The following is a 57,269-nucleotide window of genomic DNA, read 5'->3' as shown; positions in this document are numbered from 1 at the left end:
GGGAAAATTGATTCGCTTGAAGAGGTGAAGGATTGGATTGATATTGTCCATCACCATGTACCGAATAAAGAAAATACGGCTTTATATTTAGAGATGTTTTATATGTATGAACGACTTTACAATCGTTTGAAAGAAGAATTTGATTGTATAGCTGCTTTCCAACGTAAACAATAGGGGGATTGGGAGAAATGGTAGTTGGAATCGTACTAGCGGCTGTTGTTATATTACTTTTACTAATTACGGTAGTAAAATGGCATCCATTTGTCGCGTTAATTTTAACAGCAATCGGTGTAGGGCTAGCAATGGGGATGCCCTTAATTGGAACTTCACCACAACATCCAGGGATTATCGATTCTATTAAATTAGGTCTTGGTAATACGTTAGGGTTTTTGGCGATTGTTTTAGCTTTAGGAACAATGCTTGGAAAAATGATGGCTGAGTCTGGCGGTGCTGAACGAATTGCTAACACATTAATTGGACGTTTTGGGAAAAAGCGTGTTCACTGGGCAATGATGTTCGTTGCATTTATAGTAGGGATTCCGGTATTTTTCCAAGTTGGATTTGTACTATTAATTCCGTTAGTATTTACAATTGCGTTAGAAACAGGGGTATCACTTATTACAATCGGTATTCCGCTAGTAGCAGGTCTTTCGGTTGTACACGGACTTGTTCCACCGCATCCAGCAGCTATGGCAGCGGTAGGTATATTTAAAGCAGATGTAGGGAAGACAATTTTGTATGCATTAATTGTCGGACTTCCAACTGCAATAATTGCAGGTCCGCTTTACGGGAAATGGATTGGTGCTCGTATACATAAAGAAGTACCGTTAGATATAGCGGAGCAATTTATTGAAAGAGATAAGAAGAAGGAACTTCCTAGCTTCGGAAATACATTGTTTACTATTTTACTTCCAGTATTTCTTATGCTAGGTGCATCGATAGCGGAAGTAGCATTAAATAAAACAAGCCAACTTGCACAAGTATTGCATTTTATTGGAGATCCAATAGTCGCATTATTAATTGCCACGATATATTCTTTCTTTAGTCTTGGCTATGCAAAAGGGTTTTCTAAAGACAAAGTCTTACAAGTTACAAATGATTGTTTAGGCCCAATTGCAAACATACTGTTAGTTATCGGTGCAGGTGGTGCCTTTAATAAAGTGTTATTAGATTCTGGAATTGGAACTACAATTGCGGAGATGGCGAAAGAATCACATATTTCACCGATATTATTAGGTTGGGGAATTGCTGCACTTATTCGAATCGCGACTGGCTCTGCTACTGTTTCCATGATGACAGCAGCAGGAATAGTGGCACCGATTGCGGCAAGTACACCAGGAGTTAATGTAGAGTTACTGGCACTTTCAACAGGTGCAGGGTCATTAATTTTATCGCATGTAAATGATTCTGGATTTTGGATGATTAAAGAGTATTTTGGAATGACTGTGAAAGAAACATTATTAACATGGACTGCAATGGAGACAATATTATCTGTTGTAGCACTTGGGCTAATTTCGTTATTAAATATATTTGTATAGAATGGGAGATTGATTAATATGAAACTAGGTTTAATTGGATTAGGAAAAATGGGATTCCCATTAGCTGAACACTTATATGAAGACAAGCATGAAGTAGTTGTATACGATGTAAATAATGAACTTGTTGAAGAGGCAGGAAAACTAGGGATTACTGCACGTCATACGTTAAAAGAAATGATCGCTGAACTAGAAGCACCTCGTACAATTTGGGTAATGGTACCTGCAGGAGAAGTTGTTGAGTCAGTACTAAAAGATGTATATCCATTATTAGAGGAAGGCGATATCGTTATTGAAGGTGGAAATTCATTCTATAAAGATACGTTACGCCGTGCTGAAGAAGCGAAAAGCTTTGGCTTACATTACGTAGATATCGGTACATCAGGCGGTGTGGAAGGAGCTAGATACGGTGCTTGCTTAATGGTTGGTGGAGAAAAAGAAATTTATGATCAACTAGAACCTTTATTTAAAGATTTAGCAGTAGAAAATGGTTATTCATATGCAGGCCGCGTCGGTAGTGGGCATTTCTTAAAAATGGTTCACAACGGTATTGAATACGGAATGATGCAAGCAATCGCTGAAGGATTTGAAGTACTAGATAAAAGTGATTTTGATTTCAATTATGAAGATGTTGCAAAAGTATGGGCAAATGGATCAGTTATCCGTGGTTGGTTAATGGACTTAACTGAAAAGGCATTTGCAGATGATCCGAAACTTGATGGTATTAAAGGTGTAATGAACTCTTCAGGAGAAGGGAGATGGACTGTTGAAACTGCACTTGAATTACAAGCAGCGGCACCAGTTATCGCTATGTCATTATTTATGCGCTACCGTTCACAAGAAGATGTTACATTCCACGGAAAAGTGGTTTCTGCACTTCGTAATCAATTCGGTGGACATGAGGTTGTGAAAAAATAGGGAATATTAGTTTTGTGAAACTCATACGAAAGTATGAGTTCTTTTTTTATTTCTCATACTATTTTATGAAAGCTATTACCCCTTTTTACTGTATTTTGTATAGAAATTTCTGATAATATATAAATATAACTTGAAAACAAAGGGGAGAAATAATTATGAAACTAGTCGTTATTAACGGTACACCAAGAAAATTCGGTAGAACTCGCGTTGTGGCAAAATATATTGCAGAGCAATTTGAAGGGGAGTTATACGATTTAGCAGTAGCGGAATTGCCTTTATATAATGGGGAAGAATCACAACGTGAATTGGAAGCAGTTAAAAAATTAAAAGCTTTAGTGAAAGCAGCAGACGGTGTAGTACTATGTACACCAGAATATCATAATGCGATGAGCGGAGCACTGAAAAATTCGTTAGATTACTTAAGTAGCAGTGAATTCATCCATAAGCCTGTCGCATTACTAGCAGTTGCTGGAGGCGGTAAAGGGGGAATAAACGCATTAAATAGTATGCGCACTGTCGCTAGAGGCGTTTACGCAAACGCAATTCCAAAACAAGTCGTGCTTGATGGATTACATGTGCAAGATAGTGAACTTGGAGAAGATGCAAAACCATTAATTCATGATTTAGTTAAAGAATTAAAAGCATATATGAGCGTATATAAAGAGGTGAAAAAACAATTAGGAGTTGAGTGATATGTCCTCTCTTTATCATGATTCTCGCTTGTATTACATTCTAGGCGCCAATAGTTTATCTGCTATTGGCTCTGGGATTGTTATGATAACGATTCCGTGGTTGTTAATTAAGGAAAGTGGAGGAGAGACAACGTTTGGTTATGTTTCTATCGTTGCGACTCTCATAATGTTTTTATTAACGCCATTTATTGGGCAAAGCATAGATCGTTTTTCAAGAAAATCTTTATTGTTATGTAACGAAGGTATCGGGATAGCCATTATAGGAATGATGGCCATTTGGGGATTTGCTGGGCAATCATACAATTCTATTCATTACATTATTATTTATATAGCAGGTTCTTTCTATTATCTATTATTCTATCCTACAATTTTTGCATTTAACCAAGAAATATTTCAATCTGAACATTATAAAAGTTTAAGTGGCACGATGGAGATACAAGGACAATTAACGCAAGTTATTTCAGGAGCGGCCGCTAGCTTTTTAATTGAGATTATTTCTTTGAAATGGATCTTGTTAGTGGATATGTTAACTTTTGCAGGAGCATTTTTCCTGTTCTTATGTATACCGTATGTAAAGAAAAAAGAAGTAAAAGGGAAAGTAACATTTAAGAAGCAATTGTTCGAAGGAATTCACTTTATGAAAAATCGCCCTAAGTTCTTTTGGTTTTTACTTGCCACTTATATGCCGTTTATCGGTGTTATGATGGCAAATTATTTAATCCCAGTTTATATTTCAGATATACTCAAAGCTAATGCCTCTGTATACGCGATAGAAGGTATGATGTATGGTGTTGGGGCTGTTATTGCGGGAATAAGTATTCCAATCATGATGAAATATGTCAAAATAGAAATTTCAATCGTTATGACGATGGTTATTTATGTAATTTCAATTACCGCAATGATTATTGAGCCTTCCATTATGTTATTATATGGACTTGCGATTTTCCATGCGATTGGAAATGCTGGAACACGAGTGGCGAGAAATGTATTGATGATGGAAGAAATCCCAAACGAAGTAATGGGACGTGTGGATAGCTTATTTCGATTAATTGGCACAGGAATTCGAATTGTATTATTAATGTTGTTTATGGCAGGTGTATCTAAAGCAGGGGTAATGATCCCGTTTTATGTACTGAGCTGTATATTGATCCTATCATTAGGGGTTGCTTTTTATTATGTAATTTCAAAACGTAAAACGGAAGCGAATGTGTCTAATAAATCAATTGTTTAAAAAATACTTCTGCCTCCTTTTCTTTTTCTATATAATAAAAAGAAAGGGAGTGTTAACTTATTTATGAACAAATGGATATTGCTTATAATCTTATTACTACCTCCGATATACATCATTTATATGACGTTTCGAATGAATAAAGTTGCTCGTGAAACATTGAGTAATCACTCTCCATACGTTCTTATATTAGGTGCAAAGTTATTTGGAGATAGACCGTCTTTATCTCTTCAAAATCGTTTGGATATAGCGTTGGAATATTTACATGCTCACCCTGAGGTGAAAGTAATTGTTTCAGGTGGTCAAGGGGAAGATGAAGATATACCGGAAGCTCACAGTATGAGAAACTATTTAATGGTACATGGTATAGATGAGAATCGCATTTTAATTGAAGACCGCTCTACAAATACGTATGAAAATTTAAAGTTTAGTATGGATTTATATGATGTAAAGCATGCGGTAGTTGTAAGTAATACGTATCATTTATATCGAACGAAAATAATTGCAAAGCGTTTAGGGATAAAGATGGAAGCTTTGGCTGCTGAAACACCGAGACGCTCTAAGAAAAAAGCGTATGTGCGTGAATATGCTGCAATTATGAAAACAATATTGTTCGACCGTTAGAGCTCAAATGAGAGCTCTTTTTTTGTATAATAAAGCGTATCATTTGAAATGAATGCTATATTCCATCAAAATAAAGGAAACAACATGAAAGGAGTTGTGTCTGTGATTCAATTTAATCATGTGTCAAAAGCGTATGAAGATGGCACAAAAGCAGTGGATTCATTGCATTTAGAAATTAAAAAAGGAGAATTTTTTGTTCTCATTGGTCCGAGTGGTTGCGGGAAAACAACGACAATGAAGATGATTAACCGTTTAATTGAAACGACGGAAGGATCAATTTTAATCGATGGAAAAGATATTCAACAATATAACATAAACGAACTACGTTGGAATATAGGGTACGTGTTGCAGCAGATTGCGCTGTTTCCACATATGACAATTGCTGAAAATATTGCAGTTGTCCCTGAAATGAGAAAATGGACCAAAAAGGAAATAAAAGCACGTGTCGATGACTTGCTACAGATGGTTGGGCTCGATCCAGATGTATATCGTGATCGTATGCCAGATGAATTGTCGGGAGGGCAGAAACAACGTGTTGGTGTCGTACGGGCATTAGCCGCAAACCCGAAAATTGTACTTATGGACGAACCATTTAGTGCGTTAGATCCGTTAAGTAGGGAGCAGCTCCAGAAGGATATCGTACAACTGCAAAAAAAGATTCAAAAAACAATCGTGTTCGTAACGCACGATATGCAAGAGGCTTTATCACTTGGTGATCGTATTTGTGTAATGAAAGAAGGAAAAGTTGTTCAATTAGATACGCCAGAAGGAATTATACATAACCCGAAAAATGAGTTTGTAGAGGAGTTCATTGGAAATCGTGGACGACCTTGGTATGAGGGGAAGAGTATAGAAGAGGTATTGCCGCTAGACGAGGGTATACGAGTTGAAGGGAATGCTTTATCTTTACATTCGTCATTACAAGAAGCACTAGTCCGCTTACAAACTGAAGAGTCAGTGCCGGTTGAAGAGCATGGTCAATATGTTGGAGCGTTAACAAGTCGTCATATTGTCAATTACATTGTTGAACAAATGAAGGAAAGAGGCTAAACAGTGACTGATTTTATTCAAACGTTCCAAGAACGAAAAGTAGAATTGCTAAGTGCATTAAGTGAGCATTTACAAATATCGCTTATTTCACTATTTTTTGCAGTAATTATTGCAGTGCCGCTCGGCATTATATTAACGAGAAAAGAACGAATGGCTGAATTTATTATAGGGACTTCTGCTGTTATGCAGACAGTGCCCTCACTTGCTTTACTTGGACTATTAATTCCGTTAGTAGGAATTGGAAAACTGCCAGCTATAATCGCATTAGTTGTGTATGCACTATTACCTATTTTACGAAATACATATACAGGAATACGGGAATTAGATGAATCACTTATAGAAGCGGCGAGAGCTATGGGGATGAATAGCTGGAAAAGATTATGGAAGGTAGAGCTTCCGCTCGCATTGCCAATTATTATGGCTGGTATTCGTACAGCGATGGTATTAATTGTTGGAACGGCTACATTAGCTGCTTTAATAGGCGCTGGTGGGCTCGGTAAGCTCATATTATTAGGCATAGATCGAAATGACCATGCGCTTATCATTTTAGGGGCCGTACCAGCTGCGTTACTCGCTTTATTCTTTGATATAGTACTTCGCATACTTGAGAGCCCGAAACGCTCTTCTAAGCGCGTTATATTGACGATATGTATAGTTGTAGTAATGATAGCTGCTCCATTTCTTTGGAATACCGAAAAGAAAGACATAGTTATTGCTGGTAAACTTGGATCTGAACCAGAAATATTAATTCAAATGTACAAGCAACTTATTGAACAGGATACAGATTTACAAGTGGAATTAAAGCCGGGCCTTGGAAAAACAGCATTTGTATTTGAAGCGTTAAAATCAGGTGAAGTAGATATATACCCGGAATTTTCAGGTACAGCTTTATCTACTTTCGTGAAAGAAGAACCGAAAAGTACAAATCGTGATGAAGTATATGAACAAGCTCGTATTGGAATGGAAAAGAAATATAATATGGTTATGTTAAAGCCAATGGAGTATAACAATACATACGCACTAGCCATGCCGAAAAAAATAGCAGATCAAAATAACATAAATACAATTTCTGATTTAGGGAAAATTGCACAGGAAGCTAAAGTAGGATTTACATTAGAATTTGCTGATCGTGAAGATGGTTATAAAGGAATGCAAAAATTATATAACTATAAGTTTTCAAATGTTAAAACGATGGAACCGAAACTGCGCTATAGTGCAATACAATCGGGAGATGTTAATGTAATCGATGCATATTCAACAGATAGTGAATTGGAGCAATATGGTCTTAAAGTGCTAAAAGATGATAAAGGACTATTCCCGCCTTATCAAGGAGCACCATTATTAAGAACAGAGACGTTACAGAAATATCCTGAACTCGAAAAAGTATTAAATAAATTATCTGGAAAGATTACAGATGAAGAAATGAGAAAAATGAATTATGAAGTAAATGTGAATGGGAAAAGTAGCGAAGAAGTCGCAAAACAATTTTTACAAAAAGAGAAGTTACTTCGTTAATTTTACAATAAATATACAATTTTATATGTATGAAATGACCGTTCATTACAAAATGAACGGTTTTTTTGTGCATACTTATACATTTTTTCAAAAAAGTATTCCATTTTTCTTCATTTTCTTTTAGAATAAGTAATGTTTTCCTGAAAAAATATAAGAGAAACGTCTATTAGAGAAAAAGGTGACTTTAATAGTTGAACGAACATAACACCTAGAATGACAGATGGGGTGGTACAAATAGAAAAGAAGTTAGGATTTTTTCCGTTAATCGCATTAGTAGTTGGAACGATGGTTGGTGGCGGTGTTTTTAGTTTACCGCATGATTTAGCAGTAGGAGCAAATAGTGGTGCAACGATAATTGGTTGGTGTATTACAGCAATGGGAATGATTCCACTTGCGCTCGTATATCAAACGTTAGCAAGACAAAAACCGGAGCTTGAGGGCGGAATCTATAGTTATGCACGAGCTGGATTCGGTGAATATATTGGTTTTAACAGTGCTTGGGGATACTGGCTAGCAGGGATTTTAGGAAATGTTGCAACAATTATGTTACTGTTTAGTACATTAGGTTACTTCTTCCCAATTTTTAAAGGCGGAAATAATGTTGCGTCAATCGTAGGTGCATCACTTTTATTATGGACATTGCATTTTCTAATTTTATTTGGAATTCGTGAAGCTTCCATTATGAATGTTATCGCAACGATTGGGAAATTAGTTCCGATCTTATTATTTATTGTCGTGATGGTAACAGCGTTTCGCTGGGATACATTTACACATGACTTTTGGGGCGAAGGAACTATCTCAGTTTCCTCTGTACTAGGTCAAGTGAAAAATACAATGCTTGTAACCCTTTGGGTGTTCATTGGGGTTGAAGGAGCAGTTGTATTATCAGGAAGAGCTAAAAATAGTAGAGACGTTGGAAAAGCGACAGTACTTGGACTTATTTTAGTAATGTCTATTTATATTTTAATTTCTGTTCTGTCAATGGGAGCCATGACAAGAAAAGAACTTTCAGTATTAGAGACTCCTTCAATGGGACATGTATTAGAACATGTTGTTGGGCCATGGGGTGCAATGGCAATTAATATTGGATTAGTTGCGTCACTTGTAGGTACATTAATTGGCTGGTTTTTACTTGTTTCTGAAATTTCTCACGTAGCAGGAAAAGACGGCGTGTTTCCGAAAGTCTTTACGAAAACAAATAAGAAACAAACGCCGCATATGGCATTGTGGATTTCAAATATCGTTGCCCAAACTATATTTATAATCGTTCTGTTTTCACAATCGACATATCAAATTATGTATTTTATTGCGTCAACATCTATATTACTGCCGTACTTATTATCAGCGCTATTTCAATTGAAATTAGTCATCACGAAAGAGCTGAAAGTTGCGAGAGTAAAAAATGGATTGTTAGCATTAATTGCTTCCCTATACTCTGTATGGCTAATTTATGCAGCTGGTTTAAAGAATTTATTGCTTGTTTCAATCGTATATGGTATTGGGATTCTCGTGTATATGTTTGCAAGAAAAGAAAAAGGGAATCGTTGTTTTTCAGGCAAAGAGCGATATGTGATGTGGGCAATTGTTATTGCAGCTATTACATCACTTTATATGTTACTGACAGGAACTATAAAAATGTAAAAGTCCTTTTAATTTAAAGGGCTTTTTTCCTTGTCTAGAGAATATTTAATACATAAGATATTCAGGAGGGATGAAAATGGAAGAAAAAGAACAGTTGTCTAGAATTATGGATTTAGCTAGTGATTTAAGGAAAGTATTAGTACAAGAATCTTTTTTTAATCATCATCCTGAACTTCGAGGCGTGATTGAAAATTTAGCGAGTTCTGTAGAGAATTTGGCGAGTTTGCAGCAAAATAAAGATGAAAATGCCGAAGATCGATTACGGTACGTACTTGCTAAAATGAAAATCGCTCATAATGCCATTTTACAAGAAAAAAAAGCATTTCCTTCTCATTAATATACGTTTTAATTTTGAACCTGACGGATGACGTCAGGTTTTTTATTTCTAGTTTTAGATTGTAGTTCATACAATAAGAATAGTATGAAAAAAAGAAGGTGACTACGTTGAAATTACATAAAGCTCTTCATCCAAGTTTTATAAAGCGAATGTATTATATGAGGTTTATTGGGAAGTTTGCAAAAGCTGAGGGAGAGAAGAATGGAGAAAATTTCTTTGTACAATGTCTTTCTTCAATACCTTTAACTTTACAAGAGTTATTTCCGACTGGAAAATATTTGTTTGAAGGATTATGCAGTAATAAAAAGAATGAAAAAATCTTTACTGATTTAAAGAAGCATAAATTAGAAAAGCAACTGGTTATGTTTCGTCTTTATTATGATCGTGGAAATTTATTTCTGGAATTAATATGCACAGAAGAGCCTCGGGAAATAGCATCTTCATATAAATTGATTCCTTCACCAAAGGTCTCAAATTATAAAAAGAGAGCGTCTTTGGAACGGAAGTTAAGCAACGGTTATTTATCATTTCTTATGCCTAAATTACCAAAAGACTTTGAGCCTCCAGAATTATTGTGGCATGAAGGAAGGCTATATGGAAATTTATCGTTAAAATCATCAATAAGTTCAATTTCATATTTTGAGCAAAGAAAAGAATGCAAATATATTGAAATAAACGATTGGATGAAACATGTAGAAATAGCAGTAGATGATCATTTATATTTTGTAAGTGAAAATGTGTATGACCAACTAAATAAACGAATTGCTGAAGAAGGTAAGTTAGTTGAAGTAGAAGATATTAAAATGCAAAAGGATGACTGGGAATGGGATGAGCGTGAATCCTCTTTTTTGCAGTATGTACAAAGTATGGTTCGTAATAAAGGGTTATATTTGGATGATACAGATATATATAATTTTCACATTAGTATTAAAACCAATATGTTAACAATTGTTGGTGGTATACCAGGTGTTGGGAAATCACGCTTTGTGCAAGCTTACGCAGAATCACTTGGGTTACGTTATGGGGAAGAATTAATTTGGATTCCGATTTCACCATCGTATCAAGAACCACATGATATTCTCGGTTACCTTCATCCGAATGGTAATTTTATTGAAAGTGAAACGAAGTTAGTTCGGACATTGTTAAAGGCTAAAGAAAATCCAAATCAATTGTATATAATTGTGTTCGATGAAATGAACATGTCACATATTGAGCATTGGTTTACTCCGTTTCTATCCGTTCTTCAACTTGAAAAGAAAAATCGTATTTTGAGTTTGTATGAGAAAGTACAAGAAATAGAAAATCAAATTCCACCTTCAGTGGAAATTGGTGAGAATATTATTTTCGTAGGCACTGTAAATTTTGATGAAACGACGAAAGAGCTTTCCGATCGATTATTAGATCGAACAAATTTGATTACATTACAAAAAATTCCGTTTTGCGAGATGAGTATAGAACATGAGAAAGTTGTTCAGCAACCCCCGTTGAAAGTAACAACGGGAGAATTTCGACTCAATTGGTTTAGGAATAAAGAGATGATCGAAGTGTATACTGAAGAGGAATTAGAGTTATTGGATAAGTTACATGATGTATTATCATCACACGATATATCAAAAGGAATTTCTTTCCGATGTGCAAGCGCAATCGCTACGTATTTGCAAAATATACCGTTCCAAAATAATCAGTCCTATATGATTAGCAGGGAAGAAGGTTTTGATTTGCAAATAAAGCAGCGTGTATTAACGAAATTAAGGGGGACAGAAATGACAGTGGGCCCTCTACTTTTTGAGGAAGCAAAAAGGGGAGCGACATTGATACCACTTTTACAGTCTCCGCTTGCAAATCGTGTATCTACATTTGAACATTCTTTAGCTTATATAAGACAAAAGCGTAGAGAACTGGAGCTGTATGGCTATGCAAAATGAGGAGCCTTATGAAACAGCAATCGTCGATACGAAAGAAACGCTCCCGTTTGTATTGAAGCTAATTATTGGTACTGAGGGGAAAGGCGATTTTATCCTTTTAAACCGGCTTTGTACGTCTACTACAGCATTAGTTCAATGTATTTATAAAGTACAGGAATTAAAACCACTGAAATTACATTTCCATTATCAAAATCCAATGGATATTACATTCATATGGAATAAAGTATATGAGGGACAAAAGAATATAAAAGAGTCACAATATGAATTAAATGAAAAAAAACAAAGAGTATTAGTGTATGAACATGGAAAAACTGAATTTTTTTATCCGTGGCGCTGTGGCTTATACCATTTTGAAGTGCGTATAGAAGATAAAACTTATTATGGTGCGTTTCAAGTGGTTCCTAAAAACTTTTTTGATGACCAATTTGAAATGATTCAAGGTTATGTGAAGTCAATTTTAAACGAGTTAATTTTAGATAGAGGTTATTACAAGAAAACTTTCTCAGCACTTAGCGATATTGAAGATTCTTCTTATTTGGTATTGTTAAGAAAGCTGCCACAAAAAATGAAAAGAATAAAACAAATTTTAAAAAAAGTAGAATCGAATGCGGAATTTGTACACGAATATGAATGGGAAACGAAAGCGCGGAAGACAACGAGAAAAACTGCCATTATGACAGAAAGAAAGCTTTATGCGAAATATTACAACCGTAAATTTAAGGAGCAAAAAAATAGTATTGAAAATGCATTTCTTAAATTTAAAATGATGCAATTCTATTATTATTTAATTGAAGCAGAAAGTTTTGTACGTAAAACTATTGAAATACTAGAAGGAGAAAAGAAGAAAAAGTCAGATGAATTTCAAGCTGTTAAAACAATTATTAAAACGATTGAACGAAATGGATCCGTGACGGATAGGGAAAAACAAAAATATAGAAATCTACATTTACTGAAAGAAGCAGATTTACGGAAAAGTTCTGTGAAAATGCAAGAATATAAAATATTAGCTCATATCGTATATGAAAGCGTACAATACTTTCGACATTTATTGTATTCTCCATTTTGGAGGGAAGTTTCTGAAACAGCTACCATTAATTCGAACACTTTATCTATACCGCATCAACAATTAATCCACCATTTAGAATTGTTACCGCAACATACCGAGCAACCTCCATCTTTATTATTCGTATATAAACCAACGTTTTTAGTGTATGAGTATTACGCTTTTTTTATCGTTATTTCTATATTAGAACAAATCGGATTTGAAGATAAGAATCCTATCCGTGAACAAATACAAGAACATTTTTATTTAGACGGATTACAAGATGGAACGACAGTGATTTTACATCGAGATGATATAAAAGTGCATGTCGCGTTTAATGATTTAATTGAAACACACCCTCTTATTGCACTAAGCAAAGGAAGTAATTTTTATAACGGAGAGGACACAAAGAAGCCGGATATTCGTTTAGATTGTTATGTAAAGGAAGAAGAGAAGTATGTATATAAATCTTCTATTATTATCGAAGTGAAATATAGCCCTATGTACAATATTTTTCAGCCTGTAGGTAATACGAAAGCAACGGAGCAAATGTATAAATACTGGTCTATTAAGTATGTAGAAGAACAGAATGGTAAACGAATTTTTAAGCGAAGAGCGATTTATGAAGTGATTTGTGTATATCCAGGTAGCCATATGCATAGTAAAAAAATTGAATCTGGATGTGGAGTGTTTTTACAACTATATCCATATAAAACGAAACAAGGAGAAGAGAAGTTGGCTGGGAAGCATGGGATGATTCAAATTTTTGAGAAATGGTTAAAAAGTAATAAAATGTAAAAGAAATCCTTTTTAATGAAGGATTTCTTTAGGTTAAGAAGAATTATATGCAGTACGGAAAGACACATTATACGGTTCGAACTTGATAGTGATTATCATTTTTTTATTAGAGTAATTGGATCTTTTTATATTTGTAACAGTATGGGGAATTAAGGGTTTTTACATGTGTATGAATGACTAATAAGTAGGAATTTAATTCATTTTGCAGAATATAATAAGACATAAATATTTTTAGTTGCATACGAAGATTTGTTCTTATATGATAGTAAGTGAAAGCGTTATCAAAAACAGAGCGGCGATGGGAAAGGCGGTTAAATATGTTCCAGCGTGTTCAAACAAAGGAAGAGCATTTTTGGTTCGAGCAACTGTGGGGAGATTTTTGTGAAGAAAGAAACTTAATGTTTGTAGAACGTAATTTAAATCCATCACGATTTTTATTAATAGAAGATGAACATCATATTGGTACAGTAGAATGTATTAAGTTTACAGTACCTGAACAATCAAATTCTGAGTTTTTCTATCCGTTTTCTAAAAATGATTTAGTGAAAGATTTGAAAAATGTGTATGAAATAGGAAAGTTAAGTATTGCGAAAACGTCTCGGGGGAGAGGACATTTCAAAAGGCTGGCAGCTATTTTATTTATGCATGCGTTAGAGACGAAAGCGGAATGGTATATTGCAGCAGTTACAAAAAGAATGTATATGTATTTGCTTACACTCGGTTTTCCAATCGAACCGATAGATAGTCCATTCCAGTTTCATGATACTTTACAAGGTGTACCAGTGCGAATTCATGCTCGAAAAGGGGCTACACATCTGTATTCTTTGAAAGAATTCCGTGATATTATTCAAGGGAATGCTCATGCGCAGGCACTTATTGCAGAATACAGTAAAAATATTATGTTAACAAAATGAAAATATATGAATATGTATAGTATGAAGAAGAGTTACTTATTACAGGCATCTGTTTTCATACAAAAAGTAGACCCTTATTCTCAGAATAAGGGTCTAAAATATTATAGTCCAAATATACTAAAAATCATTTTACGACGCTTCGGTTTCTTTTCTCTTTCATATGTTGGTTTTGCATCAGGAGTAATGTATATTGGTTCTTCTTTTTTTAGGGCAGCTTCTAGTTTTTGAATTCGTTCTAACATTTCCTCTATTTCGCGGCGATGTTGTAAAAGTTGGTATGTAACGACATCATTTGCTTTATCTTGCATTTGTTCTTCCATTCGATCTAGTCTTCTCGTAATTGTGGTAAATTGAGCTGTTAATTGCTCAAAATCATTCGATGATGTGTTTTGAACAATTGTGTTTACTTGAGTTTTTAATTTTTCTACATCATTTGAAGATGGTTTTTGAGTAGTTTGAGAGTTTTGAGGCTGGTCCATTTGAGAGCGATGGTATTCTAACATTAGATCTAAATCACCTTGTGTGAAAATAAAATGACCATATTTATTTTTTTTAATCGTAAGATTTAATTGTTGTGCAATCCGGACAACAGCCTTTGGGCTAACACCTAATTTCTTTGCGATAAATGGTGTTTTATATTCCAAAATAATCCCTCCTATATATATCCTGTTGAATGATTTCTAGTTATGTAGCAAGTTCCCTTCAGGTGTGACAAAAGAAGTGTGGAATCGGCAAAGAAAGTGTTTTTTCACGAAGTTCAGCTGTTTAGCACATACTATTTATATAAATCATTTTTAGTTATCGGAAAATTGGGCTTATTATAGTTTGACGATAATAAGCTAATTAGATTATCATAATTATAAATATCTTTTTTATGTATGCATATAATATATAAAAAGGTGGTTACTAATGTAGAATTTTATTAGAGTATAAGAATGCTTACTTCACTTGAATAAATTTAAGTAGGAGGTGGCTTCCTTGCTTACACTGTAAGTAAGGAAAAGTATTTGGACATATATAGTATAAGTATAGTGATTGTTTTAATTGCCTTAACGGCATTTTTCGTTGCAGCAGAATTTGCAATTGTTAAAGTGAGGAGTTCACGAATTGACTATTTAATTGCAGAAGGAAATAATCGTGCAATATCTGTCAAAACAATCATTACAAACTTAGACGAATATTTATCAGCTTGTCAATTAGGAATAACTGTTACAGCTCTTGGGATTGGGTGGTCTGGTAAACCTGCGCTAAAGCACATGTTTGATGTGTTGTTTGCAAATTGGAACGTCCCTACTCAACTCGCAGACATTTTAGCTATAATTTTAGTATTTTTGTTTATCACATTTTTCCATGTGGTAGTAGGAGAGTTAGCTCCAAAAACATTTGCGATTCAAAAAGCAGAACAAGTGAGTTTCTTTGTTGCTAAGCCACTCATTTTGTTTTATCGTATTGCATTCCCATTCATTTGGATTTTAAATGGATCAGCTCGGTTAATTACAAAGTTTCTTGGGTTGAAACCACCAAAAGGGCATGATGAAGTGCATTCAGAAGAAGAATTGCGGTTGTTAGTTTCAGAAAGTTATAAAAATGGTGAGATTAATCAATCTGAATATAAGTATGTGAATAAAATATTTGAATTTGATGATCGTATTGCGAAAGAAATAATGGTACCACGAACAGAGATGAATATTTTAAATAAAGAAATGCCTGCTGAAGAGGCTTTACAAAAAATGTCTCATGAAAAATATACGAGGTATCCGGTTGTTGATGGTGATAAGGACCATGTAATAGGCTTTGTGAATTTTAAAGATATATTTACAGATTTTGTGAAGCACCGAGTTGTTAGTGAAAAGACAGTGGAGCAATATATTAGGCCAATTATTTTAGTTATTGAATCTATCCCGATTCATGATCTATTTTTAAAAATGCAAAGAGAAAGAACACATATCGCTATATTAATTGATGAATATGGTGGTACATCAGGTCTTGTAACCGTTGAAGATATTTTAGAAGAAATTGTAGGGGATATTCAAGATGAGTTCGATACTGATGAACAACCGGAAATCCAACAAGTTAGTGAGACGAAAACGATTTTAGAGGGAAAAGTACTTGTTAGTGAAGTGAACGCATTATTAGGCTTGACTATTGACGACGATGATGTCGATACGATTGGCGGTTGGATCCTAACAAAAAATATTGAGATTTCCGAGGGTGATACCATCGAGATTGAAAATTATAAATTTTGCGTGAAAAAATTAGATGGACACTATATTAAGAGATTAGAAGTAACGAAACCTTCAGAATCGATTGTTATTGTAGGAGATGAAAAAAAGATTTCGCTCCAAGAACAAATTAGTTCGTAAACTCTGCTTTGTAGCAGAGTTTTTTTGAGCAAAATGTTTTTTGATGTATTAGGGCTATGATACAATTACACAAGTCAGACCTTTCACTAGGTGAAATAAATGAAGTGTATTATTGTATACATATATTCGGAAGGAGAACCACTATGAAAAAACATTTATATATAAATGGGGTATGGAAATCAGTAGAGACGTATAAACCATTGTATGCACCATATTCTGAAGAAACATTAGCGGAGATTGCGCAAGGTACAGAAGATGACGTTAAGGAAGCAATAGTTTCGGCCAAAAATGCAATGAAAGAAATGAAAAAATTATCCGCATACGACCGTGCAACTATTTTAGAAAAGGTTGCACAAAAAATGGATGAGAGAAGAGAAGAGTTTGCAGAGATTATCGCAAAAGAAGCTGCAAAACCAATTCGTGCTGCACGGGGAGAAGTAGATCGCACTGTTCAAACATATAAGTTTGCAGCTGAAGAAGCGAAGCGAATATATGGTGAGACGTTACCATTAGATGCTGCACCAGGAGCAGGTGGCCGTATAGCGTATACAATTCGACAACCAATCGGGGTTATTGGTGCTATTACACCGTTTAATTTTCCACTTAATTTAGTAGCACATAAGGTAGGCCCAGCAATTGCGGCTGGAAATACTATTGTGCTAAAGCCTGCCGACCAAACGCCACTTTCTTCGTATGCATTGGTAGAATTATTTGAAGAAGCTGGTTTACCAAAGGGAGCTTTCAATATAATTTCTGGACCTGGATCTGTTGTAGGTGAGGCATTAGTAAAAGATGAGAACGTTGCTAGTATTACTTTTACAGGAAGTCCGAAAGTAGGTATTGGAATTAAGGAAAAAGCCGGGTTGAAACGAGTGACGTTAGAATTAGGATCGAACGCTGCAGTAATTATTGATGAAGATGTTGAATTGACAGACGAAATAATTGAACGTGTAAAATGGGGCGCGTTTGTGAATAATGGACAAGTTTGTATTTCAGTACAACGTGTTTTTGTGCATGAACGCAAAATGGAAGAGTTTATTACAAAATTAACGAAAGCAATGGAAAACGTTGTAGTAGGAGACCCGCTTCATGAAGAAACAGATGTATCAGCACTTATTTCAAAAAAAGATGTAGAACGTATAAATTCATGGGTGGAAGAGGCAGTTAAGGAAGGAGCTAATGTTGTATACGGTGGTAACAAACGTGATGCAAGGATTTTTGAACCAACTGTATTAACAAATGTTCCAGATTATGTATCTGTTCAGTGCCAAGAAGTATTTGGTCCACTTATGACTGTAAATACATTTAAAGAATTTGATGAGGCTTTAGAACAAGTAAATAATTCACGTTATGGATTACAAGCAGGTGTATTTACAAACAATCTATGTAAGGCAATGCGTGCAATTGATGGATTAGAAGTCGGTGGTGTCATGATTAATGATATTCCAACGTTCAGAGTAGATCATATGCCTTATGGCGGTGTGAAAGAGAGTGGCACAGGCCGTGAAGGGATTAAATATGCAATAGAAGAAATGACAGAAATGAAATTAGTGTGTATTAAAAAATAAAGTAGATCGAGCTTAAACACCGCAATAAAAAACGAGCAGGAAATGTTTACGATTCCATACTCGTTTTTTATTGTTTGTTTTACGTTTCTCGGAACGATTTCATTTAATCAAGTGTACCTTTTACTTCATTTCTTGTTTGAAAATATCATCTTCGACATAAATATGTTCTTTATCTACAGCAGTGCTATGAGAGAGTACTAAACCGATTGGTGTTTCAGTACCTTTATTTTGAACAATTGTAAAAGGAATATTTTTTTCAGTTGCTAATTTAATGTATTTTGATAAATGTGGGTAAGCAATGCTTCCATTTAGGAATAGTTGTAATGATTGAGAAGAACGTATGTTACCCGTTACTTCTGTATACACATTACTTTGCATTACTTGACCGATTGTTAAAGCGATTTCTACACGCTCACGTAATGTAGTTAAGTACATATTACGTTCTTCTGGTTTGTTTTGCTTTTGGCCATATATGCCTTCTTGGAGATAGTCTTCCACATTTTTATTTACCATATTTTTCACACCTTTCACTTCTTATTGTACGCAAGAATTAAAAAGGATGCAAAAAAAAAGTAGTTTTGAACAGGAAAATAATTTAAAAAATGAGAAGGGAAAGGGATATAGGAATACAACTTATTTAAATAAGAAAGGAAAAATAAATTTTATCAACAGAAATTAACAAAATGTGACAAAAATCTATTAACGAAATGTATTTTTTGTGTTAATATTCAAAATATAAAGGGTATTCGTCGTATGGAAATGGAGGAATGGAGGTTTTTCCAATCGATAAGGATATTAAAGAAGTATTTTGTTCGCACTTGAAAAACAACAGGCACCAATTCGTAGAGAACTGGAAAAACAAAATGATAATTTCCGAAAAAGATCCATTTAAACAAGAGGTAGTTCAAAATGGAGCGAATTTATTAGAGTTAATTATCGAACTTATTATGGAAGATAAAGACATTAATTATCTTCAGCCATTATGTGAGAAAATTGCCATTGAGCGTGCAGGGGCAGATGCGAATATTGGAGATTTTGTTTACAATGCAAATGTGGGAAGAAATGAACTTTTTGAAGCAATGTGCGAATTGGATGTAAGTGCTCGTGAACTGAAACCGATTATGGCCAAAATACATACTTGTTTTGACAAATTAATTTATTATACCGTTTTAAAATACTCAGAAATTATATCGAGAAATTTAGAAGAAAAACAGCAATATATAAATGAAACACATAAAGAAAGGCTTACGATTCTAGGGCAAATGTCGGCTAGTTTTGTGCATGAATTTCGTAATCCGCTAACTTCGATTATGGGATTTGTAAAGTTATTGAAGACAGATCACCCTAATCTATCGTATTTAGATATTATTTCACATGAATTAGATCAATTAAATTTTAGGATTTCGCAATTTTTACTTGTATCGAAAAAAGAAATGTGGAATGAATCTGAACGTTTTTTGGTAAATGACTTATTTCAAGATATTATACAATTCTTATATCCAAGTTTAGTTAATGCAAATGTTTTGATTGAAAAGAATTTGCCGTATCCTATTCCACTCGTTGGTTACCGGAGTGAAGTGAAGCAAGTAGTTTTAAATATTTTAATGAATTCGATTGATGCTCTTGAATCGGTGAAAGAAGAGCGGAAAATTATCATTGATGTATTTGAAGAGGATCAGACTGTTCGCATTGTTATAAAAAATAATGGACCTATGATTCCAGCAGACAATGTAGAGACCATTTTTGAGCCATTTGTAACTACTAAAAAGCTAGGAACTGGTATTGGACTATTTGTATGTAAACAAATTGTAGAAAAACATAACGGATCCATATTGTGTCGTTCGGATAACGATTGGACAGAATTTCAAATTACGTTTCAAAAGTAAACAGTCTACACCATGCGAATGGTGTAGACTGTTTTAATTTGTAAGTATAACGGTCCCTAATTTTGGATCCTCAGTTGAATAACCAACTATTGAAATTGTGTAAATTGTATTTGGTTCAACGTTGAATTTTGGAATGGTTAATAATACTTTTTTTGTATCAGCAAGTGAAACTTCAATATCTGCTGTACCAGGGCTAACTTGTAAAAAATCTGTTATTTGCTTAAAGAGTACATTTTCAAATAAATGATCCCCATCTTTTAAATTTACATTTACAACTGGAGTGTCTGGTGAAAAATGTGCAAACCGTATTTTTGCTTGACCAGATGGTAAATGAGTATTATCAAGAATGGGTTGTAATTGGAGATGATTATCGCTATTGACCGCTGCAAGGGTATAAGTGTGATTCCCCATTATCGGTACTAATGCTGAAAATATTGGAGTTTCGTTTCCGACAGGGACAATATCAATACGGTATTTACCTTGCACTAATGATAAATACGGACTGAATTGTTTAAAAGAAATATTTTTAATAACCTTTTGTCCGTTTATTATAATATCAACTGCTGGTGTATGGGGAGCTGTGTGGAAGATTCTCATATGTGACGGTAAAGTCGCTTCTTGTGAATCTCTCTTTTCATATGCTTGTACAAGTTTTGTAATTGCATCATAGTATTTCATATAGAGTTCTACATATCTTTTAGGATTGCTATATTGATAGTAACGAGCGAGCTGTTCGTAACGTGCAGCTTCTTGGCCGTATTTTTCAATTTCGGATTGAGTCATGAACATTCCTCCTTTATCATCATTACAAATATATGCGAAGCTAGAAAGAGGTTATGCAAAAAACTTGCCTTTCTAGAAAGAAAAGTTAAAATGGGGATTTTTTTATTTATAGGCAAACACACATACAAATCGATAATTGTCCTACATAAATTATAAAGGAAAGGTAGTTTGACTTTGATGGAAGGAGTGGAACCATTGGGATGGGGATATCCCCATAGTTATTTGGAATGAAGTTATGGAGGATTTGGTGCTATAGGCTGTGGGACGAATTATGGATTTGTATTATGAGTATTGCTATTAATTTTAGTGATGCGTTGGATAAGGTAATACCGATAAAAGAGCGTCGTGCCGAACTGATTAATGTGGTTAATCGGTTCTTTTTTTATTGTTCTAAACAGATGGTACTATTTGTTAAGAAATAGTTACGATAAATGAGGTGGAGTAAAATGTCGAATTTTGTTTGAAAATATGCAATATAAAGTAGGATAATAGGAAGGAGAATAACGGGAGTTCCGTCGAAGTTTACACAATGTCAGCAATTGAGGGAAGTTGATATTATATTAAAAAAATATTCAATTTGCTGTTATCTTAAATCAGGAAGGGGTATTTAAGCGTACAGGTAAGGTTGGTCTTCATTTTGAGTTCTGAATTTTCTGTTTTTAAAATAATATTTAGCAGTCATTTGTATATTTTATAATAGTTTTTTGATAAATTCACTGCTTTTGCAGAGGATTCTTTTTTATGAAAGAAACGTCAATTTTCTTCATATACATATACAAATTGAAGAAATGGGGGAGCGCTATGCGCGATTACTTAATTAAACCACTTGTTGGTCAGCCGTATCCGATGATTTCACATGGAAAAGGTGTGTATTTGTATGATCAAAACGGAAATAAATATTTTGATGGTTCGTCTGGAGCGATTACGGCAGGTATTGGACATGGCGTAGCAGAGATAGCAGAAGTTATTAAAAAACAGGCAGAGGAGATCGCTTTCGTTTATAGATCACAGTTTACGAGTGAACCAGCTGAAAAATTAGCGAAGAAGTTAAGTGATTTATGTGTAGGAGATTTGAACTGGAGCTTTTTTGTGAATAGTGGTACGGAAGCAAATGAAACAGCTATGAAAATCGCAATTCAGCATTTTCAGGAGCGTGGCATTCAAGGGAAACATAAAATTTTGTCACGGTGGATGAGCTATCACGGGATTACAATGGGAGCTTTATCTATGTCTGGGCATCCACTGCGCAGACAACGTTTCGTTTCTATTTTGGAAGATTATCCGACTATTCCAGCTCCATACTGTTTTAGATGTCCTGTACAAAAGGTATATCCAACATGTCAACTTTCTTGTGCGACTGAACTAGAAAGAGCGATTGATCGAATTGGTGCAGAACATATTGCAGCTTTTATTGCTGAACCGATTATCGGAGCTGCTGGAGGCGCGGTTGTCCCGCCGAAAGAATACTATAAAGTAATTAAAGATATTTGTAGTCATTACGATATATTATTTATTGCGGATGAAGTAATGACTGGACTTGGTCGTACTGGTGCATGGTTTGCTATGGAGCACTGGGGTGTAGAACCGGATATTATGACGCTTGGTAAGGGGCTAGGAGCGGGTTATACACCAATGGCAGCGACAATAGTAAGTGACCGTGTTATGGAGCCGATTTTACATGGATCACGTTCTGTAATGAGCGGGCATACGCTTAGTGCAAATCCATTGTCTGCAGCAACGGCTTTAGCTGTTATTGAATATATGGAGAAACATAATTTACCTGAAAAAACAGCAGAAAAGGGAGAGTATTTATTAAAAGGTTTGCAGAAAGTTCAGCAACAATCGACAATCATTGCCGATGTGCGTGGAAAAGGATTGCTAATTGGAATAGAATTGCAACCGTTTACAAAAGCATCGGAGCTTATTTCAGTTGCTGCTAAAAATGGACTGCTCTTATACCAAGCTGTTTCAGGGCAAGCAGGAAAAGAGGATAGTGCACTGCTTGTTGCACCACCAATGACAACTACATATTCCGAGTTAGATGAATTACTTTCAATTTTTGTAAAGAGCGTGGAAGAGATGATGCAAAAAGGAGGGCATAGTATCGCATGACAACTATTACAAATACATTCGGTAAATTAAAAGAAATAGAGGAAGTAATTTCTTTGTTCCATGATGATATGACATTAATGTTTGGGGGATTTGGAGGAATCGGATCCCCTCCATCTTTAATTCAAGCTGTTTTAGATAAAGGCATTACAAATTTAAATTTAATAGGAAATGATACTGGATTTCCTGATGTAGGAATCGGTCGTCTTGTTACGAATGAAAGGGTTAAATCTTTAGTTACTTCTCATATTGGGTCAAATCCAAATGCGGGAAGACAATTAAATGAAGGAAGATTGCAAATTGAATTCTCTCCGCAAGGAACACTCGCAGAGCGTATTCGCGCTGGTGGTGTAGGGCTTGGTGGTATTTTAGTTGACGTTGGTGTTGATACGATTGTAGAAGAAGGAAAGCGTACAGTTGAAATGAATGGAAAGACATATTTAGTTGAAACAGCTTTAACGGCTGAAGTCGCAATTGTATATGCGAAAAAGGCGGATCCATTTGGAAATCTTGTATTTGATAAAAGCGCTCGTAATATGAATCCTCACGTAGCTATGGCTGGTGACATAACGATTGTAGAAGCAGAAGAAATTGTTCCACTTGGAAGTTTAGATCCAGAAGAAATTGTCGTCCCAGGTGTATTTGTAAATTATATCGTGCCATCGGAAGGAGTGAATTGGAAATGGGTATGGGCGTAGAAGTAAGAGATAAGATTGCAAGACGTGCAGCGAAAGAAATTCAGAATGGTATGCTTGTAAATTTAGGTATTGGAATTCCATCGCTTGTACCGAATCATTTGCCAGAAGATATGAATGTTATGTTTCATGCAGAAAACGGTATTGTTGGTATGGGACCAACGCCAAGTAAAGGGAATGAAGATGAGAATTTATGTAACGCAGCTGGTTTACCAACATCTCTTATTACAGGAGCAAGTTATTTTGATAGCTGCATGGCGTTTGGCATGATTCGAAAAGGATTACTTGATGTTACGATACTTGGTTCGTTACAAGTAAGTGAAAATGGTGATTTAGCGAACTGGATTGTACCAGGAAAACGCGTTCCAGGTATTGGAGGAGCGATGGATTTAGCGCAAAAAGCGAAGCGGGTCGTTGTTGTGATGAATCATGTTGATAAATACGGAAATGCAAAGATTGTTTCGGAATGTACATTGCCATTAACTTCGAAAAAATGTGTAGATTTAATTATTACAGACATGGCTGTCATGGAAGTGACCCAAAGAGGACTTGTCTTACAAGAATTAATGAGTCCATATACTGTAGAAGATGTAAAACGACATACGACAGCTGATTTTCATATAAGCTCAAATTTACTAGTAATTGAATGAGGGGAGTTGTAATATATGGAGCAATTAAAAAAACAAGTTTGTGATTATATTGAGGGTCATGAAGAAGAGAGTGTAAAATTTTTAACACGATTAATTCAAGAAAAGAGCGTATCTGGTGATGAAAGTGGTGCGCAGGCAATTGTTATTGAAAAGTTGCGTGAGTTAGGTCTAGATCTTGATATTTGGGAGCCTGCTTTTAATGAAATGAAAGATCACCCTTATTTCGTATCACCTCGTATAAGTTTTACAGATAGCCCGAACATTGTAGCGACTTTAAAAGGAAGTGGCGAAGGGAAATCTATGATTTTAAACGGGCATATTGATGTCGTGCCAGAAGGGGATGTAAATCAGTGGGACCATCATCCATATAGTGGAGAGAAAATAGGAAACCGCATATATGGACGTGGAACAACAGATATGAAAGGCGGCAATGTCTCACTTATGCTTGCGATGGAAGCGATTATTGAATCTGGTATTGAACTAAAAGGTGATATACATTTTCAAAGTGTAATAGAAGAAGAGAGCGGTGGGGCAGGAACATTAGCCACTATTTTACGAGGATATAAGGCAGATGGCGTTATTATTCCTGAGCCGACGAATATGAAGTTTTTTCCGAAACAACAAGGATCAATGTGGTTTCGTCTACATATAAAAGGAAAAGCAGCACACGGTGGTACACGTTATGAAGGAGTAAGTGCAATTGAAAAAAGTATGTTTGTTGTAGAGCATTTGAGAAAATTAGAAGAGAAGAGAAATGGTCGAATTACAGATCCGTTATTTAAGGGGATTCCGATTCCAATTCCAATTAACGTTGGGAAAATTGAAGGGGGAAGCTGGCCAAGTTCTGTTCCCGATTCATTAATTTTAGAAGGAAGATGTGGTATTGCGCCGAATGAGACTATAGAGGCAGCAAAAGAAGAGTTTGAGGGCTGGATTGGTGAATTAAAAGATGTGGATAGTTGGTTTGTAAAAAATCCTGTAGAAGTAGAATGGTTTGGGGCTAGATGGGTTCCTGGTGAACTAGAAGAAAATCATCCACTTATTACAACGCTTCAACATAACTTTGTTGAAATCGAAGGGAACGAGCCGATTATAGAAGCTTCGCCATGGGGAACAGATGGAGGTTTGTTCACACAAATCGCTAACGTACCCACGATAGTATTTGGTCCAGGAGAGACGAAAGTAGCACACTATCCAAACGAATATATAGAAGTTGATAAAATGATTGCTGCCGCAAAAATAATTGCATGTACATTACTAGATTGGTGTGAGGTGAAAAAATGAAATACTATGAATCTTTTAGTGAACAGACAAAGCATTATACAGTAGAAGGGGTTTTAGATTATTTTAATAAACGTATTAGAGTTGATCACTATACAGGAAATGTTGAAAGCATCATACAAACAATCGATGAATTAGCAAAGAAACATTCTTTCACTAAATGTATTATTAAAGGAAAGGGAGAGCATGTTTCAACATGGCTCTCTTTCGGTTTCTTACTGGAAGCAACGATACCTCATTATTTTCAAGGGCACGATGCGCACTTCTTCGTGAAATATCATAATGATGAAAGACGAAATAGTATTCATTGGACTGAGGAAGATACTATTTTAAGTGGTGTAAAAGAAAAAGAAGTGAAAGAAAAAATAGTCCCAGAGGAATTTGTGTTAAGAAAAGCGACAGAAGAGGATGCGGAAGAATTAGCAATTGTCTTTGGAAAAGTATTTGAAGTTTATCCGACACCTTTAAATGATGGGAATTATGTAAAGCAGACGATGAAGGAAGACGATACAATTTACTATGTTTATGAATTCGAGGGGAAAATTATTAGTACAGCATCTGCTGAAATGAACGTGAAAGAAGGTAATGCAGAATTAACGAATTGTGCTACATTACCTGAATATCGAAAACATGGTTTCATGAAAAGTCTGTTAATTAAATTGGAGGAAGAGCTCCAAGAAAAATCTATTTTTTGTTCTTATACAATTGCTCGCTCGCTATCTTTCGGTATGAATGCAGCCTTTCATCAATTAGGCTATACATATACGGGAAGGCTTGCGAATAATTGCTACATTTTTGATAAGTTGGAAGATATGAATATATGGGTGAAAGATTTATCCAGCTATTCGAAAGCAGTAAGACTCCCGCCTCAAAATTCGGCTGTAAAGCAAAGAAGTTAGGTGGGAGTCGGGTTAATAATCAGTGGGGTGAATAAAGCCCCACTGATTAAAGTGTCACTTAACCATAAATAAGCAATAAAAATATATACACATTTCATCAAAATAGTAGAACGGAATCGTCATGCTTATAATCGCACAGAGGGTGCCGAAAATTCGGCGATGAATTTGCTGGATTTTCGGCAAAAGGGGGGATGACATTGCTAGCAGTTTCGACACAGGAAGTCATTGAAGCGATTTTGGGCAGTATAGATGAGGCCATACATGCAGTAGATGAAAATGGGATTACAATCTTTTATAATACAGTTGCTGCAAAACATGATGGATCTAAAATTGAAAATGTGCTAGGAAAGCATTTATTAGAAGCATTCCCGTCATTATCCAGAGAAACAAGTACGTTGATGAAAGTATTAGATACAAAAAAATCAATTGTACACCAAGTTCAACATTACCAAAATTTAAATGGGGAAGACGTTTGTACGGTCAATACAACGTTACCTATTTTAATAGATGGAAATATTGCTGGTGCTGTAGAAATTGCGAAAGATTATTCTACTATTCAAAAGCTTACTGATACGATTGTAGATCTACAATCGAAAATAAAACGATCGACTAGCAAAAAAACGGTGAAAAAGCATGTTGCATTCGAGACAATTGTAACTGATGATTCCCGCTTTAAACAGACGAAAGAGTTAGCACAAAAAGTAGCGCCAACCGATGCGAATGTTTTAATATATGGTGAAACTGGAACGGGGAAAGAGCTATTTGTGCAAGCGATTCATGAAGCTTCTAAACGAAAAAATAAGCCGTTTATTGCACAAAACTGTGCAGCTTTGCCAGAGTCGCTATTAGAAAGTTTGCTGTTTGGCACGACAAAAGGTAGTTATACAGGGGCAATCGAACGAGCAGGATTATTTGAACTTGTAGATGGAGGGACATTATTTTTAGATGAACTGAATTCAATGCCGCTTGATTTACAAGCAAAAATGCTACGTGTATTAGAAGATGGAGTTATTCGTCGCATTGGTGATAATAAGACGAGAAAAGTAGATGTTCGCGTTATTACTGCAATGAATCAGCCTCCAGAAGTATGTTTAAGAGAAAATAAAATTCGCACTGATTTATACTATCGATTAAATGTGTTTTCATTATATATCCCGCCGCTTCGCGAAAGAACTGAGGATGTACTGTTATTAGCGTCTTACTTTTTGAAAGAATATAATAAAAGTTATAAAAAAGGTGTACTTCAAATTGATAAGGAAGCGAAAGAAAGATTACAAGCTTATCAATGGCCTGGAAATGTTCGTGAGTTAAAGCATACGATTGAACATGCCGTCATTATTACAGAAGGGAATTCGTTAACAGCAAATTGCTTGCCAAGAACATTTCGGAAAGAGAAAATTCAGGAGAAGAAAAGTATATTACCACTTAGGGAAGCTCTACATCAAACGGAAAAAGAATTAATAGATCAAGCGTTAATTGAAACGGAAGGTAATATTTTGCAAGCAGCAAAAATGTTAGGTATTCCGCGTCAAACGCTTCAATATAAACTGAGCAAGTACGAAAAAACCGCCGAATAATCGGCGGTTTTTGTGTGTTTGCACCAATAAAAGAGCGTTTACATATATAACAAGTAATGAATATGATAGTAAATAGCGTTTTAGTACAGCACTTAAAAATATTTATTCTCTTATATAATAGGGTATTTCTCGCATTTACTTATCAAGAATATGAAGTTGGCATAATTATTGCTTATATAAAGGATGAGCGTATAAAAAGGGGGAATAGCAATGTTACATGATGTATACAAACCAAATCGTCACTGGAAGGATATTGAATTATGGAAAGATGTTACAGAAGAACAATGGAATGATTGGGTTTGGCAATTAACGAATACGATCAAAACTTTAGATGATTTAAAGAAAGTAATTAACTTAACACCTGACGAAGAAGAAGGCGTTAAAATTTCAACGAAAACGATCCCGTTAAACATTACACCGTACTATGCTTGGCTAATGAATCCTGATGACCCACGCTGTCCGATTCGGATGCAATCAGTACCGATTTCGGAAGAGTTATATAAAACAAAATATGATTTAGAAGATCCTCTTCATGAAGATGAAGATTCACCAGTTCCAGGATTAACTCATCGTTATCCAGACCGTGTACTATTTTTAGTAACGAATCAATGTTCTATGTATTGTCGTTACTGTACACGTCGTCGTTTTAGTGGACAAATTGGAATGGGCGTACCGAAAAAGCAATTAGATGATGCGATTGCTTATATTAGTGAAACACCACAAGTACGTGACGTTTTAATTTCTGGCGGTGATGGACTTCTAATTAATGATAAAATTTTAGAATATGTATTAAAGAATTTACGAGCAATCCCGCATGTCGAGATTATTCGTATCGGAACGAGAGCACCAGTTGTATTCCCGCAGCGTATTACAGAAAACCTGTGTAACATTATTAAAAAATACCATCCAGTATGGTTAAATACGCATTTTAACACTTCTATTGAGATTACAGAAGAATCGAAACTAGCATGTGAAATGCTTGCAAATGCAGGTGTTCCAATTGGAAACCAAGCTGTAATTTTAGCTGGAATTAATGACAGCGTTCCAATTATGAAAAAACTTATGCATGATTTAGTGAAAATTCGTGTTCGTCCATATTACATTTATCAATGTGATTTATCAGAAGGTATCGGTCATTTCCGTGCACCAGTTTCGAAAGGTCTTGAAATTATTGAAGGCTTACGTGGACATACGTCTGGTTATGCAGTACCAACTTTCGTTGTCGATGCACCGGGCGGAGGCGGAAAAATTGCGCTTCAGCCAAACTATTTAATTTCACAAAGTGCGGATAAAGTTGTTCTTCGTAACTTTGAAGGGGTTATTACAACGTATCCAGAACCAGAAAACTATATCCCAGGAAGAGCAGAAGGCTACTTTAAAGAAATTTATCCGACTTATGAAGAAAAACGTTCTGATATCGGCGTTGCAGGATTGATGAGTGATAAGAAATTTAATCTTGTTCCAGATGATTTACAACGTATGAATCGCCGCAAAGATTATGAAGTCAATGAAACGCATGCTTCTTTAAAAGATAAACGTGATAAGCGTGATCAATTAAAAGATAAAAAATATCAAGCACAAATAGCAAAGTTAGATGATGACAAAAAAAATGAGGGTGACGTAGTATGAATTGTATGTGGTGTGACAGTACAGAAGCGAAAGAAAGCTTGAATACTGTATATTGGGAATTACCAGATGGTACGAAAGCCATTGAAATCCAAGAGACACCATGTATTACTTGTTCCTCATGTGGAATGGACTATCAAGCAGACCATACTGTAAAAGAAATTGAAGATCAGTTGTTTTTAATTTATACGAAAGATTTGCCAAAACAACTAACATACGAAGAGTTGATGGGAAGACCACGTTTATTAAAAAGGAATTATTTCGACTTCTAACCAGCTTTTATGCTGGTTTTTTTCTTTTTTGCCTTGTATAATGTACCCAAGTTAGAAAGGTAGGGAATATTTTTGAAAAAGACATTTTACCATTATATGATGAAGCACCGTGCAGCTTTATTTAAAAATGAAATATCAGATTTAGCAGAAGYAATGTATGATGATTTAAGTTTTCCGAAGCAATCTGAAGACTATGATGTAATTAGTTCATACTTAGAGTTAAGTGGAATGCTAGAAAGTATGTCTATATTTGATGATGCATGGGATTTATATATACAAGAGAGATAACGATATGAAGTTTTAGGAAAATGAAAGCATAATGAATACATTACTTTGAAAGAAGTGAAGTATTCATTATGCTTTTTTATTTACAATACGTCTTGCTGTTAGAAAATAAATGAAAAGTGAAAGCTAGTTTAAATACTAGCTTTTTTAAGTTATATACAAATTCTACTTTTTTATTGAAAAAATTTATGAATATAAGCTTCTGTGATAAGCGTTTTTATGTAGGTTGCATATACTGTTATCAAAATCACGACGTTTAAAAAAGGAGAGATATTGATGGCAAGGAAAAAACAACCTAAATATAACGTAGGAGACATAGTCGTGATTACGCTATATGGAACCGTTGGGAAAGTTACAAATGTTAATTTTCTATTTTTACTCGGTGGATATTATGTTATCATTCCTAATACATATATTAAGAGGTGAAACATATGGGATTAGCTGCAATATACTTACGTTTATCGAGGAACGAAGAACAATTAAACATAGATGAGATTTTATTGAATCATCGAAACGCCTTAACTAAGCTTGCAAAACAGCAAAAGTTGACTTATGACATTTATCAGGAAATCTCAAGTGGAGTAAATACGGAACGACCGGAACTAAATTTATTGTTAAGCAGATTAGATGATTATGACGCTCTTCTTGTAATGGATATAGACAGAATTTCACGTGACAACGCTCATGCTGAAGAGATTAAGAAGATGTTGATTATCCACGATATTAAAATTTTGACTCCTCAAGGGGCAATTGATCTATCTCAGGAAAGTAATGAAATGCTCTTTTCCTTCCAAGCAATGATGGCGAACTTTGAATATAAACAAATTCGTAAAAGACTGGGAAGAGGACGATTAGCAGCGGCCGAGCAAGGAAAATGGACAATGAGTAACAGAGTCCCTCTAGGTTATAAAAAGAACGAAGAAAAGCGTTTAGAAGTAGTTGAAGATGAAGCTAAAATAATTCGGTTTATTTTTCAAAAGACATTAGAACGAGTTAGTGCAAATGAAATTGCGAAACAGCTAGATATACTTGGATGGAGAAGTAGGCAAGGTAAAGTATTAACTTCGACGCACATTTCAAATATGAGAAGAAATGTTGTTTATTATGGAGTTGTAAAAGCGGGCAGGAAAGTAAATGGCAGAGTCGTTGATGAAGTGTTTGTTGAAGATGCACATGAACCAATTGTAAGTAAGCAAATGTTTTTAGAAGTCCAAAAAATATTGGAGGAAAATACGACTGGAAATTTCTTTAATAAGTTAAAAGCGACAAGAAAGCTCCAAAACCTAATTTACTGTAATTGTTGTAAAAGGAAACGATACATACAATGCGATGGAAATGGTATTGATTATATAAAATCATGTATCTATAAAGTTGATAATAATAAATGTAGAGATCGTGGATACAAATATGAGCCAATTGAGCAATTTGTATTACAAAAGGTTAAAGAAAAGAAACCAGCTTTTGAACAAGAGTTGCAAATGTTGAAATCACTTGATACGACAGAGGTAGAAAAGAAACTATCAATTCAAAGGGAGTCTTTAGAGAAACAAATAAACAGATTTAATAAACGTCAACGGAATCTTAAAGAAATGCGGATGGATGGAGAAATTTCGAAAGCTGAGTTTTATGAAATGCGTGATGAAAACGAAGAACAAATCAAACAAGTTAAGCAACAGATGGAACTCATTGATATTAAACTCGAGAATTTATCTAATACAGATGAGGAACAAGCTAGATTGCAAGATGCTATTAAAACGTTAGATAAATTGGAAGAGCTTAAAGCAGAATCATGTAATACGTTTTTGAAGAAATTTATTAAGAAAATATGGTTTAGTAGTAATACAGAAGCGAATCATGACACAACAAAACCGAGAGAAGACGCCACAATAGAAATTGAATGGTTATAAATTGATGAGGCTTCAGAATGGCTCTTAGAAGGCTTTATGTGGCTAACTGTTGAATTGAAATGTAGGTTTAATATTAAAATATGGAGGTTAAAGCATGAGTGCAGAGGACATTTTAAGGCTTATCGAAGAAATGGAAAACGGAGAACGTTGGAAACTTCTTGATAAGATGTACGACCTATATTTCAACAAAAGCGGGCATTATGAATCGTTAGATGAAGATTATTGACCTGAATGAATTCAGGTCTTTTTTATTTGCAGCTATTAATAAAATTTGGATGTTATAAAGACTCAATAATTCATTGATTACTTTTTGGTTTAAATTCCTTTATAATAATCTTATTGATTATGTTTTTGGAGGTAACAACAGTGAGCAATGGTGGATGGAGAGAAGCAATTCCTTGTATCCTTTATAAAGATAATGAAATGATAGGAACTTTTAACTCCATTAGACAAGCTTCAAGTTTTCTTGAAAATCGAATTGGAGGAAGCTTGGAAAAAGGGGTTCAAGAATTAATTAAAGGTTGGGAACCTAAAAGAGGACAATTAAAAGGATATTCAGCAAAACGCATAGATTGACTCAGACAGTCTAATTAACGGACTGTTTTTTTATGATAAAATCAATATTTTATCACCCAAAAGAAAAAGGACCAAATAGGTCCAAAGGAATCTTCTTTAAATAAATAGTCGTTATTATACAAAGTTTTATTTTGATAGTTAAAATCCTTAATAAAAAACAAAAATAATATTAAAATTTATTTGGTCTTCACAAATTCTTAAAGGGATAAGATATCGCCAATTACTAAATAAGTATAGATAATGTATCTTTCAGCTTCATCTAGTGTCACTTCTGCATGAGTCCCTTTATTAGCAGCTTTATGAACACCATCTAGCCTTTCACCTATAAAATTCAAATTAGAGCCCACAATCGCCGAAAATTTTTCACTTGTTGATTTACTATCAATATATTGAATTAAACGGTTTATATATTGGTCTTCACCTATTTTTCTGGTTTTACCCCCTGCTAACTGAATAGGTTCGTCTGAAGGTGGATAGAGAGAATCAGCAACATCTTTAATGATTCTCCTACACGTATGTACAGCATTGGCCCAATCTTCATCATTATTTGATTTAAGATTTTCATAAACTGAAATAAATTTTTGTATTGCTTCAGGGCAAATATCCTTTAAAGTTGTGTCAACAGACTTACGTTTACGTGTAAATATATCTTCAGTTATATCTCCGAATTTTAGCTCGTAATTTACGTTAAAAACAAATTCATATAATTTGGATTTTACCGTTTCAATTTTTTCAGTATTGTCGCGGATTATATTTGCTATTGCATTGCGCTCATTAGCGTTTCCTGGAGGTATTGGTGGCAAAAGGGTTGATTGGGAAGAGATAGAAACGTTTCTATCATAAGCTACTCCCATTCTTGCTTTAGCTGCGTCTACTGCTGCCTCCATAACTGCGATTGTTTGAGTGAAGGCACGCTCTACTCTTTCTGGTTTTTCGGGGTCACCTTTAGGGTCGTCTATAAAGTAACGGCGTCCTGATTTTCCTGCAGCACTCCAAGCCGCGCTGGCAATATACCCCTCTTCAGTTTTCTCAAACCCGTTTGCCTCTTGTTTAAGCCATTCCATAGAATCGAGATCATTAATTAATCTAGCTAGCCTTAAACATTTTAATACAATATGTTGCGTAGGTATTTCACTTAGTTCAAAGTTGCGTAAAATTTCCTCAGATAAATCTAGTGCTTCTTTATTTCTATCTTTACCCATTTTCACCCTACCTTTACAAATTTATATATAAGTATTTTAACATAACGAGTCTACTTATCTGAAATAAAATTCTCATTTTATGATATGTTCAAAGGCGGAGCCTTTGCCATGCGTTCAAGCGAAGCTTGATCGCAGTAAGTATTTCAATCTAGTTGAGTAGTTAAAGACCCAAACCAGACACTATATATATGACAGTGTTCTGTTTGAGTCTTTGGACATTTTTAGAAAAAGTTTTTGAATGGTCATTTACGTTTTTGTTCATTCGGATATAAATACAAAGTAATAAAAATTAATTATATCGGAGTGATAGAAAATGAACGAAAGAAAATTCCTATCTTTCTTTTTAAAAGACAAAGAAATTGAAAACAACACTCTTATTGTTTCCCCAACTGGTTCAGGTAAAACACATTTCATTTTTAACGACCTAATTAAGAAAGGTCCATACTTATACCTTTGCGACAATGAAAATCTTAAAACAGTAATTGAAGAAAAAGAACGGACTTTTAGCAATAGAAAAGAGCTCATTGGCTTTGATGTTTTTTCTGTTGAAGTTATGTGCTACAAAGAATTCGGACGAAAAGTTCGATACAACAACGATATTGTAAATCAATATGAAACGATTATGTGCGATGAAATTCATAATCTTATTGACTATCAAACTTTCAATGATGATGTTGAACTATCTCATGCAATTAAAGAATTGTTCAAAGAATACAGTAAAACTAAAATTGTTTATTTTACCGCCACCCCTCATTACCTTAAAATGTTAGAAAAAGAAAATCCTGAATTGACCAAAATTCTTTCTATTATTGATTTTTCTGAGAGCAAAGAAATTTGTAGGTATATCAATAAACGAGAAGCTTATATCAATCATCTATCTCAAGTTCAATTTCAATTAGATGAATACAAGCAGTCATTTGAATATACTGGATTAAAGTGCCTAATCTTCACTAGAGAAATATCAGCTATGAAAAAACTTGAGGAAATGTGCAAAAGCAGAGATTTGAAACCTATTTGCATCTGGAGCAGAAACAACCAAGTGATAGAAATGAATTTGGAACAGTTAAGAGTGAGAGATTATCTTCTTAAGAATGGCAGCTTACCAGAACCATATAATGTTCTAATCATCAATCGAGCGTTAGAAACAGGAATCAACATTACAGATAAAAACATGAACTTAGCAATTGTAAATACAACGAATTTAACTCAACAAATTCAAGTAAGAGGACGAATTCGACATGACATTGATTTGCTAGTTGTTCGGACAAGGGAACAAAAACTTCCATCGGTAAAGATTAGCCTAGATGAGAAGCACCTAGACGTCGAGTTAACTAAAGACCAAATGAAAGAAATAATTGTTAATTTGAATTTGAAAGATATTCGTTCGAAATACGTAACAGTAGCAAAGCTTCGACAAATCTTATCGAATAACGGATATCAAGTACGAACCGTTAGGAAAACCGAAAACTACGTAAAAACTACGTACTATATTATTTCAAAATAAGTAATCGAATAAAAATTTCAAATCTATTAAAATATCTTGCTTCTCGTATATATTAATAATGAGTATAGATTCTCGTACAGAATCCTTTACTTATATATATTATTTATACAGACGTTATTAAAAAACAGTTGTTGTATCTGTATACGTCTGAGAGGGTGCTCGGAAAAGTATACCTCACTTCTTTCGTTTTAATAGTTTCGTCGATGTAGTTAATTTCTTTTGTAATGGCATTAAAAGAAGTTCGTTCTTCAAATTTTTCGAAAAGTGTTTGAGATAAAAAGTCCTCCGGCTCACTTTACTTATTATACTTTTCAACTTAGTAGAGATGACTTAATCAGTCGTCTCTTCTTTTTTTATCATGCTGATTCATTCAGCACCAATATTAAATCAGATAAGTCATGCCATTTATGGTATGTCTTTTTTTATTTTGTCTTTAACTGCTTACAGAAACAGATTTTATAACAAATCAAATAATGAGAGGAAAGATACAATGGCTTTAAAAAATCCATTTAGATGGGGAAAAGGAAATGCAGACAACGGAAAAGATTATTTTTCTAGTCACTTCTTCTCTTCTAAACCACAAGCAGAAATAGATGAAAAACAAGCACTATCAATTCCTGCTGTTAAAGCATCAGTTGATTTAATTAGTAATTCGATTTCTCAGCTTCCAATTTATCTTTATACAGAAAACGAAGTAGATGGAAGTATTGAAAAGATAAAGAATGATCAGCGAACTAACTTATTTAATCATTCAGCAAACAAATATGATACAGCTCAAACGTTGAAACGTCAGCTTGTTCAAGATTACCTCTTACGAGGTAAAGCTTACATCTATAAAAGAGAAGATAACCAATTAGCTTTACTTCCTGCAAAGAATGTACTGGAAGAAATTTATACGGAAGATTACATTTCTGTAGCTAAGAAAGAGTACATCTATCACGGAATGCAGACTATTACATTAGATGAATCTCAAGTAATCGTTATTGATTCCGGTACAAATGGAATCTTGTATGACAACGGTGAATTGCTACAAGTCGCTCTTGGTCAATTGGATTATCAAAATTCGTTATTACAAAACGGAGCGTTGCCGCTTGGCATTTTAAAATCAGCAAGTCGTTTAACTCAACCTGCCATTGATCGCTTGAGAGTAAGCTGGAAAGGTTTGTACACAGGCCCTAAAAAAGCTGGAAGAACTGTAATTTTAGAAGAAGGTCTTGAATATTCTCCAGTCTCACTTAGACCTGATGAAATGCAAATGACAGAAGGTAATAAACAAATGATTTCTGAAATTGCACGTATTTTCAATTTACCAGAAAGCATGATTAATAGTTCAGCTAATAAGTATAACAGTTTAGAACAGAACAGCTTAACGTTCTTACAATCAACGTTATCGCCAATCATTACAGCTATCGAATCATCGTTAGATAAACAACTTCTTTCTGATACAGAGAAACAGCTTGGATTCTATTTCAGATTTGATACAAGCGAATTATTACGTACAACTGAAGAAGAAAAAGTAAAAGTGATTGAAGCGGCTTTCAAAGGCGGCTTTTTGTCGTTTAATGAAGCTCGTCACAAATTAGATTTTAAAACTGTAGAAAAAGACTACTACTCACTTTCGATTGGACAAGTCTTGAAATATGAAGATGGCAGCCTAATCAATTTAAACACGTTAGGTCAGCAAAATAGTAATGGGGTGAAGCAACAAAATGGAAATGAAGATGGAGTTAAGAAGCAACCAAACATCACTGAACTCTGATGGAGATTTAGTTGTTAAAGGTTACGTGAATAAGCCGGGCCAACTTTCTCAAGTTCTTTCTAGTGGCGTTAAAAAATTCCGAGAGAAAGTTGCACCTGGTGCGTTCTCTAAAGCGATTGAAAATCGAACAAAAGATATTGATTTTCTAGGTGAACACGACAACAAACAAGTGTTGGCTTCCACGAAAAATGAATCATTAACGCTTCTTGAGGACGGTGATGGTTTATACATGGAAGCTCGTATTTCACCAACAACTTATGGACGTGATTACTATCAATTAATCAAAGATGGATTAATTCAATCTATGAGTTTTGGATTTAGAAGCTTACGCGATTCTTGGGAACATGTAAACGGTATGGCTATCCGTACGGTTCATGAACTTGAACTTTATGAAGTTTCAGCAGTAAAAGAACCTGCATATACACAAAGTGCAATTGCGGCACGTGGTATCAATCTAATTGAAGAAATAGAAGTACCAGATGAAAATACAAAACATTCAAAGAAAGAGGAAAAAGATATGATTAAAATGACAAATGAAAAAGAAAATCGTGGAATGAAGGAATTTGAAGATATTATGCGTGGAAATGTAGAGAAACGTAATCTTCAAATGACAACAAATGGATCTAGCTTAATCCCTCAAAACGTTGCTAATGAAATCGTTAAGAAGATGGTTGAGGTTTCACCTATCTTTGCTAAGGCTAAAAAATTAAGTCCTGAAGCTGGTTCAATCAAAGTTTCTCGTGAAGATGACAAAGTTGTAGCGGCATTCTTAGGTGAAGGTGATAGCATTCTTGAATCAGCATTACAATTCAAATTTGTAGAACTGAAACAAAAACGTGTAGGTGCAGCAGTTTCTTTATCTAAACAATTTATTAATGATGCAGGAATTGATATTGCAGATTATACAAAAGATTTACTTGCAAGACGTACAGCAAAAGCAGTTGAAAAGAGTATGCTAGTAGGGGTAGGAGAAAACGAATTCCAAGGTGTTATCAATGATGCTGATATTATTACTGTTTCTAATGCGACTGCCGGTAATGTTACAATGGATGACCTTTTATCTTTATACCTTTCAATCAATCCAGAATTCTTGTCTGATTCAATGTTCATCATTCAACGTAAATTCTTTAACAAGATTGCAAAATTAAAAGATGGTTTTGGTCATTACTATTTCCAACATGCAGTTGTGAATGGAAAGATTCAGTACAGATTATTTGATGTAGAAGTTCATATTACAGAAGCTCTTCCAGATGATACACCTGTGATATTTGGCAATATTACAGAAGCGGTATCAATGCTAATTAAGAAAGAGCAAGGTATTATGGAAATCACTCAAGATACTACTCAAGCTTTACGAGGCTCAGCTTTATATGTATATGATTTCTTCGCTGATTCAGCTGTAACAAATCCTCAAGCAGTTGCAAAGCTTAAAGTATCTTAATTGTAATTTTGATTGCGAAAAACTTCACAAGGAGGGCCTTTTATAGGCTCTCTTTTTATACTCCTATATCACATGAAAGAAGGTCGTGAAAATGACAACAGAATTAAAAGATATCGAAAGAATTAAATCGGTGCTTAAAGAAGATGATTATCGTTTTCTTGTAGCAAAGATAGCCATATTTCATTTGAAAGAACAAACTAAGAATAAGACAGATTTATATACTAAAGTGAATAGCGTCTTATTATCTCAGGGGCTAGCTCCAATAAGTTTTGGCTTTATTCGTAATAACATCTGATAAGCGTATATGATATTGGCATTAGATAGTGGTTAGATGTATGTATATCTATATGAGGTATAAGTAGATGTAATCATTATGGAAGTATATGATAGTAAGCGCTATATAAAAAGCATATGAGACGTAAGCATATCTGCCGATATAATGTATAAGTTCATATAATATATAGCAGTATATAAGGCAGTATAATAAGCGTATATATATGCAGATATATATGCTGTTATATTAGCAGATATATTAGCGATTATATCGTAATGATTAGTGATATGTATTAAGCATATACAATCGTATGGTATAACGTATGTGTATGATGTATGTAGATCATAAGGATAGATGATGATACAACAATCATAATGAATGATGATGCAATCACACATCAATGTAATAGGTGAATGATAGAGTGAATGATGTAGATGATGTAGATGATGTAGTGAATGATGTGATGAATGAAGTGAATGATGATGTAGTCATGACAGCAGTCGAACAGTCAGTCAGTCGAAGGTAGATGATGATGGATGATGATGAAGTAGTTGTAGATGATGAAGCAGTGAAGCAACAAGTGAATGAGGTGAGGGAACAGGGATGAAGTAGTAGAGTGTAAGTAGTTGTAGAATGAATTAAAAGTTTTATAAAATGAAAGAGATTAGTAGGGCGAGGTAGTCGGGCTTCATCCTCGTAGGGTACCGCCTCTTGTTTTCAGAAAAAAACGAATACGCCCCTTAATAACGAGGTGAGGTGAGTTTACACTTCCGGTACCAAAACCCCAAAAACCCGTGAACCCTTCAAAGTACAAATGACCTCGAAAGCTCACGGGAATGTTTTATTTCTCATATTCTGTTGCGATTAGTTACTGAGTTCCGAGAGTTTATATATATATCTATTTATAATTATATACCGAACGGGGTATTTCGTACACATGTTTTAGGGATTTTTTGAAAGAGTTTTAAGGTACCAATTGACCTAAACTCCGTTGAAATAAAAAAGGGCTTATTCTATACGAATATCCCCTAGAATTATTTTTATTCTTTATCCTTCTTTTCGTCTTCTTCCGACGATGGAGTGTCACGCCATTCAAGTGTGACTTTATCTCCGACTGCCATGCCTGGATAAGATCTTATGTGAACTGTAACACCTTCGCCAAATTCCTCCCGATTGCTCGGCTCATCTAAACTTGAGATTTCTGGAAGGGCTAATTCTTCTTTTGAATAATTTTGCTTCTTATCAGACATATTTATTTTCTCCCTCTTAGTTCAATTTTAATAACCTCACCGATATTATTTCTTTTTTATGAAAGCTTATACCTTCATTATTATTTAGTAGAAGTTAAGTTTTCAGCATTAAAGAAAACGCCCAAACTCCGTTGAAATAAAATAAAGCCGATTTTCAAAATAATAAGGTCTAATAAAAACTAAATCACATATTGAATTAGAAAGAAATGTAATAATTCAATAAGTTAGTATATAATAATAGATATGGAAAAATGTAGAATAATAAATGATTTTGTAGGTGAGTTGTCGTGGTTAACTATGAATTATCCCTATTTAAAAAAAATACAGATGCTATTGGAACCAACAGAGGTTTTCTTTATCAGTATTTAAAAACTTTGAATACATGGATAAGGAATTATATAGCAGGAAATAACGTAGAGATTTATTGTGAAACTGAAGACGATATCAAAGAATTAGATATAATAAACTCAATCGTAAGATTTACACAAGTTAAGTGCTATTCTACTTCTTTTAGTTTAAAAAGTGAGGATATAAAAAAATCAATATTTAACTTTTTTATTTTGTATTCAGAGTATAGCTGTAAGTATTCAGGCGAATTCCAATTTATTACAAATAGTAAAGTGTCTAGAGAAAGCGAGCTTTTAGATAAATGGGCAGTAAGTGATGGCGATCTAGATAAAGAGCTATTGGAGAAGTTAATTTTAGAAAGTAGGAAAATTATAGAGGAGTTTATTACAAAAGAAAAAGATGCTCAAATCAAGAAATTTGATGAAATGATATTAACGAGAAATAATAAAATAATAAGTGATGACCCGAACAGTGAAAAAATCCAAAGGTCAATCAAAGAATTAGAAGATAAAAAGGAGAATATAATAAAACAGTATGAAATAGCAATGAAATATGTTCAAGATGACGCTAAATTGAAAGATTTTATATCTAAAATTAAATGGGAATTTGATGATATTTCAGCAGAAGAATCTATAGAAGTATTAAAAACAGAAAATATTGAGCTTATCTCTAAAATAAAAGAAATCGAGTGTGTTTCTAAGACTATGGAAGCAAGGTTGCTTTCAGAAGTATTTCATAAGTCATCAGAAAGTCTGGTAGAAAAGAGAGTATTAACAAATAACTTGTTTGCAGAAATTATTAGAGAGTCAGAGGATGAAATTTTTCAGAAGGCAGATGGTGTACTAGTACAAATTTATTATCGTTTTGATAGTCTGGAAGATAAAATGAATAATATATTAGAGAGTTTAAAGGACAAAGAAAATGAGAAGATGGTTAGCAAGAAGCAAGAAATTGATAAGATAAATCTGAAGTTTTTTGAAGAAGATGAAATAGAAAGGGTTAAAGTGAGGGGAGAAGAGGAAAGGGAAAAACAAAGTAACTTAGAAAGAAAAATTTCTAATATTGGATTAGGTCTGGATACTGAATTTCTCATAGATATTGCAACTACTAATAGATGCTCATACTTACTTTACCTTGAAGAGCTAAAATTGAACGGCAGAACAAATGAATATCAGGTAATAAAGGAGCTTGAGAGAAAAGTAAGGAGTCATTGTTTTAATCAATTTAGGAAGAAGCAGGCAAAGGTAGATTTCAATCCTCATGAGTTTTGGTTAGATTTGCAGGAAGAATTAACCAGGGAATCTAGAGGGTTTGAAAAAAGTAAACAGATTGAAATTGATAATGAGATTGTATTTGCTCAAATGTACCAAATTGCCGCTGAATGTCCGCTCAAATGGCATAAGGAGTAATTTTATGGAAAAGAAAAGTAGTGTGTTTTTTAATATATTAATGAATAATAGAGTTAACATGGATATGGTCCCTTTGGATCAACAAATTAACTATATAAAGCCGGATGATGATTATGATTTTCATACGTATAGAATTTTACTTTTAATTAGAATATGTGGTAATGAAAAGACTATTGTTTCTAATTATCCTGTTTTATATGGCAGAAGAAAGTTTGCTTTTTACGATTTCTTAATTAGATATCCCTTTTATTTAGAAAAGGTGTTGGAAAAGAAAAATAAAACCAATTTAAATAAAATGTTAGAATTAAAGGCATATGAAAAATATGAAGCTTTTTCTCCAATGATTCATTATTTACGAGGACCTTGGGATAATAGGTACGATGAAATATTTAACTATATGCTCAGTAAAAGGTTAATCGAATTAGAATTATCTAAGGTTACGAGTTCGGGAAAACCTCAATTTTGTATAAGTTTAACTAGTTTAGGATTGGAAATCGCTGATAAAATTCAACAAAAAGAACCTTTGTGGACTAATAGAATGAATATAATTAATAATATATTTCCTAAGAATACAACTAATGAAGCTATAGATAAGTTTATATTTAGTAATTTTCCAGAACTAATCTTAGGGGGGGGAAATGATGTATATTGAGGCTATAAAAATAGATATTTTGACGGAGTCACATCGGAAATATGGTAGGTTTGTTTCATTTTTAAAAGAAGATGGAACAAAAAGAGAAATTAATTTAATTTATGGTGAGAATAACCTTGGGAAAAGTACATTAATTAAATCAATCATATACGCTTTAGGCGGGGAAGATTTATATGGGAAATCGTCTTGGAATGATACTAATTTTCCGCCTATCATGAAGCAAATTAATGGTGAAGAGGTAATTCAAAATACAATTTTTCTTCAATTAATCAATCATGAAAACAAAAGAGTTACAATCGCAAGAAATGCGTTAGAAAGAAATTCTCCAATTACTATATATCACAATATAGGTATAGAAAATATCGATGTGGCAGAAGAAATAGAGTATTTGAAAATAAAAAAGGATGCTTATATAGACGGGAACAAAACATTTCAAGAATTCTTATTCCAGTATTTTGATCTGCCAGAAGTACAATATGATGGGACAAAAGTCTATTTTCAAAATTTGATGCCATTATTTATTATCCCTCAAACTTCATGGAATGATATCCAAGCAGTGAATCCTTACTATGGTGTTCCAGAACTTAAACAAAAGGTATTTGAAATATTAATGAATTTTAGTACTGTGAAAAATTTAGGCGAGAAGATAAAGCTCAAGATTAAAAGGGAAGAACTGAAGGGAAAACGTCGATCATTACAGGATATAGAGGATATATTATCTGTTTTTAAATTAAAATCTTTAGCGGCTAACGAACAAGAAACAAAAGAATTGAATAATAAGCTGGAACAATATCAATTGCAATTATCTAATATAGAAGAGAGTAAAATAGAAGTGAATGATAATGTTAAGCCTTTAAGGGAAAAATTCAGAAGGCTAAACAATATCACTAGAAGACAAGAAGAGCAGCTACATATTCTGGAGAAAGAAATAGAAGAATATAGCTATTATATCAATAAGATAAATTTAGATATTGATAAAATAGATAAGTTAAGTACTGCAAAAAAAATGATTTCTATTTTGCCTATTCAAAAGTGTCCCCATTGTTTAAGTAATATTACAATTGATGAAAAGTACGAACTTGAAAATAATAATTGCTCATTATGCGGACATGATTTTATGATAAATAATCATCCGAAAAGCAAACAGTTATTTGGATATTTGTTAGATGAAAAAAAGGATTTTGAAAACATAAAGAAGTTGAAAGTAAGGGAAAGAGAAGAAATTGAGAGTAAATTATTTTTGCTTAATTTAGATGTTAAAGAAATACAAGAAACCCTAGATGAACTAGATACAAGGCTAAAACCTGACTATTTAAAAGAGTATCATTTTTTATCAAGAGAAATAGGCAGATTAAATAATGAAATCAGTAATTTAACTCGAGAAAAAGCGATAATTTCAAAATATGAATTGGCACTACAAGAAATTGATAACCTTGACGAAGAAGTTCAGGGGCTCGTAAAAAGTGTGAATAAGAAAGAAGAACAAAAAGATGATGATGATAAACTTAAGTTTTTTACAAAAGCATTTAAAGAGTTGCTAAAGAAGCTTGAGTTTATAAAAGACGGGTTTGATGGTGAAAAACTAAAAGAAGCTACAAATAAGATATTTCAACAAATAACAATCGATAAAAATGATTATAGGCCAAAAATCGACGGGAAAAATTTGTTCTATATTACTTCAAGCAGTGGTCTTATACGAATTATTATTAGTTATTATTTGGCATTTCTAGAGACAGCGCTTGAAAAAGATACAAATCATCCTAAAATTCTTATTTTTGATGAACCTCGACAACAGAATTTGGATAAAGGCACTTTTAATGCGTTTACTACAATCTTAAAGTTACTTGCAAAGGAGCACAAAGGAGAGATTCAAATTATTTTTACATCCGGTAATACAGGATTATTAGAAGAAAATCATACTGTTCTTGATTTGGGGGAAGATACTTTCTTGATTCAAGAGATTAATGATTAAGTTTTATGTAATGAAATCTAAAAGAAATTAAATAATAATTGATTATGAGAAAGCTTCCCTTTAGGGAGGCTTTTTTATTTTTTTTAGTTTTTGATTTACACTTTTCATTCTCTCGATAGAAAAACGATAGGGACAAAGAACACAGACAAAACGTCTCGCATATCATATCGGCAGAGGTGAGAGGCATCATGAATTTTAAATACAAAGAAATTGGAAAGTTTGATGCTCGTAAAGCAGCAAAAGCCCTCCTTGAATTGGCACAAGAAATAAAACTGGAAGACGAAAAAGAACGTAAAAGTGAAGATAAAAATGACAATGAGAAAGCAAGTTAAACCCGTACATATTCAGTGTGTACGGGTTTTTCTTTCTGATTTATAATTATATAAAGGAGTGATACACATGAAGGTGAACGAATATTCCGTTGATTTAGAAGATGTAAAGAAGATGTTGGAACTTTACTCAAAATTAAAGGATACGGATATCTTCAAGGAGTTTTATGAAGAAGAACTTGAGCCAATAAAAATAGAAAGATTACAAATATGAAAGTTTTAGATGGAGTTTACGTATACGAAGTAAATAATCACGATGGATTTTATGTTGAACAAACTTTGCAGCATGTTACAGAGCAGGAAATGAAAAAGGGCGACACAGAGTGGATTGAATTAAATTATAACTTTACTTTTGGTGATCTCGTGCAAGTAACTGGATATGATAAAGATGTTTTTCGTATTGTTGGTTTTCGTACAGAAGTATGGAGATATAAAAATGATGCATGGGAAGATACTATATATGAATTGTCACGAATTACTGATGGTGAATGGTTAGAAGCTGATGAATCAGATTTAACATTACTTGCCAATGCACAAACGGCAAATGCAATTTTGAAGAAAATGAAACAAGATAAAGCTGGTATGAATAAATTGGATTTAGGAAAATTGAAGTCGATTAACAATTCGAAAAAAGTAAGTGTAAAGACGAATCGCCAAGAAATTATTGATGGGTTATTAGATATTTATAATGATTATCATTTATTATTCGATACATTTAAAGATGAAGAATATAAAATTGTTATGGATGTTGTTCAAAATTATTTAGTTAAATTGACAGAGAAAAAATAGTTAACTAGAAAGAGAGAATAAATTGAACAACAACATATGCAGTATAAGGTATGCCTACAATTATTAAAAAAATAAAAAGCCATTTAATAAGAGAGTCTGCCCATTGATCTTCATGCATGAACTCTTCTTTTGTTTGCCCTACTTCTTGATCTACTTCATATTGGTATTCCATTATTATTTCCCCCTTTGGATAGCTTGTACTAACATCGTATGCCCTTTACCTACATGATATGACTTATAAAAAAAGAAAAACTATTTTTCTAATCTCATATACATAATTTTGAGATTTTTTCATAAAACAGAAATAAAGGAGTGATGCTCATGAAGGAAATTGAAGTCGTAATTGACACGGAAGAGATTGCGGAGTTTTTTTATGAGCGACTAATTGAAAGAGGGTACGTTCCAAAAAGAGAAGAAATTGAGGACCTGGCAGATATTACATTTGAGTATTTATTAGAGAAATGCATGATTGATGAAGTTTTTGATGAAGAGGAAGATTGAAAGTAACGGCGGGCTTAACTCGTCGTTTTTTACTCTTTACAAACTTGTCACAAATATAGACAAGAATTGTTGGTATAATTAAAAGAAAATTTTATACAAGAGGTGAAGGGATGTTCAAAAAAATTATTGATTCTTTATTAGGAAAGAAAAAACATCGTTCGTATTCAAGTAGTGATTATCGTCATAGAGGGCGCTCATATTCAAGTAGCGATAATAAACGACGTTCATCTGGTTATGGGCATCAGCATTATAAAAGAAAACGTAAAAGCCGTAGTTTCTTTTCAAGTAGCTGATGAAATGGCGTCGTATACTAGCTTTATTTGATAGACCACTGCGAAAAAATACAATCGTTGCAGAGCGTTATAAGATTGAATCAGTAATTGGAATGGGCAGTTATGGGGTTACATATATCGTTAATGATTTGCAAATAAATAAATATAAAGTCTTAAAACAATTAAGGCAAAGTAAACAAAGATATGAGTCTGGTAGAAAATCATTTGAGCAAGAGAAAGTGATTTTACAAACATTAAATCATGCGTCAATTCCTAACCTACATGATCATTTCATATGGGAGAAAAAGAACTTTTTGGTGATGGAGTATATGCCGGGGGAAAATTTCGAAGATTGTATTTTCTTAGATGGCCAAGTATATGATGAACGTGAAGTTTTTGGAATTTTATATGAAGTACTAGGAATTGTTTCGTATTTTCATAGTAAAGGTATCATTCACCGAGATTTACGTATTCCAAACATATTAATGAAAGAAAATCAGATTAGTATTATTGATTTTGGATTGGCTAAATTGAAAGGTGAGGGTGATGAGCGTGCTATAACTTATGAAGGTGAACAAGCTTTGATGCGAGAAGTTCACTTTCGTAGCGATTTTTATGCGCTCGGTCATTTCGTATTATTTTTATTGTATGCTAGTTATGAATCGACTGAAAAAAAGGAAAAACCTTGGTATGAAGAGTTAGCGCTGGAAGAATATAATCGCGACATGCTAATGCGAATGTTACAAATGAAAGCGCCCTACTATGAAAATGTACAAGATTTGAAAAAAGATGTAGCTTACGCTTTAGAAAGGATGGAGACTTCATGTTTCAAAAGTTTTTAGCAAGCGTTGGTATTGGTAGTGCAAAAGTAGATACTGTTCTTGAAAAAGATGAGTATATAGTTGGAGAAGAGATAGTAGGGAAGGTTCATATAACTGGAGGTTCAATTAACCAAGAAATTGAAAGCATTTACTTAACATTGTCGACGTCATATGTAAGAGAAGTGGATGATAAAAAAGTAATGGCAACGTATGATTTGGAGCGAGTTCGTTTAACAGATCCATTTTCTGTAGAGCCAAATGAAAAAGTGGAAATTCCATTTTCGTTTTTAATGCCAATTGAAGTACCACTAACACTTGGAATGAAAACGGTTTGGGTTCATACAGGCCTTGATATTAAACGTAGTATTGATCCAAGTGACCGTGATTATATTCAAGTGTTGCCGAATGCGCTATTGAACAGTGTATTAAATAGTGTAAATCAATTAGGTTTTAAAGCGCGTCATGTAGAATGCGAAGAATTACCGTATCGATTACGTAAGCAAGTTCCATTCGCGCAAGAATTTGAGTTTATTCCAGTTTCCGGAGAGTATTATGGGAAATTAGATGAATTAGAATTATTAATTTTGCCAAGTGCCCACGACCGATTAGAAATTATTATGGAAGTAGATAGAAAATCACGTGGATTGGCTGGTTTATTCGCAGAGGCGCTTGATCTTGATGAGAAGGTTATTCGCTTTACAGTAACAAACGAAGATATTCCAACGATGCAGCAAAAAATTAACAATAATATTTTTTAATAAACTATGCATAAAAAAGAAATGGGGAGGAAAACTAAAACAACCGCTCCATTTTTTTGCATAGTGAGGTTATGTATGTGAAACGATACCGACATTTATACTTGTTAAGTTGTACACTACTCATTTGTTTTGTCGCACTATCACTTTCGTATCATACCGCTTGTATTGAAAAATTTGATAATGTAGTCGCACACTTTATTCAAAGTTTCCGAAACGAGTATTTGACAACCTATTTTACTTGGGTGTCCTTTATCGGTTCAAAAAGAATATATTTCCCGTTACTCATTATACTTGTAATGTATTTTCTTCTTAGAAAAAAAATATTAAGTGCATTACTTCTAACAATTAATTATTACGGATCACGTTATTTGAACAGTATGCTCAAACTATGGTATGAACGAGCACGACCTGATGTGACGCAGCTTGTTACAGCAACTGGATATAGCTTTCCGAGCGGTCATACGATGAATGCTACTGCTTTTTTAGGATTTATTGCATACGTCACAATTACAGAAGATCGTATTTCATTGCATAAAAAGTTGCTGATTATTTTTATAGCAAGCTTCGTTGTATTATCTATTTCAGTTAGCCGAATTTATCTTGGCGTGCACTATCCATCTGACATATTAGCCGGATGGGCAGCGGGAGGTAGCTGGCTCGTTTTATGTGTTATATTTCATAAGGCGTTCATTAAAAAAGAACCTATGTCATAATAGGTTCTTTTTGCATGGGCTCCACATGAATATGAGCATGGTAAATTCCGAATTTCTTTCGAAGCATATCTTCAATATTGTCAGTAATACAATGGCTTTCTCTAACATCTATTCGAGCATCTACTTCAATTGTAATATCTACATACGTTTGATTCCCATACATACGAGCACGAATATCTACAATATGTTCTACACCTGAAATATGCCCGATAGCATCAGCGTATTCATCCATTTTTTCAGGATCAATTCCATCTGTTAGCATATGAGAAGCTTCTACGAAAATTTCCCACGCGGTCTTACAAATAATAAGACCGACAAGTAAAGCAGCAATAGGGTCCAAAATAGGCATTTGGAACTGTGCTCCGACTATACCTACTACTGTACCAATACTTACAAGAGCATCTGATAAATTATCTTTTGCAGCAGCCTCTAATGATTTACTTTTTGTTCGCATTGCAATCTTTTTCGTATACTTGTATACACCGTACATAACGACAGCAGAAAATAAAGCCACCCAAGCAGCAAGTACATTAGGTGCTGCTTGTTTCGGATTGAAAAACGATTGAATTGCACTAATAACAACTTCTAATCCGACCGTTGCCATAATAAAGGAAGCAACAAGTGATGCGATTTGTTCTGCACGCGAATGCCCATATGGATGATCTGGGTCACGAGGCTTACGAGAAATTTTCAGGCCAATTAATATTGCTAAAGAAGCACCAATATCCGTTAAGTTATTCAAACCGTCAGCACGTAATGCGCTAGAGAGGGTAATATAACTGATGATGATTTTCATAGAGGATAAAAATATGTAGGCTATAATGCTGACAATAGCACCTTTATCAGCTTCTTTATGAGAAAGAGAATCCATTTTAATCACTCGCCTTTCTACAAGGAATTTCTTTCTATACATAGAGTATCAAACGAAACTCGTGTGGGTCTATACAAACATTGTTGACGTTTTATAGCTTTTTAAGAAGGGGATAACAAAGTTTCGTTAAGGAAAAATATGTTGAAAAGTACAAAGTAGAAATTTATCCCGCTATTTGAGGGCAGTAAGACCCCCACCTCAAAATTCAGTTGGAGCAAAGAAGTTAGGTGGGAGTCGGGCTGCCCGTAAACGCCCGATTGGTGAAGGCTAATAATCAGTGGGGGATGAACAAAACTCCCACTGATTAAAGTTTCACTTTATTAAACAAGTAATGATGATTATGGCAAATGGAAAGAGGGCGAGAATAACGATTCTCAAAAATTTTTTCATATATATTTTTCGCAAAATGACTCTTTGTAATTCCTCGTGTGAGTAATATATAAGAAATGATAACAAAATTCTTCAATAAGAAGAGGAGAAAGCATTATAATATTCACTTTCCAGAAAGAGACAAAGATAAAGAACAATTTGAAAACGAAAAAACCTCTGATGATTTTTCAGAGGTTTTTCGTTTCTTAGTATGCTTCTAAAAACTCAGTAACTTGCTCTTCCGTTTTTGCATTTGCACTATGTAAGTGACCTAACTTTTCGCCATTTTGATATACAAGTAGGCTTGGAATACCCATTACTTGATACTCTTCAGCAATACTTGGGAACTCATCTTTATTAATAGAATACCATTCAAATTTATTGAACTCTTCCATTACATCTCCGATAAAGTTGTCCATACGCACGCAATCTGGGCACCATGTAGTAAAGAACTTAACAACTACTGGCTCCTCGCTTGCGATGATGTCTTTGAATTCTTGTTCAGCTTTGATTTCTTTCATGTTTGTTTCTCCTTTTTCACTTATAATATTTGGGGTTATTTAGGCGGTGTTTTTGCCTAGAAACGAAAACTTCTAACAAAAGTTTTTCTTTCCGAATAATTCGTTTGCAAATCGATCCACCGCAGTTTCCTGAAGGCCTGGTACAATATGTGAGTAGGTGTCCAAGGTGATACCTACTTTTTTATGTCCTAATCGTTCACTCACAATCTTCGGATGTATACCTTGCTTTAACATAATCCTCAGATCATGGAACCGAATATCGGGAACCTCACTTTTCTTTATAAGCTTTTTCCAGAGCTGTGTCAAACTTCTGAAACGGCAGACCAAATCGTAGTCATTATAGCTTTCATCATATCGCTCTTTTTCCTCAGAGATTTTTTGCAGATGGTCATTTAGTGCCATTAAAGTAATGGCAGGTAAAATCAGCAATCTCTTTCCATTGTAGACCTAAGATTTCACCTTTACGCATTCCACATGTAATAGCAAGAAGATAAGCGATATAATAACGGTTTTCTTTTGCATGTTCTAAAAAACGAAGATCTTCTTCATCGGTTAAAAAACCAGGGGGGTAACGCTGATTTAGTGGAGAGAGCTCATTATATCACTCTTTCGGAGGAGGTGAGTTAGGATGCGGAAATGGTTAAAGAAACTATTTTCGAAAAAACGCCCACCCTGCATTGTTTGTGAGGAACAAGAAGGTGAGCTTCAATTAAATGAAACTGATAGGATTTGTGAAAATTGTGCCCAAATTATGCATGGAAAAGGTATTGAAAGAGATGGATAGTACCCTTTACACCTTATTCCATATATAAAAAAGCTGGTTAGCTTCTGATTCAAGCGCTATTAAATGATCATTATTAATAGAGTTATTCGTATACATTCTGTTCTTTTGGATGTTAAGAACCGTATAATTCACATCGTTATGTTCATCTGAAAATGTTGATTCATTTAATAATGTCAGTGTTGAGTTGATGTTGTATTTATCAATTCGCTCTTTTTTTCCTTTGAAATATAGTTTGATAAGATGCGGCTCATCATTAATGAGCAAACCGAGTTCAGGTGATGAGCGGACGATTAAATTATCTGATATCCAATGTGATTTTCCTGGATCGAACCAAGAGACGTCGTTGTTTTTAATAAATTTTTTGTACTGCTTTATGACATCGATATAGTTTTGCTTTTTCTTTTGATCAACCGTTTGCACTAATGTTTCGAAACATTCAAAAGGTAGTTCATTTTGATGAAATTTAATAACAGTGTCTCGTAATTGTTTCCAGTAATCAAAAGCTGGTTGGTATTCAGGTTGAGATTTTAGATTTTTTACAAAGTTTGTTTTAGCTGCACTACTTTTCAGTGTGAAGTCTAAAAATTGTGTAAGTCCTACTTTAATTTCTGCCATGTTACACCCCCTTTCCAAACATTACTAATTCGATAATGGAAAGGGAAATCCTGCATTTTTTAAGAAGGTGAGCTAGATGCTAGAAAACCAGATGTCCATGCACAATGGCTATGGTAAAGCTGATCCACAGGAGCAAGAAGGTATCATGACAAAGTCTATCGATGCCGAAAAGTTACAAGATGCCATAAGTCGATTCCAAGCGTACGGGATTTAAAGGTACAACGCAGAAATGCAATCCTGCAGCATCCTGAATACCCGTGGATGCTTGCAAATGTAGACCGATTGATTGTCGGTGAAAAGATGGGCCTTGAATGCGAAAAATCGCTGGGATATTTCGGGAAAGAGTGAGGGTCAAAAGAAGGAAGGTGAACAAAACGCTATTTGAATAAAAGCTAGTGGATTAGTTTTTAACACTCACTGAAATTAAGAATCATAACATACTTTGTAATAACTTATATGGAAGTGAGTTGAATAATAATGTTTTATTCATATTTTGATACCCGAGATAGAATGCGTCCGTATGGTACGGCGGGTATTACGTATAGCGGAGCACAAACTACAATTCAAGCTGTTCAACAAGCGTTACAAGCACAGCAGCAAATGCAACAAATACAGCAAGGCATACAACCGTACTATCCATCTATGGAGTATTATTACCCAATGCATCATATTACACCATACGGAATTTCTGTTTCAACAATTCCATATGGAACTGTATACAATTTATAAAAATATGCGGGGGAATAAATTTAAGTATTTATATAAGGGCGCAAGTACAGAGCGTCCTTATAAGAAATGATTCGTATCTAGGGAACAATTATAAAATTTTAGATATTGGAATGAGAATGTTACAACCTCATGAGTTATATGCAACGCAAGGATTCTTAAGTGGGGGGATATTATTTTTCCAAAATGAAAGGTGACGATAAGAATGATGAGAGAGGAATTTGGCAAAAATTATTGCCAAGCGTTTATAAATTTTGGATGCTTTCCTAAAATGGCAAAGAGTAACTCTTACCTTATTTCTTGTCCATAGAATACACAAAACTCTTACGTTTGTACAGGTCAATAATTCACAAAAATAATATTTGAATATAATGTTTAGTAATAATTCTAGAGGATAGAAAAATATTTGGCACAGGGTATATTGTTGATTTTAAAGGGAATACAAGAGATTGTTATCACTTCATCTGTAATAAAAGAATATTGAAATAACAAAATATGAAATATTACATATTTCACTGAACAATATAATCTATTTAATAATAATAAAATCGCATGAAGGAGTTTTTTTCTGAAAATCCGAGTTGATGAAACTAGATAATTTGTATTACTGATTTAACTGGAATATTATATGAGTGCTTTGTTTGTATATGCTTTCTCTTTGCTTTTCCTTATGGTGGAGCATTTTTATTTTTTGTAATAGCAACAACTTGTCCAAACTTTTCAAGTTTAGCATACATAGTATGCGGTAATAGAGTAGAAAGGAGCACTATATATGTCCTGTTATTACTACTGTAAGAATTGTGAGAGTTACCAAAAGAAAAATCATGATTGCTGTAAAAAAAGAAGTGATTATTATAATAAGTGCGGTAAAAGATGTGATGACTGTTCTTGCGATCATAAGGAGAATAACCTTGTAAGAGCATCTGCTTTTAGAGCTGTAAATACAGTTAATCAAAACCTTCCAGCTAATACTTTTGTTAAAGTATTATTTCAAAATGAACAATTTGATTTAGCGAACGAATATAACCCAGCAACATCAGATTTTACTCCGAAGACTAGAGGAGTTTATTCCGTAATTGGGACGATTGGTTTCTTTCCGAACGATACAAATTTAAATTATAGAGCGCGTGTAGAAGTTCGAGTGAATGGAAATGCGGCAATTGCTATAGATAACGACTTTTTTGGTCCAATAAATTTCGGTAATGTCGTAAGTGTTTCAACAATACTTCAATTACATGCAGGTGATATTGTCGAGATTTTTGCACAAAGTAGTATAGATGGGGTTATTAGTAGTACAGAAGACGGTTCTCATTTTGAGGCTGCAAGATTCCCATCTCCAATTGTATAAATATTAAAAAGGAAAAAATTTTATTAACTCTGCTTTTCGGTGGAGTTTTTTAATTTCATAATAGCAATAGCTCGTCCAAACTTTTTAAATTTATTTTGCATAGTATACAACAATAGATTTAGAAAGGGGATATAAATATGTCTTATTATTATTGTAAGCATTGCAATGGCTATAAAAAGACAAAGCATACTTGTTGTAAGAAGAGTACAGATTATTACGATAAGTGTTGTGATAATGAGAAAGATAAACTTGTAAGGGCATCTGCTTTTAGAGCGGTTAGTACAGTAGATCAAAATGTCACTGCAAATACTTTTGTTAAAGTATTATTCCAAAATGAACAGTTTGATTTAGCGGATGAATATAATCCAGTAACGTCAGATTTTATTCCGAAGACTAGAGGGGTTTATTCTATTATTGGTACAATCAGCTTTGCACCTAATGATAGTAATACGAATTATAGAGCGCGTGTAGAAATTCGGGTAAATGATAATCCAGCTATAGCGATAGATAATGACTTTTTTGGTCCACCCAATTTTGCAAATGTCGTAGCTGTTTCAACAATACTTCAATTACATGCAGGAGATGTAGTTGAAATTTTTGCTGAGAGTGATGTAGATGGACTGATTATACAAAATGATCCAGGATTTATTAGTACGCATTTTGAAGCTGCAAGATTTCTATCTCCAATAAAATAAAAGACATGTTTGTGATTTATGGACTATTTTTTTAAAAAAGGCTCTACCTTATGGTAGGGCCTTTTAGTTAAAGGTGTTAAATTGGTAATATATTAAAATAAGTTCATAAATACTTGATAAGCAACACCTAGAGTTAATACGATAGCTAACAGTTGTGCTACCCATCTCGGTGCATTTAAATTTAGTAAAAGGGAATGACATATACTAAATGTAATGCCGAGTGTTAAAAGAATTGCGATAAGATATAAAATTAATAGGAATAAAGGTTGCTCTATGGAGCCGAAGTCAATTTTGGATGGATTCATGTAATATTTACCTCGTTTTATATTATTATATTAATATAATAATGAAAAATACAAGGAATTGGAAGAGTAATGTAATAAATACTATAAAAGAAAATTTGAAGTTATGGATGGAGTAGATAAAATAATCTTTGAAAGACTATTCAAAGCCAACATTTGTTTAAGTTTAATATACAAGAACGAACGTTCTTGGTATACTGGAAAATAAAAAAGGTGCGTTTACATGACAAATTTTAGTAATATAATTGAAAAACTAGATGAAATGATTTACAAACCTAATAATCTATTAATTACTAAAAGAAAAGAAGAAAAGCAAAATTCAGAATATGCAGGAGGGGTATTCCATCTGAATAATAGAAGCATCCGATTTAGGGTATCAAAAATTACGCCTAATAAGATGGGACAATTTGTTTCTTTTTGGGAGAAGAATGCCTCCATGAGCAATCAGGCATTTTCTTATGATTCAGCTCCTAACCTTTTAGTTATCACTTGTATAGCGGATAATAAACTAGGACAATTTATTTTTCCAAAAGAGATTCTTCTAAAAGAAAAAATATTAAAAACTCAAAACCAAAAAGGGAAAATGGCTATGAGGGTTTACCCTATTTGGGATAAGCCTGTTAGTAATCAAGCTAAGAAGAGTCAACTGTGGCAACTTCATTATTTTGTCGATTTAAGTGATACTGAAAATGTAGCTACAGATAAATTATTAAACTTATATTCATAGTGCATAATAAGAAAAGAGTTTTTTGGAATATTCAATTTTTTATAGGTGGATATTTGGAAATGCTAACAGGATAACCCGTTAAGTAAAGAATAAAAAGGAGCATACAAATAAAGTATGCTCAAAAAAAGATAGGCTTTATGAGTGGAGATTCTCCATACGATAATATATGCTCATTTCATTAATATGTGTAAAATATCAACAAAATATCAATAGAATATCAATTAATGAGTTATTTTAGTTTTTTAGTGAAGTCATGTTTTTGTGAAATGAAACAAGAGCCGTTTCTTTTGAAAGATGCGGCTCTTTTTATTACTTCGTTATCGTACTGTTCGAAACGATAAATCATAAAATTATACGATTAATAATTTGATAATGATCGGACTTCAGTTATATATTTCTTAAAGTCTGGATATTGAGATACAGTTTGGCAGGTAGGGGTGAGTAGTTGATTAATTAAAGATACATTTGTAATTACTTCGTTACAAGGACCGTAGAATGTAACTTTTAGCTTTGAATTCGGGGGAACTTTGAATACGATAGGGATTTTTTTCATTAAATAAACTCCTTATTTATAGAAGGTTTATGTGTTAATCTTCTTTTGAATGTGAAGACATTTAAATATAATATGTAAATTTAGTGTAGTTGCTTATTATAGATGCCATATTAGTACATGGCATCTATAATAAGCATATTACTTGAAGCTAGGAAAGGAAAGAAACATAGAATACTTTCCTTAAATTGCTTCATTACTATAAATAATGAATGTAAGAAAATAGTATATATGCCTTATGCAATTTTAAAGTTGTTACATATTATGGTGATAAGAATTGCATAAGGAGGTAGAATGCAAGAAAATGTACAAGTTGAGCTTTTACCACCGTGGATTACGTATTTTAATGAGCTTAAAAATTCTATAGGTGCTGATCCAACTGTAACAGTTGGTCCACTTATTCCAGTTGGTGGGAATTTTATTATTTTAGTACAAGCTATGAGTAATGAAAAAGCGATAGCATTAGCTACGCTTCTTAAACCGTTCGTGGAATTTGGAAATGTAAGTGTAACGGTTGTTGTTAGTAACGAAGAAAGTGTGATTGTAAATCCGCTTCCATGTCCACTAGATGCATTTGAAATTGCACATTTATTTCAAGTAGCGTTAGAAAATAATCCTTATTTTCAACAAGTTGTTGTACAACCACAGCTACCAGGTGGAGCGAATGTTATTTTTCCAGTTTTTGCTGCGAAAGTTATTCAATTTTTTAACGATGATATTTCAAACCTTTGTCAAACGTTTACAGGTGTTGCTGCCAATGTATTTCATGATGTAATGAACGACGTTGTGTGCGATATCCCTATTTTATTCTCTACAAGCTGCGTTACAAGCACTGGTGATGTACGATTTGTTATTGAAGGGAATATACAAAATAAGGATATAACACCAAAACTGTATTATTAAAATGTCTTTTTCTTGTACATAAAGAAAAAAATAACTAGACAGCTTTTATTATTTAGCTGCCTAGTTACAGGGAGATTGAAAAATATTGGAGGTCAGTTATGAGTCTAAGCTAAAATAGCTTACATATAGTATGCACACTATTTATAGTTTTATCCCGATATTTATAGT

General features: G+C 33.8%; 63 protein-coding genes and 1 pseudogene (1 of these 64 only partly in view). 52 read left to right on the top strand and 12 right to left on the bottom strand.

Annotation, left to right across the window (positions count from 1 at the left end; genetic code table 11):
• The 13 genes from gntK to AC1DKZ_RS18535 all read left to right on the top strand — a co-directional run.
• On the top strand, window positions 1-174 hold the 3' end of the coding sequence (gene gntK, locus AC1DKZ_RS18595; RefSeq protein ID WP_476996820.1) for a gluconokinase. 1,365 nt of this gene lie to the left of the window's left edge; only the last 174 of its 1,539 coding nucleotides appear in the window; its start codon lies beyond the left edge, outside the window; its stop codon occupies window positions 172-174.
• Between the two features lie 14 nt (window positions 175-188).
• Entirely contained in the window at window positions 189-1,538 is a 1,350-nt protein-coding gene (locus AC1DKZ_RS18590; RefSeq protein ID WP_002136120.1) for a GntP family permease, read from the top strand.
• A gap of 18 nt (window positions 1,539-1,556) precedes the next feature.
• On the top strand, window positions 1,557-2,453 hold the full coding sequence (gnd, locus tag AC1DKZ_RS18585; protein ID WP_476996819.1) for a phosphogluconate dehydrogenase (NAD(+)-dependent, decarboxylating): 897 nt from the start codon (window positions 1,557-1,559) through the stop codon (window positions 2,451-2,453).
• 155 nt (window positions 2,454-2,608) lie between these two features.
• The gene (locus AC1DKZ_RS18580; protein ID WP_002031805.1) at window positions 2,609-3,145 is read left to right on the top strand and encodes an NADPH-dependent FMN reductase; all 537 of its coding nucleotides are present in this window, start codon (window positions 2,609-2,611) and stop codon (window positions 3,143-3,145) included.
• 1 nt (window position 3,146) lies between these two features.
• Window positions 3,147-4,376 carry an MFS transporter gene (locus AC1DKZ_RS18575; protein WP_476996818.1) on the top strand — a complete coding sequence of 410 codons (1,230 nt, stop codon included), beginning with the start codon at window positions 3,147-3,149 and terminating at the stop codon, window positions 4,374-4,376.
• A gap of 63 nt (window positions 4,377-4,439) precedes the next feature.
• Window positions 4,440-4,997, top strand: a complete 558-nt coding sequence (locus AC1DKZ_RS18570) for a YdcF family protein (protein ID WP_016094121.1) — start codon at window positions 4,440-4,442, stop codon at window positions 4,995-4,997.
• 102 nt (window positions 4,998-5,099) lie between these two features.
• Window positions 5,100-6,047 carry an ABC transporter ATP-binding protein gene (locus tag AC1DKZ_RS18565; RefSeq protein WP_033709046.1) on the top strand — a complete coding sequence of 316 codons (948 nt, stop codon included), beginning with the start codon at window positions 5,100-5,102 and terminating at the stop codon, window positions 6,045-6,047.
• A gap of 3 nt (window positions 6,048-6,050) precedes the next feature.
• A complete protein-coding gene (locus AC1DKZ_RS18560; RefSeq protein WP_476996817.1) occupies window positions 6,051-7,562 on the top strand; it encodes an ABC transporter permease/substrate-binding protein in 1,512 nt (503 codons plus the stop codon).
• 213 nt (window positions 7,563-7,775) lie between these two features.
• Window positions 7,776-9,203 (top strand): basic amino acid/polyamine antiporter, encoded by a 1,428-nt coding sequence (locus tag AC1DKZ_RS18555; RefSeq protein WP_002031795.1) that lies wholly within the window; start codon window positions 7,776-7,778, stop codon window positions 9,201-9,203.
• Window positions 9,204-9,279: 76 nt separating this feature from the next.
• Window positions 9,280-9,540 carry a hypothetical protein gene (locus tag AC1DKZ_RS18550; protein WP_002085825.1) on the top strand — a complete coding sequence of 87 codons (261 nt, stop codon included), beginning with the start codon at window positions 9,280-9,282 and terminating at the stop codon, window positions 9,538-9,540.
• 107 nt (window positions 9,541-9,647) lie between these two features.
• Window positions 9,648-11,465: an AAA family ATPase gene (locus tag AC1DKZ_RS18545; protein WP_002085823.1), complete on the top strand. Its 1,818-nt coding sequence runs from the start codon at window positions 9,648-9,650 to the stop codon at window positions 11,463-11,465.
• Entirely contained in the window at window positions 11,455-13,305 is a 1,851-nt protein-coding gene (locus AC1DKZ_RS18540) for a hypothetical protein (protein ID WP_476996816.1), read from the top strand. Before AC1DKZ_RS18545 ends, AC1DKZ_RS18540 begins: the two co-directional genes overlap by 11 nt.
• Before the next feature lie 317 nt (window positions 13,306-13,622).
• Window positions 13,623-14,219 (top strand): hypothetical protein, encoded by a 597-nt coding sequence (locus AC1DKZ_RS18535; protein WP_002085820.1) that lies wholly within the window; start codon window positions 13,623-13,625, stop codon window positions 14,217-14,219.
• A 101-nt stretch (window positions 14,220-14,320) separates the two neighbouring features.
• Here the strand turns inward: AC1DKZ_RS18535 and racA are convergent, their stop codons facing one another.
• The gene (racA, locus tag AC1DKZ_RS18530; protein ID WP_002012665.1) at window positions 14,321-14,863 is read right to left on the bottom strand and encodes a chromosome-anchoring protein RacA; all 543 of its coding nucleotides are present in this window, start codon (window positions 14,861-14,863) and stop codon (window positions 14,321-14,323) included.
• Window positions 14,864-15,226: 363 nt separating this feature from the next.
• Here racA and AC1DKZ_RS18525 point away from each other — a divergent pair, with 363 nt between their 5' ends.
• Together AC1DKZ_RS18525 and AC1DKZ_RS18520 are read left to right on the top strand one after the other, a co-directional pair.
• A complete protein-coding gene (locus AC1DKZ_RS18525; RefSeq protein ID WP_431182166.1) occupies window positions 15,227-16,582 on the top strand; it encodes a hemolysin family protein in 1,356 nt (451 codons plus the stop codon).
• A gap of 143 nt (window positions 16,583-16,725) precedes the next feature.
• On the top strand, window positions 16,726-18,150 hold the full coding sequence (locus AC1DKZ_RS18520) for an aldehyde dehydrogenase family protein (RefSeq protein WP_476996815.1): 1,425 nt from the start codon (window positions 16,726-16,728) through the stop codon (window positions 18,148-18,150).
• A gap of 120 nt (window positions 18,151-18,270) precedes the next feature.
• Here the strand turns inward: AC1DKZ_RS18520 and AC1DKZ_RS18515 are convergent, their stop codons facing one another.
• Window positions 18,271-18,663 carry a YueI family protein gene (locus AC1DKZ_RS18515; protein WP_002085811.1) on the bottom strand — a complete coding sequence of 131 codons (393 nt, stop codon included), beginning with the start codon at window positions 18,661-18,663 and terminating at the stop codon, window positions 18,271-18,273.
• Between the two features lie 254 nt (window positions 18,664-18,917).
• Between AC1DKZ_RS18515 and AC1DKZ_RS18510 the strand changes: the two genes are divergently transcribed.
• Window positions 18,918-20,036, top strand: coding sequence for a BA2291 family sporulation histidine kinase (locus tag AC1DKZ_RS18510; protein WP_476996814.1), 1,119 nt, complete (start codon window positions 18,918-18,920; stop codon window positions 20,034-20,036).
• 33 nt (window positions 20,037-20,069) lie between these two features.
• On the opposite strand, the gene AC1DKZ_RS18505 is transcribed toward AC1DKZ_RS18510, so the two are convergent.
• Window positions 20,070-20,819 (bottom strand): DUF4397 domain-containing protein, encoded by a 750-nt coding sequence (locus AC1DKZ_RS18505; RefSeq protein ID WP_476996813.1) that lies wholly within the window; start codon window positions 20,817-20,819, stop codon window positions 20,070-20,072.
• 801 nt (window positions 20,820-21,620) lie between these two features.
• On the opposite strand from AC1DKZ_RS18505, the gene AC1DKZ_RS18500 reads away from it, so the two are divergent.
• From AC1DKZ_RS18500 to AC1DKZ_RS18440, 13 genes are all read left to right on the top strand, one after another.
• On the top strand, window positions 21,621-22,931 hold the full coding sequence (locus AC1DKZ_RS18500) for an aspartate aminotransferase family protein (protein ID WP_002136137.1): 1,311 nt from the start codon (window positions 21,621-21,623) through the stop codon (window positions 22,929-22,931).
• Window positions 22,928-23,626, top strand: coding sequence for an acetate CoA-transferase subunit alpha (gene atoD / locus AC1DKZ_RS18495; RefSeq protein ID WP_002085805.1), 699 nt, complete (start codon window positions 22,928-22,930; stop codon window positions 23,624-23,626). The genes AC1DKZ_RS18500 and atoD overlap by 4 nt, the downstream gene beginning before the upstream one ends.
• Window positions 23,611-24,273: a CoA transferase subunit B gene (locus AC1DKZ_RS18490; RefSeq protein ID WP_002127246.1), complete on the top strand. Its 663-nt coding sequence runs from the start codon at window positions 23,611-23,613 to the stop codon at window positions 24,271-24,273. The genes atoD and AC1DKZ_RS18490 overlap by 16 nt, the downstream gene beginning before the upstream one ends.
• Window positions 24,274-24,288: 15 nt before the next feature.
• A complete protein-coding gene (locus AC1DKZ_RS18485) occupies window positions 24,289-25,557 on the top strand; it encodes a peptidase (RefSeq protein ID WP_476996812.1) in 1,269 nt (422 codons plus the stop codon).
• Window positions 25,554-26,453 (top strand): putative beta-lysine N-acetyltransferase, encoded by a 900-nt coding sequence (ablB, locus tag AC1DKZ_RS18480; RefSeq protein ID WP_002085802.1) that lies wholly within the window; start codon window positions 25,554-25,556, stop codon window positions 26,451-26,453. The genes AC1DKZ_RS18485 and ablB overlap by 4 nt, the downstream gene beginning before the upstream one ends.
• Before the next feature lie 191 nt (window positions 26,454-26,644).
• A complete protein-coding gene (rocR, locus tag AC1DKZ_RS18475) occupies window positions 26,645-28,030 on the top strand; it encodes an arginine utilization transcriptional regulator RocR (RefSeq protein ID WP_476996811.1) in 1,386 nt (461 codons plus the stop codon).
• A 210-nt stretch (window positions 28,031-28,240) separates the two neighbouring features.
• A complete protein-coding gene (gene kamA / locus AC1DKZ_RS18470; RefSeq protein WP_002012651.1) occupies window positions 28,241-29,659 on the top strand; it encodes a lysine 2,3-aminomutase in 1,419 nt (472 codons plus the stop codon).
• A complete protein-coding gene (locus AC1DKZ_RS18465) occupies window positions 29,656-29,928 on the top strand; it encodes a YokU family protein (protein WP_002085797.1) in 273 nt (90 codons plus the stop codon). Before kamA ends, AC1DKZ_RS18465 begins: the two co-directional genes overlap by 4 nt.
• A gap of 72 nt (window positions 29,929-30,000) precedes the next feature.
• A complete protein-coding gene (locus AC1DKZ_RS18460; protein ID WP_476996810.1) occupies window positions 30,001-30,216 on the top strand; it encodes a YozE family protein in 216 nt (71 codons plus the stop codon).
• Window positions 30,217-30,489: 273 nt separating this feature from the next.
• Complete coding sequence (locus tag AC1DKZ_RS18455) at window positions 30,490-30,639, top strand: hypothetical protein (RefSeq protein WP_170960748.1); 150 nt, start codon at window positions 30,490-30,492, stop codon at window positions 30,637-30,639.
• Window positions 30,640-30,644: 5 nt separating this feature from the next.
• Complete coding sequence (locus AC1DKZ_RS18450; protein WP_242247406.1) at window positions 30,645-32,120, top strand: recombinase family protein; 1,476 nt, start codon at window positions 30,645-30,647, stop codon at window positions 32,118-32,120.
• 94 nt (window positions 32,121-32,214) lie between these two features.
• The gene (locus AC1DKZ_RS18445; RefSeq protein ID WP_476996809.1) at window positions 32,215-32,346 is read left to right on the top strand and encodes a hypothetical protein; all 132 of its coding nucleotides are present in this window, start codon (window positions 32,215-32,217) and stop codon (window positions 32,344-32,346) included.
• 140 nt (window positions 32,347-32,486) lie between these two features.
• Window positions 32,487-32,696 carry a hypothetical protein gene (locus AC1DKZ_RS18440; RefSeq protein ID WP_476996808.1) on the top strand — a complete coding sequence of 70 codons (210 nt, stop codon included), beginning with the start codon at window positions 32,487-32,489 and terminating at the stop codon, window positions 32,694-32,696.
• 197 nt (window positions 32,697-32,893) lie between these two features.
• On the opposite strand, the gene AC1DKZ_RS18435 is transcribed toward AC1DKZ_RS18440, so the two are convergent.
• Window positions 32,894-33,898, bottom strand: coding sequence for an AbiTii domain-containing protein (locus tag AC1DKZ_RS18435; RefSeq protein ID WP_476996807.1), 1,005 nt, complete (start codon window positions 33,896-33,898; stop codon window positions 32,894-32,896).
• A gap of 313 nt (window positions 33,899-34,211) precedes the next feature.
• Between AC1DKZ_RS18435 and AC1DKZ_RS18430 the strand changes: the two genes are divergently transcribed.
• From AC1DKZ_RS18430 to AC1DKZ_RS18415, 4 genes are all read left to right on the top strand, one after another.
• On the top strand, window positions 34,212-35,402 hold the full coding sequence (locus AC1DKZ_RS18430; protein WP_476996806.1) for a DEAD/DEAH box helicase family protein: 1,191 nt from the start codon (window positions 34,212-34,214) through the stop codon (window positions 35,400-35,402).
• Between the two features lie 490 nt (window positions 35,403-35,892).
• Window positions 35,893-37,161 carry a phage portal protein gene (locus AC1DKZ_RS18425; protein WP_476996805.1) on the top strand — a complete coding sequence of 423 codons (1,269 nt, stop codon included), beginning with the start codon at window positions 35,893-35,895 and terminating at the stop codon, window positions 37,159-37,161.
• A complete protein-coding gene (locus tag AC1DKZ_RS18420) occupies window positions 37,112-38,602 on the top strand; it encodes a phage major capsid protein (protein ID WP_476996804.1) in 1,491 nt (496 codons plus the stop codon). Before AC1DKZ_RS18425 ends, AC1DKZ_RS18420 begins: the two co-directional genes overlap by 50 nt.
• A gap of 91 nt (window positions 38,603-38,693) precedes the next feature.
• On the top strand, window positions 38,694-38,897 hold the full coding sequence (locus tag AC1DKZ_RS18415; RefSeq protein ID WP_476996803.1) for a hypothetical protein: 204 nt from the start codon (window positions 38,694-38,696) through the stop codon (window positions 38,895-38,897).
• Between the two features lie 1,019 nt (window positions 38,898-39,916).
• Here AC1DKZ_RS18415 and AC1DKZ_RS18410 read toward each other — a convergent pair.
• A complete protein-coding gene (locus AC1DKZ_RS18410; RefSeq protein WP_476996802.1) occupies window positions 39,917-40,126 on the bottom strand; it encodes a hypothetical protein in 210 nt (69 codons plus the stop codon).
• Window positions 40,127-40,413: 287 nt separating this feature from the next.
• Between AC1DKZ_RS18410 and AC1DKZ_RS18405 the strand changes: the two genes are divergently transcribed.
• From AC1DKZ_RS18405 to AC1DKZ_RS18380, 6 genes are all read left to right on the top strand, one after another.
• Window positions 40,414-41,883 (top strand): dsDNA nuclease domain-containing protein, encoded by a 1,470-nt coding sequence (locus AC1DKZ_RS18405; protein ID WP_476996801.1) that lies wholly within the window; start codon window positions 40,414-40,416, stop codon window positions 41,881-41,883.
• Window positions 41,884-41,887: 4 nt separating this feature from the next.
• The gene (locus AC1DKZ_RS18400; protein ID WP_476996800.1) at window positions 41,888-42,535 is read left to right on the top strand and encodes a hypothetical protein; all 648 of its coding nucleotides are present in this window, start codon (window positions 41,888-41,890) and stop codon (window positions 42,533-42,535) included.
• Window positions 42,522-44,507, top strand: coding sequence for a hypothetical protein (locus tag AC1DKZ_RS18395; protein ID WP_476996799.1), 1,986 nt, complete (start codon window positions 42,522-42,524; stop codon window positions 44,505-44,507). The genes AC1DKZ_RS18400 and AC1DKZ_RS18395 overlap by 14 nt, the downstream gene beginning before the upstream one ends.
• A 188-nt stretch (window positions 44,508-44,695) precedes the next feature.
• A complete protein-coding gene (locus AC1DKZ_RS18390) occupies window positions 44,696-44,839 on the top strand; it encodes a hypothetical protein (RefSeq protein ID WP_002031747.1) in 144 nt (47 codons plus the stop codon).
• A 67-nt stretch (window positions 44,840-44,906) separates the two neighbouring features.
• A complete protein-coding gene (locus tag AC1DKZ_RS18385; RefSeq protein ID WP_176523134.1) occupies window positions 44,907-45,050 on the top strand; it encodes a hypothetical protein in 144 nt (47 codons plus the stop codon).
• Complete coding sequence (locus tag AC1DKZ_RS18380; RefSeq protein WP_002031745.1) at window positions 45,047-45,625, top strand: hypothetical protein; 579 nt, start codon at window positions 45,047-45,049, stop codon at window positions 45,623-45,625. The genes AC1DKZ_RS18385 and AC1DKZ_RS18380 overlap by 4 nt, the downstream gene beginning before the upstream one ends.
• Window positions 45,626-45,629: 4 nt before the next feature.
• Here AC1DKZ_RS18380 and AC1DKZ_RS18375 read toward each other — a convergent pair whose 3' ends face one another.
• Window positions 45,630-45,797: a DUF3930 family protein gene (locus AC1DKZ_RS18375; RefSeq protein WP_000456534.1), complete on the bottom strand. Its 168-nt coding sequence runs from the start codon at window positions 45,795-45,797 to the stop codon at window positions 45,630-45,632.
• A gap of 149 nt (window positions 45,798-45,946) precedes the next feature.
• Between AC1DKZ_RS18375 and AC1DKZ_RS18370 the strand changes: the two genes are divergently transcribed.
• From AC1DKZ_RS18370 to AC1DKZ_RS18350, 5 genes are all read left to right on the top strand, one after another.
• A complete protein-coding gene (locus AC1DKZ_RS18370; protein WP_002012644.1) occupies window positions 45,947-46,126 on the top strand; it encodes a YozD family protein in 180 nt (59 codons plus the stop codon).
• A gap of 110 nt (window positions 46,127-46,236) precedes the next feature.
• A complete protein-coding gene (locus tag AC1DKZ_RS18365; RefSeq protein WP_002141661.1) occupies window positions 46,237-46,419 on the top strand; it encodes a hypothetical protein in 183 nt (60 codons plus the stop codon).
• Window positions 46,419-47,240: a serine/threonine protein kinase gene (locus AC1DKZ_RS18360; protein WP_242308425.1), complete on the top strand. Its 822-nt coding sequence runs from the start codon at window positions 46,419-46,421 to the stop codon at window positions 47,238-47,240. The genes AC1DKZ_RS18365 and AC1DKZ_RS18360 overlap by 1 nt, the downstream gene beginning before the upstream one ends.
• Window positions 47,222-47,977: a sporulation protein gene (locus AC1DKZ_RS18355; RefSeq protein ID WP_476996798.1), complete on the top strand. Its 756-nt coding sequence runs from the start codon at window positions 47,222-47,224 to the stop codon at window positions 47,975-47,977. Before AC1DKZ_RS18360 ends, AC1DKZ_RS18355 begins: the two co-directional genes overlap by 19 nt.
• 77 nt (window positions 47,978-48,054) lie before the next feature.
• Window positions 48,055-48,690: a phosphatase PAP2 family protein gene (locus tag AC1DKZ_RS18350; RefSeq protein WP_016094107.1), complete on the top strand. Its 636-nt coding sequence runs from the start codon at window positions 48,055-48,057 to the stop codon at window positions 48,688-48,690.
• Here AC1DKZ_RS18350 and AC1DKZ_RS18345 read toward each other — a convergent pair.
• The 3 genes from AC1DKZ_RS18345 to AC1DKZ_RS18335 form a co-directional block, all read right to left on the bottom strand.
• Entirely contained in the window at window positions 48,680-49,561 is an 882-nt protein-coding gene (locus tag AC1DKZ_RS18345; protein ID WP_219302189.1) for a cation diffusion facilitator family transporter, read from the bottom strand. The genes AC1DKZ_RS18350 and AC1DKZ_RS18345 overlap by 11 nt on opposite strands.
• Before the next feature lie 575 nt (window positions 49,562-50,136).
• Window positions 50,137-50,451, bottom strand: coding sequence for a thioredoxin family protein (locus AC1DKZ_RS18340; RefSeq protein ID WP_002012639.1), 315 nt, complete (start codon window positions 50,449-50,451; stop codon window positions 50,137-50,139).
• Between the two features lie 72 nt (window positions 50,452-50,523).
• Complete coding sequence (locus AC1DKZ_RS18335) at window positions 50,524-50,880, bottom strand: site-specific integrase (RefSeq protein WP_476996797.1); 357 nt, start codon at window positions 50,878-50,880, stop codon at window positions 50,524-50,526.
• Between the two features lie 199 nt (window positions 50,881-51,079).
• Here AC1DKZ_RS18335 and AC1DKZ_RS18330 point away from each other — a divergent pair, with 199 nt between their 5' ends.
• Window positions 51,080-51,235, top strand: a complete 156-nt coding sequence (locus AC1DKZ_RS18330) for a hypothetical protein (RefSeq protein ID WP_427280048.1) — start codon at window positions 51,080-51,082, stop codon at window positions 51,233-51,235.
• A gap of 6 nt (window positions 51,236-51,241) precedes the next feature.
• Here AC1DKZ_RS18330 and AC1DKZ_RS18325 read toward each other — a convergent pair whose 3' ends face one another.
• On the bottom strand, window positions 51,242-51,850 hold the full coding sequence (locus tag AC1DKZ_RS18325; RefSeq protein ID WP_219302191.1) for a hypothetical protein: 609 nt from the start codon (window positions 51,848-51,850) through the stop codon (window positions 51,242-51,244).
• Between the two features lie 76 nt (window positions 51,851-51,926).
• On the opposite strand from AC1DKZ_RS18325, the gene AC1DKZ_RS18320 reads away from it, so the two are divergent.
• The 5 genes and pseudogenes from AC1DKZ_RS18320 (at window position 51,927) to AC1DKZ_RS18300 (ending at window position 54,619) form a co-directional block, all read left to right on the top strand.
• A complete protein-coding gene (locus tag AC1DKZ_RS18320; protein ID WP_242247394.1) occupies window positions 51,927-52,064 on the top strand; it encodes a hypothetical protein in 138 nt (45 codons plus the stop codon).
• Window positions 52,061-52,195 (top strand): annotated as a pseudogene (locus AC1DKZ_RS18315) (YqaJ viral recombinase family protein); the annotation flags it as partial. The gene AC1DKZ_RS18320 and the pseudogene AC1DKZ_RS18315, both read left to right, overlap by 4 nt.
• 132 nt (window positions 52,196-52,327) lie before the next feature.
• Window positions 52,328-52,579, top strand: coding sequence for a DUF3947 family protein (locus AC1DKZ_RS18310; protein WP_002127261.1), 252 nt, complete (start codon window positions 52,328-52,330; stop codon window positions 52,577-52,579).
• Window positions 52,580-53,348: 769 nt separating this feature from the next.
• Window positions 53,349-53,924 (top strand): C1q-like domain-containing protein, encoded by a 576-nt coding sequence (locus AC1DKZ_RS18305; RefSeq protein WP_002012631.1) that lies wholly within the window; start codon window positions 53,349-53,351, stop codon window positions 53,922-53,924.
• Between the two features lie 137 nt (window positions 53,925-54,061).
• On the top strand, window positions 54,062-54,619 hold the full coding sequence (locus AC1DKZ_RS18300) for an ABC transporter permease (protein ID WP_476996796.1): 558 nt from the start codon (window positions 54,062-54,064) through the stop codon (window positions 54,617-54,619).
• A 92-nt stretch (window positions 54,620-54,711) separates the two neighbouring features.
• On the opposite strand, the gene AC1DKZ_RS18295 is transcribed toward AC1DKZ_RS18300, so the two are convergent.
• Complete coding sequence (locus tag AC1DKZ_RS18295) at window positions 54,712-54,924, bottom strand: hypothetical protein (protein ID WP_219302194.1); 213 nt, start codon at window positions 54,922-54,924, stop codon at window positions 54,712-54,714.
• Window positions 54,925-55,144: 220 nt separating this feature from the next.
• Between AC1DKZ_RS18295 and AC1DKZ_RS18290 the strand changes: the two genes are divergently transcribed.
• Complete coding sequence (locus AC1DKZ_RS18290; RefSeq protein WP_219302195.1) at window positions 55,145-55,648, top strand: MepB family protein; 504 nt, start codon at window positions 55,145-55,147, stop codon at window positions 55,646-55,648.
• 358 nt (window positions 55,649-56,006) lie between these two features.
• On the opposite strand, the gene AC1DKZ_RS18285 is transcribed toward AC1DKZ_RS18290, so the two are convergent.
• A complete protein-coding gene (locus AC1DKZ_RS18285; protein WP_113937811.1) occupies window positions 56,007-56,201 on the bottom strand; it encodes a hypothetical protein in 195 nt (64 codons plus the stop codon).
• Between the two features lie 291 nt (window positions 56,202-56,492).
• Here AC1DKZ_RS18285 and AC1DKZ_RS18280 point away from each other — a divergent pair, with 291 nt between their 5' ends.
• The gene (locus AC1DKZ_RS18280) at window positions 56,493-57,101 is read left to right on the top strand and encodes a hypothetical protein (RefSeq protein WP_113937812.1); all 609 of its coding nucleotides are present in this window, start codon (window positions 56,493-56,495) and stop codon (window positions 57,099-57,101) included.
• Window positions 57,102-57,269: the final 168 nt, after the last annotated feature.

The organism is Bacillus sp. 05T21, from assembly GCF_056396785.1.
The sequence above is the reverse complement of the archived record's forward strand: the minus strand, read 5'-3'. Positions and strand labels throughout refer to the sequence as shown.

What these genes read in the sequence shown, in the direction of transcription:
- AC1DKZ_RS18375 (WP_000456534.1), bottom strand. Translation starts at nt 45,797, where the DNA reads ATGGAATACCAATATGAAGTAGATCAAGAAGTAGGGCAAACAAAAGAA.
- ablB (WP_002085802.1), top strand. Translation starts at nt 25,554, where the DNA reads ATGAAATACTATGAATCTTTTAGTGAACAGACAAAGCATTATACAGTA.
- AC1DKZ_RS18285 (WP_113937811.1), bottom strand. Translation starts at nt 56,201, where the DNA reads ATGAAAAAAATCCCTATCGTATTCAAAGTTCCCCCGAATTCAAAGCTA.
- AC1DKZ_RS18505 (WP_476996813.1), bottom strand. Translation starts at nt 20,819, where the DNA reads ATGACTCAATCCGAAATTGAAAAATACGGCCAAGAAGCTGCACGTTAC.
- AC1DKZ_RS18305 (WP_002012631.1), top strand. Translation starts at nt 53,349, where the DNA reads ATGTCCTGTTATTACTACTGTAAGAATTGTGAGAGTTACCAAAAGAAA.
- AC1DKZ_RS18570 (WP_016094121.1), top strand. Translation starts at nt 4,440, where the DNA reads ATGAACAAATGGATATTGCTTATAATCTTATTACTACCTCCGATATAC.
- AC1DKZ_RS18580 (WP_002031805.1), top strand. Translation starts at nt 2,609, where the DNA reads ATGAAACTAGTCGTTATTAACGGTACACCAAGAAAATTCGGTAGAACT.
- AC1DKZ_RS18540 (WP_476996816.1), top strand. Translation starts at nt 11,455, where the DNA reads ATGCAAAATGAGGAGCCTTATGAAACAGCAATCGTCGATACGAAAGAA.
- AC1DKZ_RS18520 (WP_476996815.1), top strand. Translation starts at nt 16,726, where the DNA reads ATGAAAAAACATTTATATATAAATGGGGTATGGAAATCAGTAGAGACG.
- AC1DKZ_RS18355 (WP_476996798.1), top strand. Translation starts at nt 47,222, where the DNA reads ATGTTTCAAAAGTTTTTAGCAAGCGTTGGTATTGGTAGTGCAAAAGTA.
- AC1DKZ_RS18450 (WP_242247406.1), top strand. Translation starts at nt 30,645, where the DNA reads ATGGGATTAGCTGCAATATACTTACGTTTATCGAGGAACGAAGAACAA.
- AC1DKZ_RS18325 (WP_219302191.1), bottom strand. Translation starts at nt 51,850, where the DNA reads ATGGCAGAAATTAAAGTAGGACTTACACAATTTTTAGACTTCACACTG.
- AC1DKZ_RS18360 (WP_242308425.1), top strand. Translation starts at nt 46,419, where the DNA reads ATGAAATGGCGTCGTATACTAGCTTTATTTGATAGACCACTGCGAAAA.
- AC1DKZ_RS18290 (WP_219302195.1), top strand. Translation starts at nt 55,145, where the DNA reads ATGACAAATTTTAGTAATATAATTGAAAAACTAGATGAAATGATTTAC.
- AC1DKZ_RS18380 (WP_002031745.1), top strand. Translation starts at nt 45,047, where the DNA reads ATGAAAGTTTTAGATGGAGTTTACGTATACGAAGTAAATAATCACGAT.
- AC1DKZ_RS18400 (WP_476996800.1), top strand. Translation starts at nt 41,888, where the DNA reads ATGGAAAAGAAAAGTAGTGTGTTTTTTAATATATTAATGAATAATAGA.
- AC1DKZ_RS18465 (WP_002085797.1), top strand. Translation starts at nt 29,656, where the DNA reads ATGAATTGTATGTGGTGTGACAGTACAGAAGCGAAAGAAAGCTTGAAT.
- AC1DKZ_RS18385 (WP_176523134.1), top strand. Translation starts at nt 44,907, where the DNA reads ATGAAGGTGAACGAATATTCCGTTGATTTAGAAGATGTAAAGAAGATG.
- AC1DKZ_RS18365 (WP_002141661.1), top strand. Translation starts at nt 46,237, where the DNA reads ATGTTCAAAAAAATTATTGATTCTTTATTAGGAAAGAAAAAACATCGT.
- AC1DKZ_RS18420 (WP_476996804.1), top strand. Translation starts at nt 37,112, where the DNA reads ATGGAAATGAAGATGGAGTTAAGAAGCAACCAAACATCACTGAACTCT.
- AC1DKZ_RS18345 (WP_219302189.1), bottom strand. Translation starts at nt 49,561, where the DNA reads ATGGATTCTCTTTCTCATAAAGAAGCTGATAAAGGTGCTATTGTCAGC.
- AC1DKZ_RS18575 (WP_476996818.1), top strand. Translation starts at nt 3,147, where the DNA reads ATGTCCTCTCTTTATCATGATTCTCGCTTGTATTACATTCTAGGCGCC.
- AC1DKZ_RS18435 (WP_476996807.1), bottom strand. Translation starts at nt 33,898, where the DNA reads ATGGGTAAAGATAGAAATAAAGAAGCACTAGATTTATCTGAGGAAATT.
- AC1DKZ_RS18555 (WP_002031795.1), top strand. Translation starts at nt 7,776, where the DNA reads ATGACAGATGGGGTGGTACAAATAGAAAAGAAGTTAGGATTTTTTCCG.
- AC1DKZ_RS18590 (WP_002136120.1), top strand. Translation starts at nt 189, where the DNA reads ATGGTAGTTGGAATCGTACTAGCGGCTGTTGTTATATTACTTTTACTA.
- AC1DKZ_RS18300 (WP_476996796.1), top strand. Translation starts at nt 54,062, where the DNA reads ATGTCTTATTATTATTGTAAGCATTGCAATGGCTATAAAAAGACAAAG.
- AC1DKZ_RS18455 (WP_170960748.1), top strand. Translation starts at nt 30,490, where the DNA reads ATGGCAAGGAAAAAACAACCTAAATATAACGTAGGAGACATAGTCGTG.
- AC1DKZ_RS18445 (WP_476996809.1), top strand. Translation starts at nt 32,215, where the DNA reads ATGAGTGCAGAGGACATTTTAAGGCTTATCGAAGAAATGGAAAACGGA.
- AC1DKZ_RS18390 (WP_002031747.1), top strand. Translation starts at nt 44,696, where the DNA reads ATGAATTTTAAATACAAAGAAATTGGAAAGTTTGATGCTCGTAAAGCA.
- AC1DKZ_RS18295 (WP_219302194.1), bottom strand. Translation starts at nt 54,924, where the DNA reads ATGAATCCATCCAAAATTGACTTCGGCTCCATAGAGCAACCTTTATTC.
- AC1DKZ_RS18485 (WP_476996812.1), top strand. Translation starts at nt 24,289, where the DNA reads ATGGAGCAATTAAAAAAACAAGTTTGTGATTATATTGAGGGTCATGAA.
- AC1DKZ_RS18395 (WP_476996799.1), top strand. Translation starts at nt 42,522, where the DNA reads ATGATGTATATTGAGGCTATAAAAATAGATATTTTGACGGAGTCACAT.
- gnd (WP_476996819.1), top strand. Translation starts at nt 1,557, where the DNA reads ATGAAACTAGGTTTAATTGGATTAGGAAAAATGGGATTCCCATTAGCT.
- AC1DKZ_RS18370 (WP_002012644.1), top strand. Translation starts at nt 45,947, where the DNA reads ATGAAGGAAATTGAAGTCGTAATTGACACGGAAGAGATTGCGGAGTTT.
- AC1DKZ_RS18550 (WP_002085825.1), top strand. Translation starts at nt 9,280, where the DNA reads ATGGAAGAAAAAGAACAGTTGTCTAGAATTATGGATTTAGCTAGTGAT.
- AC1DKZ_RS18425 (WP_476996805.1), top strand. Translation starts at nt 35,893, where the DNA reads ATGGCTTTAAAAAATCCATTTAGATGGGGAAAAGGAAATGCAGACAAC.
- AC1DKZ_RS18280 (WP_113937812.1), top strand. Translation starts at nt 56,493, where the DNA reads ATGCAAGAAAATGTACAAGTTGAGCTTTTACCACCGTGGATTACGTAT.
- AC1DKZ_RS18510 (WP_476996814.1), top strand. Translation starts at nt 18,918, where the DNA reads ATGGAGGTTTTTCCAATCGATAAGGATATTAAAGAAGTATTTTGTTCG.
- kamA (WP_002012651.1), top strand. Translation starts at nt 28,241, where the DNA reads ATGTTACATGATGTATACAAACCAAATCGTCACTGGAAGGATATTGAA.
- AC1DKZ_RS18515 (WP_002085811.1), bottom strand. Translation starts at nt 18,663, where the DNA reads ATGGTAAATAAAAATGTGGAAGACTATCTCCAAGAAGGCATATATGGC.
- AC1DKZ_RS18500 (WP_002136137.1), top strand. Translation starts at nt 21,621, where the DNA reads ATGCGCGATTACTTAATTAAACCACTTGTTGGTCAGCCGTATCCGATG.
- AC1DKZ_RS18330 (WP_427280048.1), top strand. Translation starts at nt 51,080, where the DNA reads ATGCGGAAATGGTTAAAGAAACTATTTTCGAAAAAACGCCCACCCTGC.
- AC1DKZ_RS18410 (WP_476996802.1), bottom strand. Translation starts at nt 40,126, where the DNA reads ATGTCTGATAAGAAGCAAAATTATTCAAAAGAAGAATTAGCCCTTCCA.
- AC1DKZ_RS18490 (WP_002127246.1), top strand. Translation starts at nt 23,611, where the DNA reads ATGGGTATGGGCGTAGAAGTAAGAGATAAGATTGCAAGACGTGCAGCG.
- AC1DKZ_RS18535 (WP_002085820.1), top strand. Translation starts at nt 13,623, where the DNA reads ATGTTCCAGCGTGTTCAAACAAAGGAAGAGCATTTTTGGTTCGAGCAA.
- AC1DKZ_RS18415 (WP_476996803.1), top strand. Translation starts at nt 38,694, where the DNA reads ATGACAACAGAATTAAAAGATATCGAAAGAATTAAATCGGTGCTTAAA.
- atoD (WP_002085805.1), top strand. Translation starts at nt 22,928, where the DNA reads ATGACAACTATTACAAATACATTCGGTAAATTAAAAGAAATAGAGGAA.
- AC1DKZ_RS18340 (WP_002012639.1), bottom strand. Translation starts at nt 50,451, where the DNA reads ATGAAAGAAATCAAAGCTGAACAAGAATTCAAAGACATCATCGCAAGC.
- AC1DKZ_RS18430 (WP_476996806.1), top strand. Translation starts at nt 34,212, where the DNA reads ATGAACGAAAGAAAATTCCTATCTTTCTTTTTAAAAGACAAAGAAATT.
- AC1DKZ_RS18320 (WP_242247394.1), top strand. Translation starts at nt 51,927, where the DNA reads ATGCTAGAAAACCAGATGTCCATGCACAATGGCTATGGTAAAGCTGAT.
- rocR (WP_476996811.1), top strand. Translation starts at nt 26,645, where the DNA reads ATGACATTGCTAGCAGTTTCGACACAGGAAGTCATTGAAGCGATTTTG.
- AC1DKZ_RS18310 (WP_002127261.1), top strand. Translation starts at nt 52,328, where the DNA reads ATGTTTTATTCATATTTTGATACCCGAGATAGAATGCGTCCGTATGGT.